Origin of the sequence: Mucilaginibacter tolerans, from assembly GCF_030519375.1 — a bacterium.
In the GTDB taxonomy this organism is placed as follows: domain Bacteria; phylum Bacteroidota; class Bacteroidia; order Sphingobacteriales; family Sphingobacteriaceae; genus Mucilaginibacter.
On record NZ_JAUMKB010000004.1, the window covers coordinates 173015 to 230399 of the forward strand.

Annotated in this window: 55 protein-coding genes (2 of these 55 cut by a window edge); 22 read left to right on the forward strand and 33 right to left on the reverse strand. The window is 42.1% G+C overall.

From position 1 onward, the window contains the following. Positions 1 to 354, reverse strand: the 5' portion of a protein-coding gene (gene cmk, locus Q3A68_RS07425) for a (d)CMP kinase (protein WP_302900428.1). It extends 318 nt beyond the left edge of the window; only the first 354 of its 672 coding nucleotides appear in the window; the start codon lies at positions 352 to 354; its stop codon lies beyond the left edge, outside the window. 189 nt (positions 355 to 543) lie between these two features. Between cmk and arfB the strand changes: the two genes are divergently transcribed. Then, entirely contained in the window at positions 544 to 954 is a 411-nt protein-coding gene (gene arfB / locus Q3A68_RS07430) for an alternative ribosome rescue aminoacyl-tRNA hydrolase ArfB (RefSeq protein ID WP_302900429.1), read from the forward strand. Here the strand turns inward: arfB and Q3A68_RS07435 are convergent. The 3 genes from Q3A68_RS07435 to lon form a co-directional block, all read right to left on the reverse strand. Continuing rightward, positions 951 to 1919, reverse strand: a complete 969-nt coding sequence (locus Q3A68_RS07435; RefSeq protein ID WP_302900430.1) for a lipid A deacylase LpxR family protein — start codon at positions 1917 to 1919, stop codon at positions 951 to 953. The genes arfB and Q3A68_RS07435 overlap by 4 nt on opposite strands. Positions 1920 to 1997: 78 nt before the next feature. Beyond that, complete coding sequence (locus Q3A68_RS07440) at positions 1998 to 3377, reverse strand: hypothetical protein (RefSeq protein ID WP_302900431.1); 1380 nt, start codon at positions 3375 to 3377, stop codon at positions 1998 to 2000. A gap of 152 nt (positions 3378 to 3529) precedes the next feature. Beyond that, positions 3530 to 6004, reverse strand: coding sequence for an endopeptidase La (gene lon, locus Q3A68_RS07445; RefSeq protein ID WP_302900432.1), 2475 nt, complete (start codon positions 6002 to 6004; stop codon positions 3530 to 3532). Between the two features lie 393 nt (positions 6005 to 6397). Between lon and Q3A68_RS07450 the strand changes: the two genes are divergently transcribed. Beyond that, positions 6398 to 7048: a tetratricopeptide repeat protein gene (locus tag Q3A68_RS07450; RefSeq protein WP_302900433.1), complete on the forward strand. Its 651-nt coding sequence runs from the start codon at positions 6398 to 6400 to the stop codon at positions 7046 to 7048. A gap of 1 nt (position 7049) precedes the next feature. Here Q3A68_RS07450 and Q3A68_RS07455 read toward each other — a convergent pair whose 3' ends face one another. Both Q3A68_RS07455 and gpmI read right to left on the reverse strand, forming a co-directional pair. Beyond that, complete coding sequence (locus Q3A68_RS07455) at positions 7050 to 7595, reverse strand: hypothetical protein (protein ID WP_302900434.1); 546 nt, start codon at positions 7593 to 7595, stop codon at positions 7050 to 7052. Further along, the gene (gene gpmI / locus Q3A68_RS07460; protein ID WP_302900598.1) at positions 7582 to 9108 is read right to left on the reverse strand and encodes a 2,3-bisphosphoglycerate-independent phosphoglycerate mutase; all 1527 of its coding nucleotides are present in this window, start codon (positions 9106 to 9108) and stop codon (positions 7582 to 7584) included. The genes Q3A68_RS07455 and gpmI overlap by 14 nt, the downstream gene beginning before the upstream one ends. Positions 9109 to 9200: 92 nt before the next feature. Between gpmI and Q3A68_RS07465 the strand changes: the two genes are divergently transcribed. The 5 genes from Q3A68_RS07465 to Q3A68_RS07485 all read left to right on the forward strand — a co-directional run bounded on the left by Q3A68_RS07465 (position 9201) and on the right by Q3A68_RS07485 (position 12850). After that, positions 9201 to 9596: a DUF4783 domain-containing protein gene (locus Q3A68_RS07465; RefSeq protein WP_302900435.1), complete on the forward strand. Its 396-nt coding sequence runs from the start codon at positions 9201 to 9203 to the stop codon at positions 9594 to 9596. A 41-nt stretch (positions 9597 to 9637) separates the two neighbouring features. After that, complete coding sequence (nadC, locus tag Q3A68_RS07470; RefSeq protein WP_302900436.1) at positions 9638 to 10480, forward strand: carboxylating nicotinate-nucleotide diphosphorylase; 843 nt, start codon at positions 9638 to 9640, stop codon at positions 10478 to 10480. Positions 10481 to 10621: 141 nt separating this feature from the next. Continuing rightward, positions 10622 to 11269: a glycerol-3-phosphate 1-O-acyltransferase PlsY gene (plsY, locus tag Q3A68_RS07475; RefSeq protein WP_302900437.1), complete on the forward strand. Its 648-nt coding sequence runs from the start codon at positions 10622 to 10624 to the stop codon at positions 11267 to 11269. A gap of 10 nt (positions 11270 to 11279) precedes the next feature. After that, positions 11280 to 12077 (forward strand): M48 family metallopeptidase, encoded by a 798-nt coding sequence (locus tag Q3A68_RS07480; protein ID WP_302900438.1) that lies wholly within the window; start codon positions 11280 to 11282, stop codon positions 12075 to 12077. An 11-nt stretch (positions 12078 to 12088) separates the two neighbouring features. Next, positions 12089 to 12850: a YqjF family protein gene (locus tag Q3A68_RS07485; protein ID WP_302900439.1), complete on the forward strand. Its 762-nt coding sequence runs from the start codon at positions 12089 to 12091 to the stop codon at positions 12848 to 12850. On the opposite strand, the gene Q3A68_RS07490 is transcribed toward Q3A68_RS07485, so the two are convergent. The 4 genes from Q3A68_RS07490 to Q3A68_RS07505 form a co-directional block, all read right to left on the reverse strand. Then, positions 12792 to 14075, reverse strand: a complete 1284-nt coding sequence (locus Q3A68_RS07490; RefSeq protein WP_302900440.1) for an anthranilate synthase component I family protein — start codon at positions 14073 to 14075, stop codon at positions 12792 to 12794. The genes Q3A68_RS07485 and Q3A68_RS07490 overlap by 59 nt on opposite strands. A gap of 78 nt (positions 14076 to 14153) precedes the next feature. Then, positions 14154 to 15431, reverse strand: coding sequence for an adenylosuccinate synthase (locus tag Q3A68_RS07495; RefSeq protein ID WP_302900441.1), 1278 nt, complete (start codon positions 15429 to 15431; stop codon positions 14154 to 14156). 35 nt (positions 15432 to 15466) lie between these two features. Beyond that, complete coding sequence (locus Q3A68_RS07500; protein WP_302900442.1) at positions 15467 to 15934, reverse strand: Fur family transcriptional regulator; 468 nt, start codon at positions 15932 to 15934, stop codon at positions 15467 to 15469. 124 nt (positions 15935 to 16058) lie between these two features. Beyond that, entirely contained in the window at positions 16059 to 18281 is a 2223-nt protein-coding gene (locus Q3A68_RS07505) for a RelA/SpoT family protein (RefSeq protein ID WP_302900443.1), read from the reverse strand. Positions 18282 to 18387: 106 nt separating this feature from the next. On the opposite strand from Q3A68_RS07505, the gene Q3A68_RS07510 reads away from it, so the two are divergent. The 3 genes from Q3A68_RS07510 to bshB1 are packed head-to-tail and all read left to right on the forward strand — an operon-like array spanning position 18388 to position 20234. Beyond that, entirely contained in the window at positions 18388 to 19002 is a 615-nt protein-coding gene (locus tag Q3A68_RS07510) for a DUF4294 domain-containing protein (RefSeq protein ID WP_302900444.1), read from the forward strand. Further along, positions 19002 to 19496 (forward strand): glutathione peroxidase, encoded by a 495-nt coding sequence (locus Q3A68_RS07515; RefSeq protein ID WP_302900445.1) that lies wholly within the window; start codon positions 19002 to 19004, stop codon positions 19494 to 19496. Before Q3A68_RS07510 ends, Q3A68_RS07515 begins: the two co-directional genes overlap by 1 nt. Positions 19497 to 19514: 18 nt before the next feature. After that, entirely contained in the window at positions 19515 to 20234 is a 720-nt protein-coding gene (gene bshB1, locus Q3A68_RS07520; protein WP_302900446.1) for a bacillithiol biosynthesis deacetylase BshB1, read from the forward strand. A 46-nt stretch (positions 20235 to 20280) separates the two neighbouring features. On the opposite strand, the gene Q3A68_RS07525 is transcribed toward bshB1, so the two are convergent. From Q3A68_RS07525 to Q3A68_RS07540, 4 genes are all read right to left on the reverse strand, one after another. Further along, positions 20281 to 20724 (reverse strand): hypothetical protein, encoded by a 444-nt coding sequence (locus Q3A68_RS07525; RefSeq protein ID WP_302900447.1) that lies wholly within the window; start codon positions 20722 to 20724, stop codon positions 20281 to 20283. Between the two features lie 211 nt (positions 20725 to 20935). Continuing rightward, positions 20936 to 22267 (reverse strand): L-lysine 6-transaminase, encoded by a 1332-nt coding sequence (gene lat, locus Q3A68_RS07530; protein WP_302900448.1) that lies wholly within the window; start codon positions 22265 to 22267, stop codon positions 20936 to 20938. 188 nt (positions 22268 to 22455) lie between these two features. Then, a complete protein-coding gene (locus Q3A68_RS07535; protein WP_302900449.1) occupies positions 22456 to 23349 on the reverse strand; it encodes a 1-aminocyclopropane-1-carboxylate deaminase/D-cysteine desulfhydrase in 894 nt (297 codons plus the stop codon). A gap of 9 nt (positions 23350 to 23358) precedes the next feature. Further along, positions 23359 to 24429 carry a DUF6588 family protein gene (locus Q3A68_RS07540; RefSeq protein ID WP_302900450.1) on the reverse strand — a complete coding sequence of 357 codons (1071 nt, stop codon included), beginning with the start codon at positions 24427 to 24429 and terminating at the stop codon, positions 23359 to 23361. Between the two features lie 60 nt (positions 24430 to 24489). Between Q3A68_RS07540 and Q3A68_RS07545 the strand changes: the two genes are divergently transcribed. Then, entirely contained in the window at positions 24490 to 25527 is a 1038-nt protein-coding gene (locus Q3A68_RS07545; protein ID WP_302900451.1) for an RluA family pseudouridine synthase, read from the forward strand. A 95-nt stretch (positions 25528 to 25622) separates the two neighbouring features. Continuing rightward, a complete protein-coding gene (locus Q3A68_RS07550; protein WP_302900452.1) occupies positions 25623 to 26465 on the forward strand; it encodes an aminotransferase class IV in 843 nt (280 codons plus the stop codon). Here Q3A68_RS07550 and Q3A68_RS07555 read toward each other — a convergent pair. The 3 genes from Q3A68_RS07555 to Q3A68_RS07565 all read right to left on the reverse strand — a co-directional run bounded on the left by Q3A68_RS07555 (position 26462) and on the right by Q3A68_RS07565 (position 29469). Beyond that, positions 26462 to 27259, reverse strand: a complete 798-nt coding sequence (locus tag Q3A68_RS07555; RefSeq protein WP_302900453.1) for a DUF3050 domain-containing protein — start codon at positions 27257 to 27259, stop codon at positions 26462 to 26464. The two genes, Q3A68_RS07550 and Q3A68_RS07555, sit on opposite strands and share 4 nt — an antisense overlap. A 70-nt stretch (positions 27260 to 27329) precedes the next feature. Further along, positions 27330 to 28247 (reverse strand): methionyl-tRNA formyltransferase, encoded by a 918-nt coding sequence (gene fmt / locus Q3A68_RS07560; RefSeq protein ID WP_302900454.1) that lies wholly within the window; start codon positions 28245 to 28247, stop codon positions 27330 to 27332. Positions 28248 to 28290: 43 nt separating this feature from the next. Further along, positions 28291 to 29469, reverse strand: coding sequence for an exo-beta-N-acetylmuramidase NamZ family protein (locus tag Q3A68_RS07565; RefSeq protein ID WP_302900455.1), 1179 nt, complete (start codon positions 29467 to 29469; stop codon positions 28291 to 28293). A gap of 100 nt (positions 29470 to 29569) precedes the next feature. Here Q3A68_RS07565 and Q3A68_RS07570 point away from each other — a divergent pair, with 100 nt between their 5' ends. After that, positions 29570 to 30790 carry an ABC transporter permease gene (locus tag Q3A68_RS07570; protein WP_489671730.1) on the forward strand — a complete coding sequence of 407 codons (1221 nt, stop codon included), beginning with the start codon at positions 29570 to 29572 and terminating at the stop codon, positions 30788 to 30790. A gap of 92 nt (positions 30791 to 30882) precedes the next feature. Here Q3A68_RS07570 and Q3A68_RS07575 read toward each other — a convergent pair whose 3' ends face one another. From Q3A68_RS07575 to mazG, 4 genes are all read right to left on the reverse strand, one after another. Further along, entirely contained in the window at positions 30883 to 32319 is a 1437-nt protein-coding gene (locus Q3A68_RS07575) for a hypothetical protein (protein ID WP_302900457.1), read from the reverse strand. After that, positions 32312 to 32866: an RNA polymerase sigma factor gene (locus tag Q3A68_RS07580; RefSeq protein ID WP_302900458.1), complete on the reverse strand. Its 555-nt coding sequence runs from the start codon at positions 32864 to 32866 to the stop codon at positions 32312 to 32314. The genes Q3A68_RS07575 and Q3A68_RS07580 overlap by 8 nt, the downstream gene beginning before the upstream one ends. Positions 32867 to 33025: 159 nt before the next feature. Further along, a complete protein-coding gene (locus Q3A68_RS07585; protein WP_302900459.1) occupies positions 33026 to 33466 on the reverse strand; it encodes a hypothetical protein in 441 nt (146 codons plus the stop codon). 60 nt (positions 33467 to 33526) lie between these two features. Further along, entirely contained in the window at positions 33527 to 34330 is an 804-nt protein-coding gene (gene mazG, locus Q3A68_RS07590; protein WP_302900460.1) for a nucleoside triphosphate pyrophosphohydrolase, read from the reverse strand. Positions 34331 to 34566: 236 nt separating this feature from the next. Here mazG and Q3A68_RS07595 point away from each other — a divergent pair, with 236 nt between their 5' ends. Continuing rightward, the gene (locus Q3A68_RS07595; protein ID WP_302900461.1) at positions 34567 to 35394 is read left to right on the forward strand and encodes a hypothetical protein; all 828 of its coding nucleotides are present in this window, start codon (positions 34567 to 34569) and stop codon (positions 35392 to 35394) included. Here Q3A68_RS07595 and mnmC2 read toward each other — a convergent pair. The 6 genes from mnmC2 to Q3A68_RS07625 form a co-directional block, all read right to left on the reverse strand. Beyond that, the gene (mnmC2, locus tag Q3A68_RS07600) at positions 35391 to 36065 is read right to left on the reverse strand and encodes a tRNA (5-methylaminomethyl-2-thiouridine)(34)-methyltransferase MnmC2 (RefSeq protein ID WP_302900462.1); all 675 of its coding nucleotides are present in this window, start codon (positions 36063 to 36065) and stop codon (positions 35391 to 35393) included. The two genes, Q3A68_RS07595 and mnmC2, sit on opposite strands and share 4 nt — an antisense overlap. Continuing rightward, complete coding sequence (locus Q3A68_RS07605) at positions 36062 to 37417, reverse strand: MBL fold metallo-hydrolase (protein ID WP_302900463.1); 1356 nt, start codon at positions 37415 to 37417, stop codon at positions 36062 to 36064. Before Q3A68_RS07605 ends, mnmC2 begins: the two co-directional genes overlap by 4 nt. Positions 37418 to 37620: 203 nt before the next feature. Beyond that, positions 37621 to 39033 carry an IS1182 family transposase gene (locus tag Q3A68_RS07610; protein ID WP_302900464.1) on the reverse strand — a complete coding sequence of 471 codons (1413 nt, stop codon included), beginning with the start codon at positions 39031 to 39033 and terminating at the stop codon, positions 37621 to 37623. A gap of 245 nt (positions 39034 to 39278) precedes the next feature. Further along, the gene (locus tag Q3A68_RS07615) at positions 39279 to 40220 is read right to left on the reverse strand and encodes a pentapeptide repeat-containing protein (RefSeq protein ID WP_302900465.1); all 942 of its coding nucleotides are present in this window, start codon (positions 40218 to 40220) and stop codon (positions 39279 to 39281) included. 252 nt (positions 40221 to 40472) lie between these two features. Continuing rightward, positions 40473 to 40928, reverse strand: coding sequence for a cold-shock protein (locus Q3A68_RS07620; RefSeq protein WP_302900466.1), 456 nt, complete (start codon positions 40926 to 40928; stop codon positions 40473 to 40475). Between the two features lie 157 nt (positions 40929 to 41085). Next, entirely contained in the window at positions 41086 to 41277 is a 192-nt protein-coding gene (locus Q3A68_RS07625) for a cold-shock protein (RefSeq protein ID WP_302900467.1), read from the reverse strand. 385 nt (positions 41278 to 41662) lie between these two features. Between Q3A68_RS07625 and Q3A68_RS07630 the strand changes: the two genes are divergently transcribed. Then, a complete protein-coding gene (locus tag Q3A68_RS07630; protein WP_302900468.1) occupies positions 41663 to 44293 on the forward strand; it encodes a valine--tRNA ligase in 2631 nt (876 codons plus the stop codon). Positions 44294 to 44394: 101 nt separating this feature from the next. Next, a complete protein-coding gene (locus Q3A68_RS07635) occupies positions 44395 to 46206 on the forward strand; it encodes an ATP-binding protein (RefSeq protein WP_302900469.1) in 1812 nt (603 codons plus the stop codon). Here Q3A68_RS07635 and Q3A68_RS07640 read toward each other — a convergent pair. After that, a complete protein-coding gene (locus Q3A68_RS07640) occupies positions 46197 to 46655 on the reverse strand; it encodes a type I restriction enzyme HsdR N-terminal domain-containing protein (RefSeq protein ID WP_302900470.1) in 459 nt (152 codons plus the stop codon). The two genes, Q3A68_RS07635 and Q3A68_RS07640, sit on opposite strands and share 10 nt — an antisense overlap. Before the next feature lie 138 nt (positions 46656 to 46793). Here Q3A68_RS07640 and holA point away from each other — a divergent pair, with 138 nt between their 5' ends. Further along, positions 46794 to 47816, forward strand: coding sequence for a DNA polymerase III subunit delta (gene holA, locus Q3A68_RS07645; RefSeq protein ID WP_302900599.1), 1023 nt, complete (start codon positions 46794 to 46796; stop codon positions 47814 to 47816). A 196-nt stretch (positions 47817 to 48012) separates the two neighbouring features. Further along, positions 48013 to 48363 carry an RNA-binding regulator gene (gene rbp / locus Q3A68_RS07650; RefSeq protein ID WP_302900471.1) on the forward strand — a complete coding sequence of 117 codons (351 nt, stop codon included), beginning with the start codon at positions 48013 to 48015 and terminating at the stop codon, positions 48361 to 48363. Between the two features lie 90 nt (positions 48364 to 48453). Here the strand turns inward: rbp and Q3A68_RS07655 are convergent, their stop codons facing one another. Further along, positions 48454 to 48687 carry a hypothetical protein gene (locus Q3A68_RS07655; RefSeq protein ID WP_302900472.1) on the reverse strand — a complete coding sequence of 78 codons (234 nt, stop codon included), beginning with the start codon at positions 48685 to 48687 and terminating at the stop codon, positions 48454 to 48456. Positions 48688 to 48844: 157 nt separating this feature from the next. After that, positions 48845 to 49972, reverse strand: coding sequence for a hypothetical protein (locus Q3A68_RS07660; protein ID WP_302900473.1), 1128 nt, complete (start codon positions 49970 to 49972; stop codon positions 48845 to 48847). Positions 49973 to 50159: 187 nt separating this feature from the next. On the opposite strand from Q3A68_RS07660, the gene Q3A68_RS07665 reads away from it, so the two are divergent. The 3 genes from Q3A68_RS07665 to Q3A68_RS07675 are packed head-to-tail and all read left to right on the forward strand — an operon-like array spanning position 50160 to position 52784. Further along, positions 50160 to 50567 carry an EVE domain-containing protein gene (locus Q3A68_RS07665; RefSeq protein ID WP_302900474.1) on the forward strand — a complete coding sequence of 136 codons (408 nt, stop codon included), beginning with the start codon at positions 50160 to 50162 and terminating at the stop codon, positions 50565 to 50567. Next, positions 50567 to 51712, forward strand: a complete 1146-nt coding sequence (locus Q3A68_RS07670; protein ID WP_302900475.1) for a carbohydrate-binding family 9-like protein — start codon at positions 50567 to 50569, stop codon at positions 51710 to 51712. The genes Q3A68_RS07665 and Q3A68_RS07670 overlap by 1 nt, the downstream gene beginning before the upstream one ends. Further along, the gene (locus Q3A68_RS07675) at positions 51705 to 52784 is read left to right on the forward strand and encodes a family 10 glycosylhydrolase (RefSeq protein ID WP_302900476.1); all 1080 of its coding nucleotides are present in this window, start codon (positions 51705 to 51707) and stop codon (positions 52782 to 52784) included. Before Q3A68_RS07670 ends, Q3A68_RS07675 begins: the two co-directional genes overlap by 8 nt. Here Q3A68_RS07675 and Q3A68_RS07680 read toward each other — a convergent pair. The 3 genes from Q3A68_RS07680 to Q3A68_RS07690 all read right to left on the reverse strand — a co-directional run bounded on the left by Q3A68_RS07680 (position 52781) and on the right by Q3A68_RS07690 (position 56861). Further along, positions 52781 to 53305 (reverse strand): acyl-CoA thioesterase, encoded by a 525-nt coding sequence (locus Q3A68_RS07680; protein WP_302900477.1) that lies wholly within the window; start codon positions 53303 to 53305, stop codon positions 52781 to 52783. The two genes, Q3A68_RS07675 and Q3A68_RS07680, sit on opposite strands and share 4 nt — an antisense overlap. A gap of 218 nt (positions 53306 to 53523) precedes the next feature. Next, a complete protein-coding gene (locus Q3A68_RS07685) occupies positions 53524 to 54780 on the reverse strand; it encodes a type IX secretion system plug protein (protein WP_302900478.1) in 1257 nt (418 codons plus the stop codon). Positions 54781 to 54938: 158 nt separating this feature from the next. Next, complete coding sequence (locus Q3A68_RS07690) at positions 54939 to 56861, reverse strand: ABC-F family ATP-binding cassette domain-containing protein (RefSeq protein WP_302900479.1); 1923 nt, start codon at positions 56859 to 56861, stop codon at positions 54939 to 54941. Positions 56862 to 57044: 183 nt separating this feature from the next. Between Q3A68_RS07690 and Q3A68_RS07695 the strand changes: the two genes are divergently transcribed. Continuing rightward, positions 57045 to 57385: the 5' portion of a quinone-dependent dihydroorotate dehydrogenase gene (locus Q3A68_RS07695; RefSeq protein WP_302900480.1), read on the forward strand. Its footprint extends 706 nt past the window's final position; the window shows 341 of its 1047 coding nt (coding positions 1-341); it begins with the start codon at positions 57045 to 57047; its stop codon lies off the right edge, out of view.

Below are 57385 nucleotides of genomic sequence, written 5' to 3' on the forward strand. Positions count from 1 at the left end.
GCGCTGCTGCTGTTTCACCATTTCGTGCCTTACCTCGCGCAGAGCAGCTACATCACTTACATTGTCCGAGACAGGCATCTGGCGTATTTCTTCGGAAACCTCTTCGTCGTTGAGCGTGATATGAGTCTGATAATCGCGGGAGTGAAAATTGAGATGAATGTTTTTTAAAGCATCGGTGATTTGCTCATGATCTTTCAGATCAATATTGTTGCGCAAAAAATAAAGTGTCACGGCACGGTACATGGCACCGCTGTCGATATAAATAAAATGAAGCTTTTTGGCTAATGCTTTGGCTAAGGTACTTTTACCGCAGGAAGAATAGCCGTCAATAGCTATCACAATATTATTGCTCATCGGGAGACTAATTTAGGAAAATTTAGTTGATTGAGTTAAGTAGTTGATTAAGTTGAATGGTTGATTGAATTAGGTGATTGTCTGCGTTAAAAATTCATTCGTAAATCGTAATTCTAAAATCGTAAATAAGAACCTAATCAACTTAATCCAACTCAATCAACCAATCCAACTAATAATTACCTTTGAAAAATGAACTTCACTAAAGACGACCTCCAGAAAGAGGTTACTTACAAAACATCCAGAAGCGGTGGCAAGGGCGGACAAAACGTAAATAAAGTATCCAGTAAAGTAGAGTTGTTGTTTGATTTAACTCAAACAAATTTATTCACCGATGAAGAAAAGGCATTACTGCAATTAAAGCTGCAAACCAGGCTTAATAAAGACGGGTACTTGCAAGTAATGTGCGAAGAGGAGCGAAGCCAATACCTGAATAAAGAGAAAGCATTAGGAAAACTACAGCAAATACTTACGCAGGCGCTTCATCGGCCTAAGGCACGCAAAGCAAGTAAACCTTCAAGAGCAATGATAGAAGCAAGGCTGGCCAAGAAGAAAATACAGGCGGCTAAAAAGGAAAACCGAAGGAGAGATTTTAGTGATTAATCAAACCGGTACAGCAAAGTAACCGAACCCCACTGGTGCGACTCGCGCATTCCCTTTACATCTTTAGTGCGAAATACAGCAGCTATATCAGCCACAAACCGCTTACCTGAATAACCTATACCCAATTGGTTACTAAATACAAAGTGCTCTGGACTAAGTGTTACCTCCATGCTATTTGCCGACTTGGAGCCGAACAGGCTACCTTGAACAGTGGCATCATAAATAACCGCATTTAACTGGGGTTTATAATAAAAGAATAGTTCTCTTGAATTCAGAGGTTTAAAAGACCCCGATTTAATGGCGGTGCTTTGGGTGCTTAATGAGTTAAATAACTGGTTGAAATCACCAAGGCGAAACATAGGCCCTATCCCAGCGCCGGTAAACCCATTGCCCAGGTCAGCATAGCTGGTTAATGACACATCAGCCCATGAAGTTCTGGCCAGAAGCCGGTTATATTCTGCTGAAAGATTTAGTTCAAGGTCATTGTCAATCTGGTATTCCCAACCGCTTGGGTGATATAGGCCAAAAGCGCGGTGTATAAATTCCTGTATAGGACGTCCTAAGGCAGCAGGGCCAACTATTCCTAGTTGTGCACCTAGTTTTAAGTTGCTTTCATCTTTGTATAAAAGATTGAGGCTTGAACCTACGTACAAATAAGCAGCAAAAGGACGATCAATATACTGAGGGTCATCAGCGCCTGTAAAATCTATACTGCCGCTATGTGGGGTATAAAGCTTTTGTCCGAATTCAAAACCCAGGATTTTGTTGCGGAGCCTGAGGGTATCCTTTACATTTAAAGCATGGCGGAAATAAGCAAAATTTCCTGCACTGTAATACCTGTCCGACCCTTGCGCCAGGTAGGAGTCATCATCTGTTTGAATGCCAATCTCGTTACTGTGCGATTGAGCAAATACCTGAGTGCTAAAAGCGAGGCATAAAAAGAAACAAATTGCTCTGTAAATCATTGGGCTAATTCAACAAATAATGGCTAAAATAAAAAAAGCCCCGGTAAAACCGGAGCTTTTAAAAACTTAATCAACTATTTATTTAAAAGTATATCCTATGCTTATACCACCTGCCGGGATAATGCCTTCATCATAAAGGATCGGTACAAACTCTACTTTGAAGCTAATTCCCTTATGCTCAGGTTGGTATCGGTAGCCTAACGAGCCTGTGGCAACGAAACCTGTTATCTTGTCGAACGACCATGTTTTGCCCGTGTTATTGCCTGTGGATCGCATAAACGTGGCCCCTCCACCGACCTGTAACATGGAACTATGTTCGCCTATCAGATAGTTTATCTGGAATGGCACCGTTATTACACTGTTCCCTTCTGACGAGAACCCGCCTATACCTACTGTATAACCCCATCCGTTTCGCTCTGCATTGAAGCGGGCATCATAGTTGGCCGATATGGCTAAACCAGCGCCTCCAATTTGCAGGTAGTAATTTTTAGCCTTTATCTGGCTGTAATCAGTAGTGTCCTGTTCTGCTGTTTGAGCAGATGAACCAATCGTATCGCGTTTGGTGATAGTTATCGTGTCTTTTTTGATGATGGTAACAGTATCTCTTTGCAAGATAGTGGTCGTATCTCTTTTTATAATTGTAGTGGTGTCTTTCTTTAATATAGTAGTTGTATCTTTCTTTAAGATAGTCGTCGTGTCGTGTTTTAATACCGTAGTGGTATCGTGTTTTACTTTACCATTATTGCCATTTTTAGCATTGCCGGCAGCATTTTGATCGCCCACCTGTATTTCACCGTTGGTAACATCACCTGAAGATGGGTTGGCCTTACCTGCATCGGGCTTTGACACGCCCGAAGCACCATCCTGGGCAGGATTAGCATTGCCAGGACTTGCGTTACCTGCTGCACCATTGCCCGGAACAGGAATCACAGCCGGAGCCTTGCCACCCGGTGCCGGTACCGTAGTGACCTGCCCCTGGTTTCCGCCGCCCCGCACCTGAATTACGCCATCTGTAGGAGGTGCAACAATGGTAGTATTGGTTGGTTGGTCACCCGGGTTGTTTTTTACTTGTATGGTACCCTCTGTCGGTGTATAGATAGTTCTTATTTTAGAAGCAGGTGCTACCTGGAAGCCCTTGGCAGCTGAGTCGGCCTTTGCACCACCATCCATATTAATACCCAGATCAGGTTTTACATTCGGCGAAGCTTTAGAGATCTTTGTGGGAACACCATTAATAATTAAGATGGTATCCGCGTTCCTCAATATAGTCGAACCGCCTTTTATTACCAGTGTAGTATCAGAGGTAATAACCTGTTTATTTGCCTTTTTCTTTGCAGTCGTATCTGTATCACAAACCATCCTCATACTTGCGGCAGATGCTGTCAGTCGAAGACCGAACAGGCTCACCAGAAGCATTAGAATGATAACCCGGCCCTTAGATGTAAAAAGAATATTCATTATAAACACTATTTAGTTAGTTTAGCTAGCGGGTTTTACGTTACTGTAAATCAAAATGTTTCAGGCGGGTAGCTAAATATAAAAAAGTAAAGCCCTCCAGTGGGGAGGGCTTTGTGTAACCTATTAATAATGAGATTGTTTATAGGTGGCAATTAATTCATAACGGGGTTCAAATCTTCTTTTACCGTAAGATCCAAAGCATTATTTACTTTTTCACCAAGAAGAGCCATATTAATCACCTCTTTCATATCAGTAACATAATGGAATTTAAGGTCTTTAATATAGTCCTCTTTTATTTCCTGTATATCTTTTTGATTCGATTTACTCAGGATGATTTCCTTTATATTGGCCCGTTTAGCAGCTAATATTTTCTCCTTTATACCACCCACCGGCAGTACCCGGCCACGCAGCGTTATTTCGCCGGTCATAGCCAGATGTGGTTTTACCTTGCGCTGAGTAAATGCGGATGTTAAAGCGGTCAGCATGGTAATGCCTGCAGAAGGGCCGTCCTTAGGCGTGGCGCCGGCTGGCACGTGCACGTGTACATCCCATTGATCAAATAATTTTGGATTGATATCGAAATCTTTTGCATGAGCCCGTAAGTAAGCTAAAGCAATGGTGGTTGATTCCTTCATTACATCACCCAAATTGCCGGTCAGCGTTAAACGCCCTTTACCGGGACTTAAACTTGCTTCGATAAACAGGATGTCACCACCTACCGAGGTCCAGGCAAGACCTGTCACTACACCTGCTACTTCATTACCCTCATAAAGGTCCTTATCAAATATTGGTGCGCCTAATATTTTCTCGATATCCTTTTTAGACACTTGAGGAACATGCTGCTCTTCCATTGCAATGGTCTTCGCAATGCCGCGCACTACAGAACCGATCTTTTTCTCGAGCGAACGTACGCCTGATTCGCGGGTATAATCTTCGACTAGCTTTTCAAGAACATCATTTTTGAGAATAACGTCCTTAGCTTTTAATCCATGTGCCTCACGTTGTTTTGGCACCAGGTGTTGTTTTGCTATCTCGATCTTTTCTTCAATAGTATAACCATTTACATCGATGATCTCCATACGGTCGAGCAATGCCGGCTGTATGGTACTCAGTGAGTTGGCTGTTGCTATGAACATTACGTTTGAAAGGTCGAAATCAACCTCCACGTAATGGTCATAAAATGTACTGTTTTGCTCAGGGTCAAGCACTTCAAGCAAAGCTGATGACGGATCGCCCCTGAAATCGTTGCCTACTTTATCTATTTCGTCCAGGATAAAAACCGGGTTGGCTGCTCCGGCCTTTTTAATAGCCTGAATAATACGGCCCGGCATCGCACCAATGTAGGTTTTACGGTGACCTCTTATCTCGGCTTCATCCCTGATACCGCCCAGTGCCATACGTACGTATTTGCGCCCCAATGCTTTGGCTATCGACTTGCCTAAGGAAGTTTTTCCAACTCCGGGAGGGCCGACCAGACAAAGGATCGGGGCCTTCATGTCGTGCTTCAATTTTAGCACGGCCAGGTATTCAATAATACGTTGCTTTACTTTATCGAGACCGAAGTGATCTTTATCTAATATCTTTTGAGCGCGTTTCAGGTCGAAGTTATCCTTGGTAAACTCACTCCATGGTAAATCAAGCAGTAATTCTAAGTAGTTGATCTGAACCGAATAATCCGCAGCAGCAGGGTTAGTGCGTGCCAGTTTTTCCAGTTCTTTGCCAAAATGATCATTTACCTCTTTTCCCCATTTCTTTTTAGCAGCCCGCTTACGCAGATCTTCAATTTCCAGATCAGGTGAATTGCCCCCTAACTCTTCCTGTATAGTTTTCAATTGCTGATTCAGGAAGTAATCGCGCTGCTGTTTATCCAGGTCAATGCGTACCTTGCTTTGTATCTGGTTCTTCAGTTCCAGCATTTGCAGGTCGAGTGTCAGGTGTTCCAATACCAGTTTAGTACGTTCGCGCAGATTAGCAACTTCAAGCAAACGCTGCTTGGCGGCCATGTCTGCATTCATATTAGATGATATGAAATTGATCAGGAACGAAGTGCTTTCGATATTTTTGATAGCAATTCCTGCCTCGCTCGGGATATTCGGCGAAAGCTGTATAATGCTCATGGCCATATCCTTTATGGACGAAACCATGGCCTTAAATTCTTTATCTTCTTTTGGCTTTATTTCCTTAAAAGGCTCAATTACCGCCTTTAAATAAGGTTCACTCTGAACTTCTTCTTTTAGTAAAAAGCGCTTTTTACCCTGTAGTATCACGGTTGTGTTACCATCAGGCATTTGAAGCATTTTTATAATGAGGGCAATAGTGCCCACTTTGTTCAGCTGGCTAAATGTTGGATCTTCTATAGCAGTATCCTGCTGTGCCACGACACCTATTATTTTTTTACCCTTGTTAGCGTCGCGTATTAGTTTGATCGATTTATCTCTGCCTACCGTGATCGGAATTACCACTCCTGGAAACAATACCGTATTGCGCAAAGGCAAAATCGACATGATATCCGGGATGTGTTCATTATTCATTTCCTCTTCATCTTCTGATGACATCAGCGGAAAGAACTCTGATTCCTCATTTATTATAGGTAAAGCATTTTTAAAATCGAATGGATCAAAACTCATCAAATTCCCTTTCTATCTCGTTGGTTGAAAAACGTCATATTGTCAGCTGTAAAGCTACACCAATAAAGTTAATGGGCAAAAAACATGTTGGTTGCCGCAGTAACCTTATTAGTCAAGACTTATGCCAAGATGAAAATATTACGAATTGTTGCAATTAATATTATGTAAACTTATGATTTTTTGCGGTTTATATCAATGTAGGCAGATATACCCGGAGGCGTCAGAAAAGTGCCGGGTGGATGAAAAAAAGTCAGCATGGTTTTTAGGGTCTTTAGAGTCTGCTTGAACGTAATTTTTAATAAAAATGATACATTAATATAATATTTTTACACAAAATAAGTTAATAGTGCGTAAGGTAAAGTTTACCATTTTTATTTTACAAACTGATTTTTGATGAAAGGTACTGCAATACTGTCTTTTCTGATTGTCTCCACGCTTAATGCGGCGATCGCGCAGAACGCTTATTTTAAGATGGGGCAGCAGGCTTTTTTGGATGGTGACTTTAAATCGGCAGTCAGCCATCTGGAAAAATCATGCATTATTGACTCAACAAATTCCAGTGCACTCTGGATGTTAGGCTATTCTTATTATCACAGCGAAAACTATAGGAAGTCCATACAGGCTTATAATCGGGTAATCGCTATAAAGCCGGCTGATGGCTCCGCTTATTACTATCGTGCAAGGGCAAAAAGCTATCTGGCAAAAGACAGTCATCTGACTGATCAGGATAAGGAAAAAAACCTTCTGGGGGCTATTCTGGATTATACTAAAGCTATTGCTGTCGACCCGAATAATACACAGGATAATATAAAATACTACCAGAACAGGGCTATTGCCTACCGCGATTACAGCGATTTTAAACTTCAGCCAGGCTCACGCTTCTACGACAAAAACCTTGCAATAAATTCATTGAAAGCTTCAATTCAGGATTTTGAGAAAGTTTTATCTGATAACCCATCCCGTCAGGATATTTCCAATTTAATGGAATCGGCCAGGGGTAAATTGGGTAGCATTAATGTTGCTGCCAAAACAGCCCATCACTAATTTATCTGAATAGGCCGCTTATCTGGTAGGTATCGGTTCCGAGTAGTCTTACCCGTTGTTTTTTTTGGATCAGGTACAGTGAATCCGGAAAATAGCTTAATTTTTCCGTGTTCTCATACAAAATGTTTTTGGTATGATTGACTATCATTATCCACTTTAGTTTGCCATTTTCATTTTTTATGACAACCCTTTGTGTTTTAAGTGCAGGATCTTTAGCAGCGTAAATAGTTATATTGTCTGTGGAATTCACATCATAACTATTTCTCCATGCTGGCTTGTTAATATCAGATCCAATAAATAAGCTTAATTCGGTACCCCAATTAGGAATGTGTACTTTTTGAGTTTCGGGGATCTGATTATGGGTTACAGTTTTAGTGATCAGGGGATTCCCTTTGGTCAATCGGGCTGAATCAGCCTCGAAATATCCCTTGATGTCAAAAAAAGCCTTGGAATCAGCTGCCGCATTGCTATCCCTTTTACAGGAAGCAATGCCCAGCAATAATATAAATGAGGATATTAAAAGAAGGTATCTTTTATACCAGTACATTTCCAGTCATTTCTTTAGGAATATCCACCCCGATCATTTTTAGGATAGTAGGAGCGATATCACCCAGTTTGCCGTCTTTCACAGCTTTTACATCGTCGTCGATCACAATACACGGTACCAGGTTGGTGGTATGCGCCGTATTAGGCGAGCCGTCATCATTTATCATGTAATCGGCGTTGCCATGGTCGGCAATGATGATAAACGAGTAACCATTTTTTATACCAGTTTCTACAACGGCCCGCGTGCAACGATCAGCAGTTTCAGCAGCTTTTATCACTGCTTCAAATACCCCTGTATGGCCCACCATGTCAGTGTTGGCAAAATTCAGGATCACCACATCTGGCCAGCCGCTTTTAAGTTCGGGAATGATCGCATCACGTATGCCTTCGGCGCTCATTTCAGGCTGAAGGTCGTATGTAGCAACTTTGGGCGACGGAATTAATAAACGTTTTTCATTTACAAACTCTTTTTCGCGACCGCCCGAAAAGAAAAATGTGACATGCGGATATTTCTCTGTTTCAGCAATACGTATCTGGTTTTTCCCGGCATACTGCAATATTTCTCCCAATGTTTTAGTCAGATCATCTTTCGTGAACACTACACGGACATTCCTAAATGTCTCGTCATAGGTGGTCATAGTGACATAATGCAGATTGAGCGGATGCATGTTTTGCTCAGGGAAAGACTTTTGCGTTAACGCCTGTGTGATCTCACGTCCACGGTCAGTCCGGAAGTTAATGCAGATCACTACATCATCGTTTTTGATCACTGCCAAAGGATCGCCGTTTTCATCTACCCGAACAATCGGATCAACAAACTCGTCAGTAACTCCCGCTTCGTATGATTCTTTTATGGAAGTAAGCATATCCTGACTATGTTTCCCGGTGCCGTTAACCAGCAGGTCATATGCTTTTTTAACACGTTCCCAGCGGTTATCGCGATCCATCGCATAATATCTCCCTATTGCAGAAGCCAGTTTTATCGGTGTATTTTTAATATGATCCTCTAACTCACCAATAAATTTCACGCCGGAATTTGGGTCAGTATCACGGCCATCCAAAAAAGCATGGATATAAACTTTCTCCAGGTTGAATTGCCCTGCAGCATCGCAAAGCCCTTCTAAATGTTTTATGTGTGAATGCACACCACCGTCAGAAACCAGCCCAATGAAATGCACATCTTTATTATTTTGTTTTGCGTATTCAAAAGCTTCTTTGATAACCGGATTGGTGGGGAATTCATTGTCATCTACGGCTTTATGAATGCGTCCAAGTTCCTGGTAAACAATACGCCCGGCACCCAGGTTCATGTGCCCCACTTCTGAGTTTCCCATTTGTCCGGCAGGTAAACCTACTGCTGTGCCCGAAGCTTCAAGTTTTGAATTTGGGTATTTCTGCAGCATTGAATCAAAAAATGGTGTATTGGCTGCATATATCGCATTTGACTTGTCATTACGGCCATAACCCCAGCCGTCGAGTATAATTAGTACTACTTTTTTGTTTTTTTCCACAATGCAAATATAATGGCAACGTTTTAAGATTAATAAGCGTTTAATAGGATTAATTTTTGGATTGGGCTTATTTCGGATAATTTACCTTAACTGACATGAAGCTGCTATACCAATTTGTTCTCTTCGTTCCTTTGTTTTTTATGTCCGCGATTCCCGAGGATGTCATAGACAGAACTGCCGAATTGTTAAAGGGCGGGAATACACACGAACTTGCCGCTACTTTTTCATCTTCCATTGAAATAACTATTCTGGGAGAAAACAATGTTTATTCCAATACCCAGGCTGAACAGGCGCTGGCCGATTTTTTTAAACGTTGCCAGCCCCGATCGGCAAAAGTATTGCATCGTATCACCTCAAATACACATTATCAATATGCAGTAATCATTCTTGGTACTTCTAATGGTAGCTACCGTACATGTGTATCACTTAAAAATGTAAACGGAAAATTTGAAGTGAGCGAATTGCGGATAGAGGCTGAAAAAGCAAAATAATCAGCAAATGTTTATACTTTTGGGCTATAAAACTCAAAAGTTTGGATAAAGAATATATACACTCCTTTATAGCCAATGCTTTGGCCGAAGACGTTGGCGATGGCGATCACACCTCACTGGCAACCATTCCTGCCGGTACACAAGGGAAAGCAAAATTACTAGTAAAAGACACGGGCATATTGGCTGGTGTTGAGTTGGCTGTCGAAATATTTAAACAAGTCGACCCTAACCTTATTGTGAATGTGCTGTTACATGATGCTGCTAAAATAAAACCAAAAGATATTGTACTGGAAGTAACAGGTGATGCGCAAAGCATATTGAAAGCAGAGCGTCTTATACTTAACTGTATGCAGCGTATGTCGGGCGTAGCTACTAAAACTCACGACATAGTTGAATTACTAAAAGGAACAGGAACCAAGGTATTAGATACCCGCAAAACTACTCCCGGAATGCGTTACCTCGAAAAATGGGCTGTAAAGATAGGAGGAGGGGTTAATCATCGTTTTGGTTTGTTTGATATGATCCTGATCAAGGATAATCACGTAGATTATTCGGGGGGAATTAAACAAGCGATTCAGAATACAAAAGATTACTTACAGAAAACCGGCAAGAAGCTAGCTATTGAGATAGAAGTTCGCAACCTGGACGAGCTACAACAAGTTCTGGATGCAGGCGGTGTTGACCGTATCTTACTGGACAATTTTAATTTCGATGATCTTCGGAAAGCGGTAAGTATGATCGGTGGTAAATATGATACCGAGGCGTCGGGAGGGATCACGATAGCTAACATCCGTCAGTACGCTGAATGTGGCGTAGATTATATTTCGGTAGGCGCGTTGACTCACTCAGTAAAAAGCCTGGATCTGAGCCTGAAGGCGGTGTGAGTAGAGGTTGGAGATTAATGATTAGAGATCAGTTTCTATGAAATTATATAATTGTGTCAACCAGCGTTCAGATAAGAATAAACCGTTTTATTAACGACTAAAGTAGCGAGTACAGTATCATTTTATTAATATTGTGCAGGAATGATCAACGAATACACGATTTGGGCACTCGTTTTGGCTTACCTGTTGGGATCCATCCCAACTGCGGTGTGGATTGGACGGGCCTTTTATGATATCGATGTGCGCGAATATGGCAGTGGTAATGCCGGTGCCACCAACACTTTCAGGGTGCTCGGGAAAAAAGCAGGCATACCTGTTATGCTTATTGATATACTAAAAGGGTTTACTGCCACCAAACTGGTAGTTTTTATAGGAATATCAACAACAGGCGGCCCTCATTCTGTATCCTATATCAATCTTGAATTAGCTTTGGGAATTGCAGCCGTAATGGGGCACTTGTTTCCAATCTTTGCAGGTTTTCGTGGGGGAAAAGGCATAGCAACATTATTCGGAATGGTGCTGGCGGTGCATTTGCAGGCGGCATTGTTATGTGTCATCGTATTTATCATCGTCTTGCTTGTCACCCGCTACGTATCACTTAGCTCTATTATTGCGGGGTTCACCTACCTTATTGGTGTTACATTTGTTTATCCCTTATATATCCGTTCGGTCATCATTTATGGTATGTGTATCTGTGCCTTAATATTGGTTACACACCAAAAGAATATTGAACGATTATTGAAGGGGAAGGAATCAAAAGTCAATCTATTCAAACGAAAGGAGGCCTAATATGGCTAAAATGAAGTTTTCTTTTTTTTCATGTTTACTGGCAATATTAATCTCATGCTCCACTGTTCCATTAACTGGACGGAAGCAATTCAGCCTGGTCGGCGATAGTGAGATCAATACTTCAGCCGCCCAGAGCTATAAACAGCTTTTGTCAGATCCAAAAACCAAAGTGATTACCGGTACGCGTGATGCTGAAAGCGTTAGACGGGTGGGCAACAGGTTATCTGCGGCAATTGAGAGTTACCTCAAAACCAATGGTTATGGCGATCAGTATAGTTTTAACTGGGAATTTAATCTGATTCAAAGTAAAGAGGTGAATGCATGGTGCATGCCCGGGGGCAAGGTTGCCGTTTATAGCGGTATTTTACCTATCACTATGGATGATGCGGGGCTGGCCACAGTAATGGGGCATGAGATTGGGCATGCGATTGCACGGCATTCTGCTGAACGGATATCGCAACAAATGGCAGCTGAAGCCGGCAGTGCTTTGGTTGGCGCTGCTGCATCTGACAAATCGCAAACCACTCAGGCTGTTGTTAATGAGCTATATGGTGTGGGTGGACAATTGGTATTATTAAAATACTCCAGAAACCAGGAATCAGAGGCGGATCGTTTGGGGCTAACTTTCATGGCTATGGCCGGTTACGACCCTAATTATGCTGTATTATTTTGGCAACGGATGGCTGCACAAAATCAGGGGGGCACTCCGCCAGAGTTTTTGAGCACACACCCGGCCGATGAAACACGAATTCGGGATATTAAAAACCACATACCCGAGGCGATGAAATATTACCGGCCCCGCCAATAAATAGTGAAGCTATGTCGGTACCTAACGCCGCATTCTTAACCGCTAAATGGAATAACCTCATCATGCTGAATTATGAGGTCGATCCGGAGGTTTTGAAACCACACTTACCGCCCTTTACCGAGCTTGATCTATGGCAAGGAAAAGCTTTAGTGAGCATGGTGGGTTTCTTATTCAGAGAGACCAGAGTGAAACGAATCAAATGGCCGCTGCATACCAATTTTGAGGAGGTGAACCTCCGTTTCTATGTAAAATATTTTGATGGCGAAGAATGGAAGCGCGGAGCGGTATTTGTAAGCGAGATTGTTCCAAAACCAATGATCGCCTCGATAGCTAATAATCTTTATAAAGAACATTACAGCGCCATGCCGATGAGGCATAGTATTAACTCTATTTCTGAACGCAACACCCAATACCTGTACGAATGGAAACTGAATGGCCGCTGGAATCGCTTAGGCGGAACGGTGAATAATAAACTTTTACCGATTTCTGCCGGCAGTCAGGAAGAGTTTATACTGGAACATTACTGGGGATACAATAAGATCGGTGAGGAATTGACGATGGAATACCAGGTAGAACATATCAGCTGGAATGCCGGTACAGTGACTGATACCATATTTGATGCGGATATAGCCCACCTTTATGGGAAAGCGTTTGAACCATTCCTAAATGCTCAGCCTTACTCGGCTTTTTTTGCGGATGGCTCGGATATAATCGTCAGGGGTGGGACGAAAATCCGCTTTGCCCCAAAACTTCCAGAATTGCCTGTGCTTTAAGCAAACATTCTTCATATTCCTTTTCAGGGTCTGCATGATAAGTGATGGCGCTACCAACCTGGAAGGATAAATACGGGTTTGTTTCGTTATAAAGCAGTGTGCGAATCACCACGTTAAAATCAAAATCACCATCCGGACTAAAATAACCGACCGCGCCTGAATATACTCCGCGCTTGCTTCGCTCGTATTGCTCCATCAATTGCATAGCGCTGATCTTCGGCGCACCGGTCATACTACCCATAGGGAAGGTATTTCTGATGGCTTCGACAGATGAAACGTTTTCACTTAACTCACAGACCACCGTCGATATCATTTGATGAACCTGCCTAAAACTATAAATGCCAAATAATTCTTCAGATACCACCGTTCCAGCTTTAGCTGATTTGGTAAGATCATTCCGCACTAAATCAACTATCATTACATTTTCCTGGAGTTCTTTTGGATGACCTTTTAGTTTTTCTTTGGAAAGATCATCTGATTGCGGGTCATCATACCTTTTTGATGTTCCTTTGATGGGTTGAGAAATCAGTTTGCCCTCTCGTTTTGCAAGAAAACGTTCCGGCGATGCTGATAGGATATACTTATCCCTCAGCTTAAAAAATGCACCGAAAGGATTGGGTGAAATTTGATTCAGCTTGATGAAGGCCTGTACCGGATCGATAACAGCATTCTCTGCAAAAAACTCCTGGCAAAAGTTGGTTACGTAAATATCCCCGCGACTGATATGTTCTTTGATTTTGATGACCGTGTCGATATATTCCTGTTTATTAAAACGAGAATTAAGGCTTATATGCTGTACAGTTTTATTATCTGGGACTATTTGGTTGTTTATCTCAGCCAACAGTTTATCCGGATCATCAGAAATAATCTCAAGCTGGTCATCTTTAGCCATCAGCAAATGTTTCGGCGCAAAAAAATACAGGTTGGGAAATAACAGGTGATCGCGATTGTTGGATTCCAGCTTTTCGATCACATTTTTCAGATCATAAGTTAAAAAACCGGTTACCCATCCTGGGTTTTTGGTACGGAAATCTTCAAGGGCTTCAAACGAAGAACTAGAGGGTGTAATCAGCTCATCTTTAACTCCAACCGCCAGCAACAGATCGATCTTTGAATACTTATCATTGAAATTATTGGAATCCAGGTAACAAAATACGTCATATGATGACGCCCAATGTAAGGCTTTTTGTTTGAAAAGTTCGGGGTCGGTTACCGGGATTATCACGGTGTAAATGTAATCAAGTAAAATGAAAAGGCTCCCTGCATTGCAAAGAGCCTTCGTATGATTTTAGTAAAATTGACTTTAGTGTAACTGCAGAGTCTGCTTGCGGTCTGGGCCAACCGACAAGAATTTTACCGGAACGCCTAACTCTGCTTCCAGGTAATCGATATAGGATTTCAGTTTTGCAGGTATCTCAGAAAGTTCAGTAATGCCAGTCAGATCTTCGTTCCAGCCATCTATTTCTTTAAGAATAGGTTCTGGTTTTACCGAGCAGATATCATAAGGCATGTAGTCGATAATCTCGCCATTGTATTTGTAATGGGTGCAGGCGTATATTTTTTCAAAACCGCTTAACACATCGGCTTTGGTCATTACCAATTGAGTGACGCCACTCAGCATAATGGCATATTTCAAAGCAGGAAGATCGATCCATCCGGTACGACGTGGTCTGCCGGTTGTAGCACCAAATTCATGGCCTATGCGGCGAAGTTCTTCACCTGTTTCATTTTCCAGTTCAGTAGGAAAAGGGCCACCGCCAACACGGGTACAGTAAGCTTTGAAAATACCAATTACGTCACCAATTTTGCTTGGAGCAATACCTAAACCGGTACAAGCACCCGCAGCAGTTGTATTTGAGGAGGTTACGAACGGATAGGACCCGAAGTCGATATCCAGCATAGCGCCCTGCGCGCCTTCAGCTAAAACTTTTTTACCTTCTTTCAAATAGCTGTTTACCAAATGCTCTGAGTCAACCAATGGGAAATTGTGGATCAGCTCGATAGCCTCAAAGAATGCTTTCTCGCGTTCGCTGAAGTCAGGCACTTCACCATATAATGATTGCAGCATGGATGTATGCTTGTCAACCAGTTTTTGGTAACGTTCCTTAAAATCAGGTAAGGTAGTATCGCCTATACGCAAACCGTTACGGCCTGTTTTATCCATGTAAGTCGGACCGATACCTTTCAGGGTCGAACCAATTTTACCTTCACCCATTTTCTTTTCAGAAGCAGCATCAAGCAACTGGTGGGTAGGCAATATCAGGTGAGCTTTTTTTGCGATCACCAGGTTCTTTTTTGCCAAAAGGTCATGCCCGGCATCTTTCAGCTTTTCTAACTCCTTTTTCAGGGTGATTGGATCGATCACGACGCCATTACCGATCAGGTTAAGCGTATTCTCAAAAAATATCCCCGAAGGAATGGTATTTAAGACAAATTTCTTTCCATCAAACTCGAGGGTATGCCCGGCGTTGGGGCCGCCCTGGAAACGTGCGATCAGGTCATAACCTGCGCTTAGTACGTCAACAATTTTCCCTTTACCCTCGTCGCCCCACTGGAGGCCTAATAATACGTCAACAGCCATTTAACTGATATTGAATTTTATCAAAGGTGGCAAAGTTATACTTTTCTCTCACAAAACCCTGCCTTTAGTTTTTCACAATTTCCATAAAGGTTAAGAGAGTGATGTTTGATCTCGAATTTGAGTAGTCCGCCCATCATACTTTGTATCTGCTGGATGCGGGGATCGCAAAATTCGACCACTTTTCCACAGTCGATACAGATGATGTGATCGTGCTGTTTATAGCCATACGATTTCTCAAACTGGGCCATGTTTTTGCCAAACTGGTGTTTGGTCACCAGGTCGCAGGATACCAGCAGCTCCAATGTATTATACACTGTAGCGCGGCTTACGCGATATTTTTTATTTTTCATGTGGATGTATAATGACTCCACATCAAAATGATCAGAACGCGAATAAATTTCTTCCAGTATGGCGAAACGCTCAGGGGTTTTCCTGAGGTTTTTATTTTCGAGATAAGCCTCGAAAATCTTTCTGACCATAGCTGTTGTTTCCTGTTGGGACATAGTATTTTATTAACGGGTCAAAGTTATTTATTTTAGTTAAGAGTTGATTAAGTTTATTGAGTTAGAGGGTAATGTTTAGCAAACTTAATCAACCTAATTAACCACTTAACTCAATCAGCCAACATCAAGACGCTTTTTCGATAGCGGAATCAAACCGGTTCACCGAAGTAACACCCTTTACCATCTTTAAGCGCTTGATCAGATTATCCAGATGCTCGGTGTCGTTGACATACACCATTATGGAGCCTTCAAAAATGCCATTATCGCTATCTACAGTAATGGAGCGCATATTCACTTTAAAATCATTTGAGATAACGGTGGTTAGCTTATTGATCAGACCCACGTCATCAATGCCAGTAATGCGTAACCCGGTAAGGAATGCCAGTTCCTGCTGGTTGGTCCAGCGGGCCTTTACAATGCGGTAGCCGTAATTAGCCATTAGTTTAGCAGCATTAGGGCAATTGGTGCGGTGAATTTTGATGCCATCGCTCACGGTAATAAAACCGAAAACATCATCACCCGGAATAGGATTACAACAGTTGGCCAGCTTATAGTCAATCTTTTGCATGTCCTCGCCAATCAACAGCATATCGCTGTCTTTTGCCTTGATATTGCGCAGCAGACCTTGTACCTGTTCGGCTTCAATTTTTTCCTGTGGCTTGTTTTCTATTACTTTCTCCGAAGCCTGGTATTCCTTCAGATCCTTCATGTCAATGATGCCCTGGGCAACATTATAGAAAAGGTCCTGGGTAGAAGGTAGTTTAAAGTAATAACTGATCTTATGAATATTTTCAGAGTTGTAGGTAATTTTGAGCGACTTCATTTTACGCTCCAATATTTCCTTACCCTCGTCTGCAACTTTACGTTTTTCTTCTTTTAAGGCCGATTTGATCTTTGCTTTTGCCTTGGCGGTTACTACAATATTCAGCCAATCCTCTTTTGGCGTTTGCTTGCTTGATGTGATCACTTCCACCTGATCGCCGTTTTGCAGTTTATAGCTCAGCGGGACAAGCTTGTGATTTACCTTTGCTCCAATACAGCTTGCACCCACGTCGGTATGTATTTCAAAGGCAAAATCAAGCGCGGTGGCATTTTGTGGCAACTGAATGAGTGCGCCCTTTGGTGTAAAAATGAATATCTCATCAGAGAAGAGGTTCATCTTAAAATCATCCAAAAAATCGAGGGCATTTGATTCAGGGTTTTTCAGCATATCGCGCACCTTTTGTACCCATTGATCCAGCCCGCTATCGCTTGAAGACTCCTTATATTTCCAATGCGCGGCAAAGCCTTTTTCGGCAATCTCGTTCATGCGTTTGGTGCGTATCTGCACCTCAACCCATTGCCCGCGCGGACCCATTACCGTGGTGTGCAACGATTCATACCCATTTGCTTTAGGCGATGATATCCAGTCGCGCAAACGATCCGGATTAGGGCGGTACAGGTCGGTAACTATCGAGTATGCCTTCCAGCACTCGGATTTTTCATTTTCAGGAGCACTATCGAGTATAATTCTGATGGCAAAAAGATCATATACCTCCTCAAAAGGTATAGCCTTCTTCTTCATCTTGTTCCAGATGGAGTGGATAGATTTCGGCCTGCCAAACACATCAGCATGCAATCCCTGGCCTTCCAGCACCTTTTTTAATGGCTCAATAAAATCACGGATAAATTTTTCGCGCTCTGCCTTTTTCTCGTTCAGCTTATTTTTAATGAACTGATAGGTTTCGCGCTCCATGTATTTCATAGAGAGATCTTCCAGCTCAGATTTTATAGCATATAAACCCAAGCGGTGAGCAAGAGGGGCGTATAAATACACGGTTTCTGATGAAAGCTTTAGCTGCTTGTCACGCGGCATAAACTCCATCGTCCGCATATTGTGCAGGCGATCGGCCAACTTTATCAGAATCACCCTTACGTCATCAGCAAGGGTGAGCAGCATTTTACGGAAGTTTTCGGCCTGTAACGAACTATTAGTGTCGAATACCCCCGATATCTTGGTAAGCCCGTCGATGATCTTAGCTACTTTTTTACCAAACTCTCTTTCAATGTCGTCGAGTGTTACAGCGGTATCTTCTACCACGTCGTGTAATAGAGCACATACAATAGAGGTGGTTCCAAGTCCAATCTCTTCAGCAGCGATCTGTGCAACGGCTATAGGATGATAGATATAAGGCTCGCCGGATTTACGGCGCATATCTTTATGGCTTTCCAGCGCCATATCAAAGGCCTTTCGTATCATCCGCTTGTCACCTTTTTGCAAAGTGGATTTACTGGCGCGTAGTAAAGCACGGTATCTTTTCAGTATTTCAGTCTTTTCAGCTTCTATATCAATCACTAAATCTTTCATGTGCATTTACCCGTATAATAGTAATTAACTTGCAACTAAATTGATTAATTGCCGGTTGAGATTTAAATACCAAAAAAATTACTTTAATTTTGTAATACGTAAAATTATGAAATTTCTTGGTTTTCTTCTGGTATTTTGCTGTAGTGCGGCTTTTGTAAAAGCCCAGGAGCAATTGCCTCGTCCTTTACCTACGGGCAAAAATGATACCATCAAAACATATCTTACCAATATTGACGGCGAACTGGTGCCAATGATCGTTACGCAGGAAGTGAAGATAGTTGATGTGCGTATATTTAAAAGCCAGGCCGACAGGGATGCTTATAACCGTTTAAGGTATAATGTTTACAAAGTGATGCCTTATGCGAAACTGGCCGCTGAAAGGTACCAGAAACTACAGCGGAGCCTGGCTACAACTGCCGACAAGAAAGTACAAAAACGCATGGTTGATACCTGCGAAACAGAAATAAAATCACTGTTTAAGAAGGAAATTGAAAACCTGACAATTAGTCAGGGTGAGATACTGATTAAATTGATTGACAGGCAAACCGGTACCACCAGTTATACGATGGTAAAGGAATTGAAGGGCGGATTGAAGGCATTTATGTTTCAGTCTGTTGCTAGGTTCTTTGGCCACAACCTGAAGGAAACCTACGACCCCAATGAGGAAAGAGATATCGAAGCAATTCTACAACAGGCAGGATACTATTCCTATCAGAATTAATGGATAATAACAGCATCTACCAGTTTAATGTGCAACAATTAAACGGTGAAGAGATAAGCTTATCTGATTACAAGGATAAGGTATTATTGGTTGTCAATACCGCATCCGAATGCGGGTTTACCCCTCAGCTTAAAGATTTAGCAGTATTAAAGGAGCAATTTAAAGATCAGGACTTTGAAATTCTCGCATTCCCATCTAATGATTTTGGAGGACAGGAGCCTTTAGAAGGACTGGAAATAGAAGAGTTTTGCAAGAAAATGGGAACTAATTACCCTGTTTTTGAAAAGATCAGGGTTCGTGGTCCTTATGCTCATCCGCTCTACAAGTTTTTTGCTGATAAAAAGTTGAATGGTCAACTAAAATCAACTCCCAGGTGGAATTTTCATAAATTCCTGGTAAGCAAAGCCGGACAGGTTACCGATTTTTTTTACCCTTTTACGAAACCAACCTCTTCCAAAATACGGAAGAAAATCGCACGTTTGCTGTCGGCTTAAATTTAAATTGCCTTTTATATGAAATTAGATATACTGGTATTGCCGGTGCACCCCGACGACGCTGAACTGGGTTGCTCAGGGACTATTGCCAAAGAAATTGCCCTTGGAAAAAAAGTGGGAATAGTTGACTTAACCCGCGGTGAGTTGGGCACAAGAGGCTCAGCCGAAATACGTGATAAAGAAGCAGAGGCTTCGGCCAAAATACTGGGACTTGCTGTGCGCGATAACCTTGAGTTGCCCGATGGCTTTTTCGAAAATAACAAGCCGCATCAGCTAAAAGTAATCGAAGCTATCCGGAGGTTCAGACCAGAAATAGTAATCACCAATGCATATCATGACCGGCATCCTGATCATGGACGCGCCAGTGATTTAGTAGAAGATTCTGCATTTTTATCCGGTTTGCGTAAGATTGAAACTTATTATCATGGTGAAAAGCAGCAGGAATGGCGTCCAAAATTAGTGTTGCACTTTATACAGGATAATTACATTAAACCTGATATTCTGGTGAATGTAACGGAATACTGGGATAAGAAGATTGAAAGCATTCATGCATTTGGCTCACAATTCTATAATCCAGAGTGGGAAAATGAACCACAAACTTACATTTCATCCCCTGAATTTATTCAGGTTATAGAGGCACGTGCACGGGAGTACGGGAAAAGTATAGGAGTTAAATTTGCAGAAGGCTTTATATCACGAAAGATATTAGGTGTAAACGATCTGTTTGACCTGAAATAATATTGGCAGAGACGCCCCGATTAATCCGGGGCGTCCCGGCATTCTTTTAGACCTTAACATACTCGAAGCGGTTATTATCATTGCTTCTTTCACGCTTCAATTTATTTTCTTTAGCAAGCTTTAATAGTATTCCTGAAAGTTCAGATGTCTTGAAATCGGAATCATAGCTTTCTTTGCAATATTCGGCTATTTCGGAAATGGAGTGGCTGGAATTGAAGAAATCAGTTAACAATAGCTGATTCAAAACCTTTGTAGCTCCCGGTTTTTTACGCCCGTTAGTCGAAAGGGTCTCATCATCATCCGTTTGCCTTGCTCTGCGCGCTCTTCTGTTGAACGCATCAACTCCGTCGGTTTCTCCTTTTTCCGATTCAACCATCGCATCCAGCAGTCGGTCAATCACCTTCACCTGCACTGCCTCAGAACGGAATGAGTTAACAACTTCGGAGATTTCTAAAAGTTGCTTTTTTAATTTTTCAATATGCTTGCTCATGGTATAAGTATACTATCCTTCTGGAATATTTAAAATTCAAAACTAATTACCCATAATAACGGAAATATTACCGTTTGGATTTAAAAAATAGTATATATTAATATTCGGGTTAGTAATAAACGTAAAAGTGCATATATAGTATCTATATTAGGAAAAAAGGGCTTGTTTTTTATCAAAACAAGCCCTTTGTAGCAAAATTATTACAAGCTTATTATAATACGCCTAATACTTCCTGCAATACGGAAAGCCCTTCATCGATGTGAGCTTTATCCATGATGAGTGCAGGCCGGAAGCGAATGGTCTGATTGCCGCAACCCAGGAACATCACATTTCTTTTCATCCCTTCCTTAATAAAAGTGTCACGTTTAGCTTTGTCCGGGAAGTCGAAAGCGGTAAGCAGCCCACGACCCCTTACGTTACTGATCAACGAATTTCGTTCTGCTATTTTGATTAGTTCGTTTTGAAGGTATTCACCCACTGTGGCCGCGTTTTGGCAAAGATTATCTTCTTCAATGATCTCCATAATTTTGGATGACCGCACCATATCTACCAAACTACCACCCCAGGTAGAGTTGATTCGCGATGGAATACGGAAAACGTTATTTTCTACTTCGTCAACTTTTTTGCCGACAAGAATACCGCATACCTGCATTTTTTTACCGAATGCAATTATATCCGGGCGGGCTTTTTCGCCAAAATGCTCATGGCACCAGAATTTGCCTGAAAGGCCAACACCTGTTTGCACTTCATCGTAGACCAGCATTGCGTCGTTTTCGTCGGCAATGATCCTCAATTGTTCCAAAAACTCCTGGCGAACGTGATTATCACCACCTTCGGATTGTATTGGCTCAATAATTATAGCACAAATATCATCCTTGTTTACCTCGAATGCTTTTTTTATCTGTTTGATAGATAGTGCCTCTCTTTTTAATAGAACTTCATGATTTGCATCCGAATAAGGAAAATGCATTGTTGGGTGCGATACCCGCGGCCAGTCGAACTTGGCATACCACTTGGTTTTTACAGGCAGGGTATTAGTTAAACTCAAAGTATAGCCGCTGCGCCCGTGGAAGGCATGTTCAAAGTGTAATACTTTAAAGCCCTTTTCTTTGGTGTAGCCTTTTGAAAAGTTCTTCTGTACTTTCCAATCCATGGCCACTTTAAGGGCATTCTCAATGGCTAAAGAGCCGCCAGAGATAAAAAAAGCATGTGGCAAATAGTCCGGAATCCCCACCCGGTCGAAAGTTTCTACAAACTGGGCGTATTGCGTCGTGTAAATGTCTGAGTTGGATGGATTGGTCAGCGCGGCCAGCATCAGGTTCTTTTTGAACTCCTCGTCGTTTACCATTTTTTCGTGATTATAACCTAATGGTACCGAAGCAAAGCAGGTAAAAAAGTCAAGATAAGTACGTTTATACTTGGCATCGTAAATATAAACACCCTTACTTTTTTCCATGTCAAAAGTAAGGTCAAAGCCATCTGCGAGGATATGCTTTTTCAATGAATCCTGCACGTTTTCGGGAGCAACTAATAGGTTATACATATGCAATCGGTTTGTTTTCAAATTTACGAAAATGTGCTCAAAAGCAATAGTTTAGGCGGTTTTTGAACCGATATGCCAAAAAGTAACTTTAAATTGTTTAAACCTATATTTTGGACTGATTGCTAAAGTAGTTCTTAGGGTTTTGGAAAAATTCCCCCCTCAGGAATCGAAAATTTCTGCGTGAAAAGTCAGATTTTGAACTTGTCTTTCATACCTAATAGGCCCCATATGCCGCCTGTATGAATAGCCAATATCCGGCTGCCGGGTAAGAAGTAATTTTGAGCAGCAAGATCATACAAAGCATATAACATTTTGCCAGTATAAATAGGTTCGATCAGTATCCCCGTAGAGGCAACGAATTGTTTAACAAAACAAATCAAGTCGTCATTTACTTTTCCGTAGCCACCAAAGTGGTAATCAGTGTGGAGATGATAAGTTGATGGTTTTTCCAGAAAAGGATCAATACCTTTTCTTAAAAATTCACCATTTTTCAATACAGGCACCCCGTGAAATTGAGTAAGAAGCTGATGATCAGTGATACCATTGATAATGCCTGCTGCCGTTGTTCCGGTGCCGCAGGCGCATATGATATGATCGAATGTTTCGCTTAGTTCAGCCATCAGTTCGCTGCAACCTTTTGCGCCTAATGCGGATGAGCCGCCTTCATCAATAAAAAAAACTTCGTTATCGTTTGCAAAATGTTTATTAAACAACGATTCCTTATCGCGATAGCTTTCACGATCAGTAAATTTCAAATTCATGCCATGCAGGCGACATAAGAACAGCGTATCATTGTTCACTTCTTCACCGCGCACAAAGCCGGTCGACTTGAAGCCAAACTTTGCAGCCGCTGCAGCCGTAGCTAATAAGTGATTGGAATAGGCCCCGCCAAAAGTAACCAGGTGCGTTTTGTTTTGCGATTGAGCTTCGTTTAAGAGATATTTCAGCTTACGCCATTTATTCCCCGAGATGATCGGGTGGATGAGGTCATCGCGCTTAATGAAAACTTTTAAGCCCTGCTCATCAAACAGTTTATCATGAATTTGATGGACAGGGCTATAGATCTCAAAATCGATACTCATTAAGCAAAGTTAGAAACCAAATCCAAAACCTCCGCTAAAGGATTGGTATTTTGCTGCGCTGTACGAAGCATAAAAACGGAAGAAAGCCAGTTCTAACTGAAAACCAATATCGGCGCGAACGCCACTGACCGTGGTTTCTTTAATATTAATAGGATTCGCGAACGTAGTATAAGTAGGCCCCCCAAGAAGCGTTGCTCCCGTTGTTACGGGGTAATTACCAATGGTTGCCACGTTAGCATTGGCAGTGCTGTAGCCGACTGCCAGGAAAGGTGTAAAGAATATCAGTTTTTTTGAAACGATTGCCTGGGCTATGAAGCTATTAAAATGTCCCTCAAAATGTTGATTGCTGAAGTCGGTTGATTGCTGTGCATTGGCCGGTTGGGCACCTTGATCTGGTTTTACATCCAACGGTACGCTCATATTAAGCCTGCTGTATCCAAGTGCAACTGCCAGATCAAAAGGGATCACCATATCCGCTTTTTTACCGACAAAATCCTGAATGATATTATGTTTTAGTCCAACTCCGATCATTGAAACACTACCTACATCGCTCCCAAAGTCGATCCGAGGAATGCCCCTTACTGTAATATCAGTATTTTTTATCAAGCCTATTGTTACTTGTATCTGTGGTGACGGGATAATGGATAGCTTTCCTGTAGGCATTTGAAACTCGCTTACCTTTTGATGATTATCATCATACACATTCAGCGTAGGTGGTGTGCCATTTTTATCACCCGCAAATGTTGGTGCGATGGTTTGTGTCGGATCCTGCGGCCCTAAATGATTAGATAAGCCGATTTTTGTTACGTCAAAAGTTTTATCAGATGATGGAACCAGCGCACCTGTTCCGCTTACGCGGATATCAAAATGAAGCAGTTTTTTTGTTTTAGCAGTGTTAGTCCAGTTACTATTCATGCCGGTACCAAATCCTTTAAAAAGAGGGTCGGCGTACGCATTTAATAGCTTTGTAGCATCATCAGGTCCGGCTTTGATCAGGCCGGAAAATGCACTTTGGGCCGATGCTTTGTAAGCGGTAAATAAAATAGCAATTACAACTAACAGGGGCTTAAGTCTTTTCATAATTTTTGTTTGTAGCGTGTATAAATAATTAATAGTATAAAAACGAGTATTTTTGCTGCAATGATAACTGAAAACGAGCTACCGGAGCAGGAAGAACAGGATTTATACGAACATTTACGAATTTTGGTTGATAAAGGCCAGTCTTTACTGCGTATCGATAAATTTTTGATGCACCGTATCGAGAATGCTTCGCGCAACCGTATTCAGAACGCAATTGAGCAGGGAAACGTACTGGTTAATGACAAAACCGTAAAAGCCAGTTACAAAGTAAAGCCGCTCGATATCATTTCGGTAGTGTTGCCTCATCCGCCTCGTGATACGGAGGTTTACCCCGAAGAACTACCGCTAAATATCATTTATGAAGACGATGATGTGCTGGTGGTAAATAAGGAGGCAGGTATGGTAGTGCATCCGGGTTATAATAACTATACCGGTACATTGGTTAATGGCTTGGTCTTCCATTTTCAGCAATTGCCTACTTTACCGGGAAATGATGGTAGGCCTGGTTTGGTTCACCGGATTGATAAGGATACTTCGGGCCTGTTGCTTATCAGTAAGAATGAGCGCTCCATGACCTACCTGGCGCGCCAGTTTTTTGAGCATACCATCACCCGGAAATATATTGCTTTGGTTTGGGGAGATATAGAGCATGACGGGACTGTCACGGGATATATTGGCCGCAGTGTCAGCGACAGGCGTGTAATGGCCATTTATGACGACCCTGAGAAAGGGAAATGGTCGGTTACACACTACAGAGTTTTGGAGCGGTTGAATTATGTAACATTAGTCGAGTGTCAATTGGAAACTGGCCGGACGCATCAGATCAGGGCACACATGAAACATATTGGGCACCCATTATTCAGCGACGCAACTTATGGAGGTGATAAGATCATCAAAGGCACAGTTTTTAGCAAATACAAGCAATTTGTTGAGAATTGTTTTGAGCTAATGCCACGCCAGGCACTTCATGCGCAAACATTAGGTTTTACGCATCCAAGCACAAAAAAATACATGCATTTCGAAGCCCCTTTACCTCAGGACTTTGAATCTGTGTTGCAAAAATGGCGTAAATATTCTGCGATAGATGTGAGAACTTAGATTTGAGATATGAGAACAAAAAGCCATAAATAGTCTTAAATTAATGCGATGTGCAAATTCTCAAATCTCATGTCTCAAATCTAAAATCTAATAAAATGATGCCTTTATTTATCAACTTTAATGGCGAATTGCTCCCTGGCGATAGTCGTTTGCTTACGACGGCCAACCGTGCCTTTAGGTATGGCGATGGTTTGTTTGAAAGCATGAGGTTGATGAAGGGACATTTGAAATTTGCCGATCAGCATGCCGACCGTCTTCAACGCGGGATGAAGGCCCTGAAAATTGACGGCTACTCGCAAATGGATAGCTGGTTTTTGAAGGAAAAAGTGGAGCAACTGGCCACCCGTAATAAAATAAAGCACGGTAGATTGCGGCTAACGGTCTTTCGTGACGCCGAGGGTCTTTATGCGCCAACTCAAAACAAAATGGCTTATTGCCTGGAGTTGCAGCCGATGGACGAGCCCCGTTATTTTTTGAATGATAAGGGCCTGATTATGGACATTTTTACCGAAGTAACCAAGCCCACCAACTTCCTGTCGAACATCAAAACCTGCAATTCACTGATCTATGTGCTGGCGGGGATATTCAAAACACAGAATCGGCTGGATGATGCTTTTCTGCTCAATCAAAACGGATCATTATGTGAGGCGAGCAGCTCGAATATATTTGTGTGGTATAAAAGTCATTTATACACCCCGGCATTAAGTGAAGGTTGTGTAGAAGGTGTAATGCGGCAGATCGTGATCAAACTGGCCAAACAAAGCAATATTCCATTCACCGAGGCGCAGATCAACCCGGACATTTTATATGAAGCCGATGAGGTTTTTCTGACCAATGCTACCAAAGGCATCCAATGGGTGATGGGTTTTGGTGTGAAACGCTATTTCAATCAGCTAAGCAAAGGGTTGATAGGGGAGCTCAATAAGTTAGAGCATTAGATGCTTGCCGCCACCTGTATTTCATTCAATATCCCATACCACAAAGCAATACGTTCCTTCAGCGATTCTTTTACAGCATCTGTAGCGTGCATCCATTTGGCATCATCATCGTCACACAGTTCAGCTGTCATTTGGTAGGCCAATTGCGAATGATGTTCGCCATCTACCTCGATGTGACGTTCGAGGTAATAGAGTAGGGTATTAACCTTACCTGGAAATTGTTGGCTAATCTCTTTCACCATCCTGATAAACATGCCGGGTATCAGATCCTCGCGCCCAAAAGTAAATACTGCAGCACATAAATAATCTTTCCTCGTATCGATGACATCGAACGTATGCTGAACAAATTTGCGTGCCACCTGGGGTATATCAGCTATGATCAATGCCTCATCGATATTTTTACCGCCATTCAGCTCAGCAAAAAGATTGTTGATGCCATTATCATTACAGCCGGCTTGCTGCATTGCTTGTTTGTATATCTCAAAGTGACTGATACGGTTGCCTTCGGCATCTACATCACTTTCTTCGCCCAGAACAATCTCATTGATCAGGTAACGGGTATTGGCGTTTCCAACAGGCATCCAGGGAACATCCGTACAGGTAAGCTTTTGTTGTAGTGATTTTAGCAGTGACATGAAATCCCATACGGCGAAAACGTGGTGTTCCATGAAAATGCGCAAGTCGTCAATAGTGCGGATGTTCTTGTAAAGATCATGGCCGGTAAGCTGCTGGCGCAGCGGTTCAATTTCGGCCCTTAACTGTTCTATTCTTGCGGATTGCCCGTTTGTCATCATCGCGCAAAAATAGATTTTAATAGGTGTGTCGTAAGAAGATTGTTTATTTATGACGTTAAATTGATTTGAGTTACAATCTCACGCCCCTTAAAAATTCCTCAATGCCCATACGCTTTTTACCTTCCAACTGAACATCCGTCAAATGGACAAAACCATCCGTTGCCGAGACTTTTAAAAAGGTGCGGTTGTCTGAGAAAAACTCACCGGGCTGTTCGCCTGTTTCGGCCAGTTCATATTCAGCACCGAATACTTTTAATATTTTATCATTTAACATGGTGTAGGCTGTGGGGTATGGACTAAGTCCCCTTATGAAATTGTAGACCTTTTCTGCTGGTTGGTTCCAGTTAATATTGCAATCTTCCTTAAATATCTTGGGTGCATGCTTTAGTTCGATGCCTTCAGCCAAATGTTCCTGCGGATTTTCTGTATAACGGCCACTTTCTACGGCTTTTACAGTTTTAACCAATAATCCCGCGCCTTTATCCATCAGGCGATCGTGCAATTCTCCGGCAGTTTCATGGCCTGTTAAGGTGATCTTTTCGGTAAATAAGATATGCCCGGTATCGATCTCTTGCTTCAGGAAGAAAGTAGTCACCCCACTTTCTTTTTCGCCATTGATGAGTACCCAATTTATTGGCGCAGCGCCACGGTACTGAGGTAATAATGAGGCATGCAGATTAATAGTACCCAGGGGTGGCATACTCCAAACAACCTCAGGCAGCATGCGAAAAGCAACCACTACTTGCAGATCAGCGCGTAAAGCCCTCAGTTCTTCCAGAAACTGTTCATCTTTTAGTTTTACTGGCTGAAGCACCTTTAGGCCATTGGCTAGCGCATATTGTTTTACGGCACTTTCGCTCATCTTTTGTCCGCGGCCTGCAGGTTTATCCGGTGCAGTAACCACTCCAACAATATCGCTTCCGGATTCGATCAGCGCCTCCAATGATGCTACTGCAAATTCGGGTGTGCCCATAAAAACAATTCTCATATGCGGTATAGGTGTTTTAAGTTATGATAAATGCTTTTTTTTGTTAATTATATAATAGATACTTCTTTCGCATCTCTTTATACCTGCTCAGCGCCGGTTCCCAGCTTTTTCGTATCTCCTCTTCACTTTTTCCGGCCTCAATCTGCTTCCTTAGCTCATCTGTTCCGGCCAGTTTGGTAAAATATGCATTGAAAAAATGTTCCTTATCAGGAAACACATCATATAGCTTTTTCAGCCACAATATATCGATTTTTTTGCTGATTCTGAACTGGTTTACGTCGTAACCTCTAAGATCGATACCAAAACAAAGTTTGTCTTTTTGTGGCGGATCCTCACTCATACCCGGAATGCTTATTGGTGTAAAAGCGAATCTGAATTGCTTATTTAAAGATGGATGGCCCAATACCTGGAAGGGTACCAAAGTACCGCGGCCCAAACTCACAGCAGTTCCTTCAAACAAGCAAATGCTCGGATAAAGTAATATAGAGTGTGCTGTATTTAAATTTGGCGAAGGGTTAATCGGCAAAGTATAAGGGGTATTATGACTATATCCCGCTACTTTGATGATTTTTAGCTTGCATTTCACGTGATTTTTAAGCCACCCCTCGCCATTAATCATCTTTGCATATTCGGCAATAGTTAATCCGTGTACTATGGGTAACTGGTCAAGCCCGACGAATGACCGATAAGTAGTATCCAGCACTGGGCCGTCAACATAAAACCCATTGGGATTAGGCCGGTCCAGGATCATCAGTTCAATATGATTTTCGGCGCAAGCTTCCATTACGTAATGTAGGGTAGAGAGGTATGTGTAAAACCGTGCGCCAACATCCTGAATATCAAATACCACCAGGTTTAGTCCTTGCAAATCAGCGGAGGTGGGCTTATAGTGCTTTCCGTACAGGGAGATTGCCGGTATGCCGGTTTGAGGGTCCATGGTATCATCCACAGAAGCACCGTTGCTAGCTGTTCCGCGGAATCCATGTTCAGGTCCGAATATCTTTTTAATGCGAATGCCAAGTTTTAATAGACTATCTACACTGGATACCTGATTTTTACCAATCACCGAGGTTTGGTTGACCACCATGCCGATGTTCTTATTTTTCAGGTAGTTCACATAAAGCTCAGTCTGGTCGGCACCTGTCCGCAGCGCTCCCTGCGCCCGGAGAAACCCGGGTAAGGTTATAGCGGATAAAAATATAATCAGCCGCAGTCGTTTCATAGATAAGCCGTTTGGTAAATTATACTGCATAAATACGGATAAAGTCGGAGCATTTCACCCGAAATCTGCATATTTGCTAAAGTACAAAAATCATTCTGCATTGAGTTTCGCCTCATTTATATCTGCCCGTATTTCGTTCCAGTCGAACCGCACTTTTTCTAAACTGATCGTGCGTATAGCTATAGTCGGTATCATGCTGGGTTTAGGGGTAATGATCTTAACCGTTGCCGTCATCAGAGGGTTTAAAACAGAGATCAAGCAAAAAGTGCGGGGCTTTTCAGGTGATATCCTGGTACAGAAATTCGATAATAATTATTCCGATCAGAACTCACCTATTAATGTCGATAATGCCTTTGTAAAGAAAGTACAGGCAAGTTCCTTATTCACTCATATAATGCCTATTGCCACCAAGCCGGGAATCATTAAAACCCGTACTGAGATAGAAGGGGTAGTGGTAAAAGGGGTAGATAAAAATTATGACTGGACTTTTTTCAAGAAGACTTTGGTCACGGGCAAAATGATCGATTTTAGCGATACGACTTTGGCTCAAAAGCAAATCATGATTTCAAGCTATACCGCAAGCCGGCTGAACCTGAAAGTAGGCGATAAATTCCTGATGTATTTTGTGCAAGAACCATTGAAAAAACGGCCATTTACCATTGTTGGGATATTTGATGTGGGAGTGGAGGATATCGATAAAACCTTTGTTGTAGGCGATCTCTCGTTGCTAGTGAAGCTCAATAACTGGAATCCCGACGAAATAGGAGGATATGAATTGCGTGTGGCCGATTTTGACCATGTTGATGAAGCAAACGATTTTTTGAGTGATAAGATGCCGCTAAAACTGAAATCATATACAGTTAGTGACATTTATCCAACCATTTTTGAGTGGCTGAAACTATTGGATGTAAATGCACAGGTAATGCTTGTGTTGATGCTTATTGTTGCTACCATCAATATGATCTCGGCGCTATTGATTATGATTCTCGAGCGTACTTCAATGATTGGCATATTCAAAGCCATGGGTGCGGGTAACTGGGTTATACAAAAAATATTCCTTTATAATGCTTCTTATTTAATCGGTCTGGGGCTGTTACTGGGAAATATCTTCGGTTTAGGCATAGGCTTGTTCCAATCGGCTACACATTTCTTTAAACTGGACGAGGCATCCTATTACATGAAATTTGTACCGATAGAAGTACATTGGCTTGATATTGTTTTGCTAAATATTGGCACACTGGTGATATGCGTTTTGGTATTGATCGTGCCATCGACACTGGTAACCAAAATATCCCCGGTAAAAGCCATCCGTTTTAAATAAGAACACGATTCTTGGATTTTAGAGATTGGTCAGGATTACAACTACTTCAACCAGGAATCTTATAGATCAATTCAAATCCCGTAATCGTGTTCTTATTTTCGCCTTCCCGGGAAATTAAATTTAAGATTCACTCCGCCTGAACCGAATTTTATCTGTTGAGCACCCATGCCCTGAATAGGATATTTTACGAATGGCTCAATGATCAAGTCGTTACCTGCAATCCTGTAACCTGTTCCAAATGAAAAATTCAGCGTTTTTGCAAAGTAAAAACTATTAAAATTTTGCTGTAACGACTGATCGGTTGTTTGTGACAGGTTCGAAGCAAACGGTGTTACATAATTATAGGTAGAGGTGTAAGTTTCTTTAATAAAAGTGCCGGAGCTTACACCGATTGAAACAAAAGTCGCGCTCTTCGCCGGATTGAACTGGTATTTTAGGTTGATAGGCACTTCCAATCCAACCAGGCTTGCATTGTAATTTTTTAAAGAAGGTGTAGCTGCTGAGAACCCATTTTTGCTATACGCTTCAGCAGCCAGAGTATTTGATGACACCGATGCATTTGATGCAGCAAGTAATTTTGCCTGTTCTGGAGGAAGCTGGTTACCATAACTAAGCGAGTTTTGCCCGATAGCCACTCCGGTAGATAAGTTCAGCTTTCTGCTTAGCCTAATATCCGAACTGATACCGAGCCCTTCGTTTACCCTGTTATTGCTACCCCTTGCATAATTAACATAAGTTGCTGCATATATACCAAACCGCACAGCGCGACCTGAATATTCCTGGGTTTTGGTCTTTTTATCTTTAGGCACTTCATTGTCTGCAAAAAGGGTTTTGTTTGACTGCTTGGATTGATCCAGCATATTCACTCCATTATTATTTGATTTGGTAACGGCTAACGATTGGGTAACGCTATTTATACCGGGATCAATTTTTGCGGCATTGTCGGCTTTTGACATCACAACTGGTTGATTTTCAGAAATATTTGATGGGTTTATAGCTGCAATGCTTTGACCAGTGATATTATTCGCAGGAGCTCCATTATTAGCAGTTGCTGTTTTATTCCCGGTATTGTTAGCCATCCTATCAGATGTGTTTAGATGCTCCCGGGCCTTTTTGCTGGTTGTGTTTGTATGTGCACGGGTAGACAATTTGTTATCTGCAAGCAACTGTGTTTGTACGGTATTCATTACACTGTCAGCGGCCTTATCACTATCGGCGTTCTTATTATTAACTACGTTATTATCTTTTTGAGGTTCAATACTTTTGATTACAGGATGATTAATGGCCGGTTTATTACCTGCCAGTTTGTTCTCTTTTTCAGGGGTTTTATTGATCAGCAGTATTCCTAAAAATAACAATAACACGGCTGCTGCCGAGCTCCACCAGAGCCATGCCACAGCGCGTCGGCGGGCCTTTTCAGGATATTTCTCCCTGAGCAGCAGCCAGCCTTCATCGGCGTGTTCGTCATTATAGTTGTCGAACACCTCCCCGATGCGTTTTTTTAAATCGTTATCCAACGGGTCATCCATGATTTTGTGTTTCCGTTTTAATTAATTTTCTCAATTTTTCTTTTGCCCGGCTTAAATACACTCTTGAAGAACTTGCGGGGATATTCAGCATATCAGCAATTTCATCGTGATTATAGCCGTCTATTTCATATAGGTTGAATATGGTGACTTGTATAGAAGGCAGTTCCTTCATCATACTTAAAATATCCTGCACACCTAAATTATCAATGGCATTGACATAGCTGATGATCGGTCCGGCATCCTCCAACTCTACATTTAACTGGAATTTAAGGTCCTTACGCCGCCTGTCGATTGCAGTATTTACCACAATAGTCCGCAGCCATGCTTTAAAAGGTTTAGTGGTATCATAGTTGCCCATTGAGTTGAACGCTTTTATAAAAGCGTCATTTACAACTTCTAATGCATCATCCCTTTTAAGGCTATATCGTAGTCCAATCCCCATGGCATAGCCATAGAATTGCTTATAAAGCAGTTCCTGGTATTTTAAGCTGCCTGCTTTGCATTGCCTTATCAATTCATCTTCGGCAATACGTTGGGGTGGATGCATTAAAAAATATTATTCGATCTATACTAACTAATTTGATATTCGTAATGGTTACGAAGCAGGCACCAATATCGCTACAATTACTGTAAAAATATTTTGCGTTTTGCGCTTAAAAAAGAAAGCCGGCTATGTTGCCGGCTTTACTAATGCTGTCCAGTATTGTTAATTTGTCACTTTTTTTAGGGTATACCCTAAAAGTAAAGTATCGGCGCTACTTGCATATATTGTCAAATTAGTGCCGTCATAGTTATAATTATAATATCCCAGCAGGTGCGCTACTTTGGAGGTGTCTGATGAAGAATATGTTTGATCCGTGAATCCTATATAGGGCCAATTCATTGTAAATGTCCCATAGCTATTAGCGTGTATTGAAGTTGTAGCACCTGTGATAGTGTACGTGTTATCGGTAGTGGAAAATTTTACGGTAAGATTTGTCTTTACAGTATCCCATGCTCCAACACTGGTATGCCGGTGAAAGCGTTTATATTGTCCACTGAATGTTCCTGATGGTGTTGGCGCTGGCTGGTTATTCGAAGAAGTTTTTAAACACCCCGTAGTTACAATCACCAATAAAAAAGATAAATAAAGTAGTTTATGTCTCATATTAACGGTTTTTTATGGTTACGTAAGTTAATATACAAACGCTACAACGCATTGCTTATTTTATAATTTTTTTGCTTCATCCCAAAATATATCCATCTCTGCCAGGCTCATATCATGTAAATTTTTGCCATTTTCCTTTGCTTTATTTTCCAGGTATTGAAAGCGTTTTATGAATTTCCGGTTCGTTTTTTCGAGGGCATCTTCAGGGTTGATATTAATAAAACGGGCGTAGTTGATGAGTGAGAAAAGCAGGTCTCCGAATTCGCTTTCTGCTTTTTCGTGGTCAATTTTGCTTTCATCTTCAGCATTAAATTCATTTTTGAATTCCTGCATCTCTTCTTCAACTTTAGCCCAAACCTGCCCCTTTTCTTCCCAGTCGAAACCAACGCCACGGGCCTTCTCCTGTATACGGGATGCTTTTACCAATGCAGGTAAAGATGCAGGTACGCCTGACAAAACCGATTTATTCCCTTCTTTTAGTTTTATCTGTTCCCAATTGCGCTTTACATCTTCTTCATTGTTTACATCAACATCTCCATAAATATGGGGGTGCCTGTTGATTAGTTTATCGCAGATGCCATTCAGTACGTCCGTGATGGTAAAATCATTCGTTTCCGATGCAATCCGGGCATAAAATACCAGGTGGAGCATCATATCGCCCAGTTCTTTTTTTATCTCCGGCATATCTCCATCCAGAATAGAATCAGAAAGCTCATATACCTCCTCAATGGTAAGATGACGTAAACTTTCAAGCGTTTGTTTTTTGTCCCAGGGACAATTCAAACGCAGATCATTCATAATAGTTAACAGGCGTTCAAACGCGCCAGATGGAGTATTGGAAGCTATGGGGGCGGTTAGTGGCATATTGTTGATGTGCAAATGTGCAGATATGCAAATGTAAACTAATGTGCGGATGTGCAGAAAAGTAAATGTGCAAATCAGTAGATGTGCAAATGGTAGATCTTGAGTCCCATTTCATCCAGACGAATCGGCAATTGCATATCTGCACATTTTAGTGCCAAAGATTTATCAGCTATTAATACTGAATTAATTTTAAGTGTGTTTATTAGTCGTACTTTTAACAATACTCTGTCATGCATATGAAAAAGAACTTTTACATTTTAATTGTTTTGAGTTTTATTTTGCCCTTGGGTATTCAGGCTCAAATAATTAACCCGCAGCGGGGAATTCCTGCTGTAGAACAGCCACAGCCATTTCTTTTCACTATCAATACGCTTAATCCCGCAGCCCGCGGATGGAGTCTGAATTATAATGGCGGCTATGGGCAGCGTACGGTAACGCCTTTAGGTTACGATGGGGTAGATCAGAACATTGGCGTTAAAGGTTACCTCGGCGCAAAGTTGACTTTTCTGGCATCTGTTGGCATTGGCTTTGGTAATAACGGCGAGGTGAAAAGCTTGCAGCAGATTGAAGCCCTGCGCGATATTATTGGCGGTAATACCTCATCCGGTTTCCGCTTAGGTGCTGGCCTAGGTTTCAGAAGGGAATTTAATAATGGTAAAGTTGCGTTGAGTCGGGTAACGGCAACTTATGAGAATATCAACTGGCGGTTTGGTACCAACGTCCGTTTTGAAAAAGCATTTGATAAAGATCGTGACGGTATTGATGTGATCAGTAGCATTGGTATTCACCGGCAGATAAGCGGTGCATTTTTCGCTGGTATGGAAGCCATAGCACAGGATCTGGAGGGCTTTTGGGAAACTGATGAAGCCGAAGGAGGTGCACGGTTATTGGTTGGCCCATCATTGAATTTTGCACCGGCATCATCACGCTTCTCATTTACATTGTGCGGCGGTCCGATCATTTATGCTACCCACAGTGTGCCTGCTTATAATCAGTTTGCTGTCCGCGAATTGCCAACCTCGAACGGCTTCACTATGAAATTTAATGTTGGGTTTAGATTTTAAAGCTTGACCGCACGTAGCATTTCGCGTTTACCCGGAGCGCCGGGGGCCTTTTCTACTTTAAATCCACGCGACTTGAGCATGCGCTTTAAATTACCAGTTATGGCGTAAGTGACAAAAACTCCACCCGGTTTCAGGAATTGAACGGTATGCGTAATAGCTTCCTCGTTCCACATTTCAGGCTGATGGATGGACGCAAAAGCGTCAAAATAGATTACATCGAATACCCCCTCACTGCTAAAATCAAGTAGTTGGCAGTGGGCAATTTGCAGCTGGCAGGAGTTGATTTGAACCGCATTTTTCAGAGTTTCAGGATAATAATTCAGGAAACTATTCCATGTTGCAGGGGATATGTACTCATCGTACCCTGTCTGACTGATCATTTCTTCCGCTAGCGGATAAGCTTCAATTCCCGTGTAATCAAGTTTTATTTGATTTTCGGCACAGTAATCTGCACTCAACAAAAAGTTAAGACCAGTGCCAAAGCCAACTTCCAAAATGCTTGCAGAACTAGCCGCATTATTATCGACATAGTATTTCAATCCCGAGTTTAAAAAAACATGTTTACTTTCCTGCAATGCCCCATGCCGCGAATGGTAGTTTTCGCCAACGGCGCTATTATAAATAGTTTTTGAGCCATCGGCGGTGGTTACAATTTTTAGTTCCGGGCTCATGAATCCGACTTCTGATTTCCGACCTCCGTAATCGCTTCACCCAGGTCATATACCGGTACCGAAGTTATTTTGGCCGCAATAATACTGGTAGCAGCGGCTGACCGGTACCCTGCGGCGCAGTGTACAATGATGGGCCTATGAACCGGGATCTCATTTCCCCATTCACGCAGTTCTGGTAGGGGGATTGCAATAGCATGAGGGAATATTTTACCATTATTAATTTCACCCCAATTCCTCACATCTACTATCGTATATTTTTCGGGGTGAAAATTTTCCGGAGTAAAATCCTGTAATTCGGGTAAAGTTTCAAGCGCGTTATCCGGGTTCAATAAGGCGGCTTTTATATTTTTTTCATAACCGATTTTGGCTGCTTTTTTAATCAGCGTATCTATAGCAGCTTCGCTCTCCGCTATCAGGTAAAAAGCTTCCTCCGGCCCAACAATTGAGCCCAGCCAGGTTTCGAACCTTTCGCCATCCTGTATATTGAAAGCGCCTTTAACGTGACCTTTTCTAAATTGTTCCTTTGGTCTTGTATCGACCACCAAAATGCCTTTCTGCAAGGGTGAATTTCTATTTATCCTTGGCACCGCATCAACACTTTCAGCAAATGGCTCTGCGCCTTTCTTATTGGTATCCACATCGTGACCAAAATATTTTGGAATGAAGGGCTGATCGGCGGTTAATTTATTTACAAAGGTGAGTTCATCCATCAACTGCAAAGCATAGTTCTCGCGAATCTCGCGACCAATGGTGCTTTGTAAGTCAGGGCTCAGGTTCTTACCACATAAGGAGCCGGGACCGTGGGCCGGGTATACAGTAAGACTATGCGGTAACGTCATCAGCTTTTCGCGGGTGGAATGATACATCTGCCGGGCCAACTTTTCTTTTGCTGCGGTGATATTGCCCACATTCTCGCGAAGGTCAGGTCGGCCAACATCGCCCACAAACAAAGTGTCGCCTGTGAAGATGGCTTTATCATTCCCATCTTCATCCTGCACCAAAATGCAGATAGAATCGGGTGAGTGGCCAGGAGTATTCAGCGCTTTCAATTTAATATCAGCCAGTTGGATCGTGTCGCCGTCATCAAAACCTTCATGCGGGTATTCTGCGCCAAGCAATTTGCTGGCGTAAATGGTTGCGCCGCTAGTTTGATGTATCTCCAGATGAGAGCTAACAAAATCGGCATGCGGATGGGTTTCGATAACGCCAATAATGTCGGCATTATTCAATTCAGCAAAATCATAATAAGGCTGCGGGTCGCGGGCAGGATCAATAACGATCATTTTGCCTAACCTGATCACAGCGTAAGATGCATGGGCTAATCCCTTATCGTAAAACTGGTGGATGATCATAAATAAGTGAACAAAGATAGATTATTTGGTTGATTGAGTTGATTAGGTTGAATAAGTTGATTGGTTAATATTTGGTGTTACACGCGACAGGTTAACTTATAACTCAGAACTCAATATTCTTATATATAGCCCCGCCTGTCCAAGCGTGTCGTGGCTGTTGCACAACAGCGCGTTTAGGAATTATAAATTCGATTTTGCACGATTTATATTAACCTTAGATAGTATTGAACAGGAAAAGGAAGTCGCTGTATTAACAGGCTTAATAATGCATCCCGTAAGCCCTTTTTGCCATATTTGATTAGTTTTTTAAGGTTATATGCGATCCCGGCCATTATCATACATTTATTGGCCAGTTTTATCCCTATGGTGTTGACTTTCCGCATACCCAGGTATTCAATAAGGTTTCCAATGATGGGTTCCACAGTGCTTTTTCTTATAACCATCATCCGTTTGCCATATACTTCATTCATCCGTTTGTGCATTTCATCGAATAATGGCTTCTTTACAGAATCCACCAAGTTTTTATAGTCCGATTTACCAAGGCATTTAGTGCGGATAGGGCAGTTTTTGCAATCAGACCGTTTGCTCATGTAGTTTTTTTGAATACCGTGATGTTCCCGATAACCGGCAAACTTTAAAACATTCCCCTGGGGGCATAGGTAGCGATCGTTCTCTCTTTCATAAGTAAAACCCTCGCGTTCGGGTTTATAAGTGCCCGTATTGGGGATATAACCAGTAATCCCTCTTGAAATAAGGCTTTCCAATGCTGATGAACTGCTGTAATTGGCATCGGCAATAACTTCTTCGACTGCTAAGCCGTGTTCTTTTATGTTGTCATCGATCTTTTCAAGTATAGTATCAAGGTATTGGCAATCTTTCTTATCTGCATGGAAAGCACCTATACTGGTAATAACATAGCTGGATGTATCAACACTAAGTTGGCCAAGGTAGTTTAACCTGGTTATCTTACCGGGCTTTACAGACATCCGTGAATCAGGATCCGTTGTACTGGCACGGTTCGCATTACCCCGTTTTTGAGGTTTAGTATTTTCAGCTTTGTTGGGCATTCCACGGTCATCAGCATCATCTTTAGTTTCATCATCTTTTAGCTGACTGGTGAAAACCTCTGCGTCATCTAAAATATCCTTAACACTGTCCATTGCTGCATTGGCCTTTACGTAAACGCTGTCGATGGCCTGCCTTTTACCGGTTAACATCCCCTTATCAATACATTGCTTCAATACCTGTTTAAATAACTCGTTAAATACATCTTCATCATAAAGTTGGCGGGTACGGCTTAAAGTAGAATGCCATGGCAGCTCTTCGTCGATGTCATAGCCGATGAAGTAAAGGATATCCAAACGCATAGATGCCATATGGACGATGCGCCTGTCGCTGGGCTGGTTTTCTAAATACCCAACCAATAGCAACTTGAAAAACACTACCGGATCAATGCTTTTTTGTCCTTCCTTGCCATAATACTTAGCTGTAGCTGGGTATAAGAACCGAAGGTCTAATACTTCTTTTAACTTCCTGTACATATTGTCTGCCGGGACACGGTCAGATAACTGGAAATTGGTAAAGAGCTTTTCTTGATATTGTTTCTTTCCTTGCATGGTATTAAGATACTAATAATCAATATCTTAACATAATTTTATTGAAAATAAAGTAGCTAGTTGTGCAACTGCCACGTGTCGCTAGGACGAGATAACGAAAGCATGTTAGGACGATGAAGCCTGACCAATCGCCGGGTTAATTTAAGAGTGACGCTTAAACTGACGGCACTGGGAAATTTGGGTAAAACACCAAAGCCCGCCTTCAACCAGGCTCTAACAAACTCAGAACTCGGGATCCAGTACTCTTATATAAACGTAACCTTTGATAATTCAGCTCCCAGGCCTTTGAGCTCGGCGTAAGTCAGCTTATCCATCATTGCTCCGTCAAAGCAGATGGTTTTGATGGCACGGTAATATTTATTGGTCAGGGCATACGTCGGACGGAAAGATACATTTTTGAGCGTCGCGCCCTTAAATGTAGCCTCATTCAGCGCCGCCTTGTCAAACTTAACGCCAATAAAGGTTTGCCCGTCAAGGCATAACGCCCGCATATCTGAATACTTAAAGTCCACGCCTTCAAAAACACAGTTTTCAAAGATCGTTTTTCTAAGATCCGTCATGGTCAGTTTTACGTCTGTCAGTGTTGCATCTGTGAATTTTGCCCCCGTCAGCCCCAGCTTACTGAATTCGGTACGTACAAGAATGGTCCCGTTGAAGCTTGCATCCGTTAGGTCGGTAGCGGAAAAGGTGCAATCTGTCAGGTTCGTTCCATCAAAATTGGCTTCACGTGCGTCGCTGGCTACAAATGAACTGCCGGTCAAATCTGCACCTGCAAAGTCAGAGCCCCGCAATGCACTCCCCTTAAATTTCCTTTTATGCGCGGCAACTCCTGCAAAGTCACTCTCCGCCAGGTTGCTCCCGCTGAAGTTCGTCAGCACTTGCCGCTCCGGCGAGGTAGAAAGGTTAGCGACCTGCTGTATCGTTTGCCTCATGTCGCCATTATTTTCAACGGCCTTAAAAGTCATTGTATCATTTGCCGATTGGAAGTTTTCTGAAAAATAGTTAAGGTCAACACCCAGAATTTCTGCCAGGCGGTTAAAAGTAATGATGTCCGGAATGGATTCACCGCGCTCCCATTTTCCAACTGCTTGCGGACTAACAAATACGCGTTGCGCAAGTTGCGCCTGAGAAATATTTATTTTTTTTCGTGCTTCGGCAATTTTATTACCAATCATTTTAGTTTCCATAATGTCTTTTTGTTTTATTTTTTCGACACTACAAAGGTATTTGGGCGTATTTCCGGAGTCAAAAAAATACGACGACTTATAGTTGCATTTACCCTACTTACAGTGGTTTTTTACAACTGTCAGTAGGGTATGCAGTGATTTAACATTAATCCCCACTCATTTGTTATAAAAACACCAAAGCCCGGCTTCTGCCAGGCATTTACTTATAACTCAGAATTCAAGACTTACGAAAGCAGCTTTAACCGGCATAAATCACTTCGCCGCTTTCTTTACTTTTATCGCATTAAGGCCTTTTTGTCCCTGCTCAGTTTCAAAAGTCACTTTATCCTTTTCTTTAATTTGCTCCAGGATGCCATTGATGTGAACAAAAACGCTTTCCTGTGACTGCAAATCTTTGATAAAACCGTACCCTTTTGACTCATTAAAAAATGAGACTACCCCGTTCCTGGTCACCTCAACTTCAATATCTTCCTGTTTCGGCGTTCCGATCTGTATGTTTTCCGCCAATATCGTCTTGCGTTTTGAATGATCCGGGGGAGTAGACGTTATATTGCCATTTTCGTCAACATAAGCCATCATCTCATGCAAACCTTTTCCTTTAACAGCATTCGCTCTCCGATCTTCGGTCTTTTCTCTTTTGTCCTGTTGTTTTCTGAGCTTTTTCTTTTCGCGCTCTTTTTTACTAAATGTTTCTGTGGATTTACCCATATATTAATTGACGTATAATATTGCAGAACTTCATTTCATCAAAGTTCCTATTAATTAAATTAGCCTGTTCCATATCCGCCACCAGCGTCTCAGAAAGGCAATGTATAAAAAAAGCACCTCCCTGTCAGGAAGATGCCTTAAAATGATTTATAGTGTATTAAGCTACTTTTACATTTACTGCGTTAGGTCCTTTACGACCCTGCTCAACGTCAAAACTAACAACGTCACTTTCGCGAATGTTGTCAATCAGACCAGATGAGTGAACGAAGATCTCGCTGCCACCGTCATTAGGTGTGATAAATCCGAAACCTTTCGTTTCATTAAAAAATTTTACTGTTCCTTGTTGCATATTGTTATTGATAAGCCGCAAAGGTACAGAGAATTAATGGTATATTTTCCACTTAGTAAAATTATTTAATATTTATTTAATCGGCTTAAAACTCCAAAGCCCCGCTTCCAACAGGCTTTGACTTAACTCAGGACTTATAGCTCAATACTTATCTTACCGGTTAAACCAGCCGAGTAATGCATAAATTCCCAACTTTCTCAACAGAATATCCCAAAATTTATGGACAGATATAGTTTTCATAACAGTGTATTATATAAACTTCCAAATTATAAAAATGTTGTGATCGACTCCGGTAAATAGTTCATAGATCATGGTTCGTGCCCTTGCTATGAACTATTAACTATGAGCCATTAACTATTCGGCGAATTCGCTATTTTTGCGCGCTATGAGTATTTCTAAAACGTATCAGCCCAAAGAAGCAGAAGATAAATGGTATAGCTATTGGTTAAAGCACAAGTTTTTCAAGTCCGTACCTGATCAACGCGAGCCTTATACGATAGTTATTCCTCCGCCAAATGTTACCGGCGTTTTGCACATGGGCCACATGCTGAATAATACTATCCAGGATGTGTTGATACGTCGTGCCCGCATGAAAGGCAAAAATGCCTGCTGGGTACCCGGGACGGATCATGCTAGTATAGCTACTGAGGCTAAAGTGGTGGCCATGCTGAAGGAAAAAGGCATCAACAAAAAAGACCTTACCCGCGAAGAATTCCTGAAATACGCCTGGGAATGGAAAGAAAAATACGGTGGTATTATACTCGATCAGTTAAAAAAACTTGGTGCATCCTGCGACTGGGACCGTACGCGTTTTACGATGGACGAAGACCTCTCTAAAGCAGTGATCGACACCTTTATTCATTTGTACAAAAAAGGCTGGATATACCGCGGAGTACGCATGGTAAACTGGGACCCGCAGGGAAAAACCGCCGTTTCTGATGAGGAGGTTATCCGCAAAGAAGTTAACCAAAAGCTCTATTACATACGTTATTCAGTTAATGATTCTGATTACCTGACCATTGCAACCACCCGTCCGGAAACCATCATGGCAGATACCGCGATTTGCATCAATCCGAACGATGAGCGGTACAAGCATTTGCATGGTAAAAAGGCGATCATCCCATTAATCAACCGCGAAATTCCGATTATATTGGACGAATATGTAGAGGTGGATTTTGGTACTGGCTGTTTAAAGGTAACTCCTGCGCACGATTTGAATGACTATAATCTGGGCATCAAACATAACCTGCCTGTTATCGATATTCTGAATGATGACGGCACGCTGAATGAAAAGGCGGAGATATTAGTAGGAATAGACCGTTTTGCAGCACGTAAAAAAATAGCCGTTTTACTGGACGAAGCCGGTCAGCTTGAAAAAGTAGAAGATTATAAATCACAGATCGGTTTTTCGGAACGCACTGATGCGGTGATCGAGCCAAAACTTTCTATGCAATGGTTCTGTAAGATGGAAGAGATGGCCAAGCCAGCTTTGGATTATGTGTTGAAAGGCGATATCAAGCTGATACCAGATAAGTTTATCAATACCTACCGCCACTGGATGGAGAACGTTCACGACTGGACGATCAGTCGCCAATTGTGGTGGGGGCAACGCATTCCGGCCTGGTATTTACCTGATGGTCAATATGTGATTGCAAAAAATCAGGAGGAAGCGTTTGAACTAGCAAAAAATCTCAAATCTCAAATCTCAAATCTTAAATCTGAGGATTTGCGGCAGGAAGATGACGTAGTAGACACCTGGTTCTCCTCATGGTTATGGCCAATCTCGGTATTTGATGGTTTTAAGGACCCGAACAATGACGACATCAACTATTATTATCCAACTAACGATCTGGTAACTGCACCCGAGATCCTATTCTTTTGGGTAGCGCGTATGATTATGGCAGGACACGAATTTAGAGGTGCAGTGCCTTTCAGGAATGTATACCTGACCGGTATTGTTCGTGATAAACTGGGCCGCAAAATGTCCAAATCATTGGGTAACTCGCCTGATCCGCTTGGTTTGATCGAAAAATACGGCGCTGATGGTGTGCGTGTGGGTATGCTATTAAGCTCGCCGGCAGGTAACGATCTGATGTTTGATGAGAGCCATTGCGAGCAAGGCCGTAACTTCTTTAATAAAGTTTGGAACGCCTTCCGTTTGATAAAAGGCTGGCAGGTAGATGATCAACTCGGGAACACCAATGTGGTAGCTATCGACTGGTTCAAAAACCGCTTCAGCCAGGCACTGGCCGAGATCGAAAGCAACTTTTTGCAATTCAGATTGTCCGACGCTTTGATGGCTACCTACAAACTGGTATGGGATGATTTCTGTGCCTGGTACCTGGAAATGATCAAACCAGCTTATGAACATCCGATTGACAGGGAGACCTATACCCAGACTATTAAATTCTTTGAGGATGTTCTGAAAATTCTGCACCCTTTTATGCCGTTCATTACAGAAGAATTATGGCACGATGAACTTTTTGGTGAACGCGCCGAATCCGACTGTTGTATTGTTGCACAAATGCCGGAAATCGGGCAAATAAATACCCAATTGCTTGCCGAAATTGAGGCAGTTAAACAGACGGTTACCGATATCCGTAACACCCGCAACAGCAAACAGATCTCGCCGAAAGAAACATTGGCATTATCAGTGAAAGTAAATTCCGGGATAGAATATAAAGATTATCAATCAATTATATCTAAATTGGGTAACATTGGCGACTTTGCTATAGTGAATGAGAAGGTAGTGGGTGCAGTTAGCTTTTTAGTGTCAAAAGATGAGTTTTATATCCCTTTACCCGTTGATATTGACCCTATAGCCGAAACCGAAAGGTTAAATAAGGAGAAGGAATATCTGCTTGGGTTCTTGAAATCGGTTGAGGCGAAACTTGGTAATGAGCGCTTTATGAATAACGCAAAACCGGAGATTATTGAGAATGAATTAAAGAAAAAAGCCGACGCCGAAACTAAACTGAAAATAATTGAAGAGAATCTGGCCTCTTTGGCAAACTAATTGTTAATAAAAGGGTGCAATCTTGATAAATTGATGGTACTGTATCTGCCGGTCCGTCGTAATTTTAATTGCTGTTTTATACAATAGGTAAAGCCTCTGAAATGAATAGAGACGTAGGTTTTTTCAATTTTTCCGTTAATAAAATTCTTACTAAAGATCAAAGCACCCTTGATCAGGCACGAATACGCTTATTGTATTATGGTTTATGGCTGGCAATTATCGCTGTCGGCGCCGTACTGATCAACCTATATGTAGAACACCGTGAAATACTTACTTTCAGCACAAGTGTTTTACTGCTGAGCCTTGTTATTCTGTTCAAATATTTAACCTTCAGGCCCAGGTGGGGTATCATATCGCATATCATGTTGGTTTTAGCCACCATGGTGAACCTTACCAATGTGTTCATCACATTACAGAATGTCGACATTATTACTGCCCAGATCACTTTCCTGATCATTGTATTCAGCTTTTATATGCTGGGGCAAACTTGTGGCTTATTCTACTCGCTGGTAAATCTGATCCCGATACTGATATTCCTGGTGTTAATGTTCAACAGTAGTTATGTTATCGGCTTAAAACCTAAGGTGGTGGACGAATCAACCAAGATTATCTCCATCTGTGCCAGTTTTATATTTATCATCTTTGTCCAGAACTATTTCTACCGGGCCTTCATAAAAAATATCAGGCAATTAAAAGTAACTGCCGAAGAACGCGGTAGCCTGAATGTGGAGCTTGAAAAAGTACTGGAGAAGGCAGAAAAATCTTCACAGGCCAAATCTGAGTTCCTTTCAACTATGTCGCATGAGATCCGTACTCCAATGAATGCGGTGATCGGTATGACTAACTTATTAATGATGGGTAATCCAAGGCCCGATCAAAAGGATAACCTCGAAATTCTGAAGTTTTCAGCTAATAACCTTTTGGCCTTGGTGAATGATGTACTTGATTTTAATAAGATTGAGTCGGGTAAGGTGGTGTTTGAGAACATCAAATTCAACCTGGTGGAACTGATGCAGAATGTATGCGGCGGGCAACGCCTTAAAGCAGAAGAAAAAGGGCTGAACTTTATACTGGAGATAGATAATAACCTGCGGAACAAGGATGTTTTTGGTGATCCGACCCGTTTAAGCCAGATCATATTTAATCTGATCAGCAATGGTATAAAATTTACGCATAACGGGACAGTTTGGGTAAAGGTAAACCAACTGGAAAACAGGCATAATACAATTACTGTTGACTTTTCAGTAAAGGATACGGGTATTGGTATTGAAAGAGAAAACCTTAATGCCATATTTGAGCCTTTTACGCAGGAGTCGATCACCACCACCCGTCAATATGGAGGCACTGGATTAGGCCTTGCGATTGTTAAGCGGCTTTTGGAGCTCCAAAATCTTCGCATGAGCGTGCAAAGTCAACCTGGAAAAGGTTCAGAGTTTTCATTTAATATGGAATTCCCGGTATCAACTGAAAGCGCAGCCGAGCCTGTGTCCAATCAGCCCGTGGTATTGCGTGCTATCGAGAGCATGGGCACGCCACGCGTTTTGATTGCAGAAGATAACATGGTGAACGTGATGCTGATGAAAAAGCTGTTCTCCAAATGGAATATTGTTCCAACCATTGCCGAGAATGGCGAGCGGGCAATTGAAATGGTTCAATATGGTAACTTCGATATTATTCTGATGGACCTGCAAATGCCGGTACTGAATGGCTTTGATGCCGCTGTCGAAATCAGGAAACTAGCCGATCCCAAAAAGGCCAATATACCGATCATCGCGTTGACTGCCTCAGCTTTGTTTGACATCAGAGAGCGTGTATTTGGCTCTGGCATGAACGATTATGTTTCAAAGCCATTTAAACCTGATGAATTGCGCGAAAAAATGCAAAGTCTTTTAAGCGCGGCTATTCAGAACTGAATTTGATTATAATCAGGCAATTCTTCGATAAACTGATAGTTATTATTTAAAAAATCGATACGGCAGTAGTAATGTTTCAACCCGTTGCTCACGGCCAGCAAGGCTACTTTATGCACCATATTGTACCGGGCTACCTGGTCGAATACTTTCTGGTCAATATTTACTGACGGCGCTTTGCATTCAATTAGTAGGATTTTTTCGCCCGAGGAATTAAAGACCACGATGTCTGACCGTTTCTGGTTGCCATGCAATTTTAATCCGCCTTCCAGTTTGATCAATGTTTTCGGGTAACCTTTGTGGTTAATCAGATATTGTACAAAGTGCTGCCGTACCCATTCTTCCGGAGTAATGACAATATGCTTTTTCCTGATCTCGTCAAACAAAGTCAGCCGGCCATTATCATCAACGATCCTGAAAGGGTAGGGTGGAAATTGCAGCGGCTGTAGCATGGGGTAAAGTTAGTTGATTAAGTTGATTATGGTTATAAAAGTTGTAAAGGTTATAAAAGTCGAAGTTATTACAAAAGTTATTCAACGTCTCCAACCACTCCAACAATTCCAACCAAATCCCTACCTTTGAATCACCGTATGACTGCCGACGATATTCTGAAAGATCTGAAAAACCGTAAGTACAAACCACTTTATTTGCTGCATGGCGATGAGCCTTATTTTATTGACCAGGTAAGCAATTTTGTGGAGGATAAGCTCCTTCCGGATGCGGAGAAAGGTTTTAATCAAACGGTGCTGTATGGTAAGGATACAGAGATAATGACGGTATTAAACGCCGCCAAGCGTTATCCCATGATGGCTGAGTATCAGGTGGTGCTGGTAAAAGAGGCCCAGGATATGAAATGGGGACGGGATGACGACGATAAAAAAACGATTAACCCGTTGCTAAGCTACCTCGAAAACCCGTTGCCGAGCACCATTCTTGTTTTTTGCTACAAATACGGCAAGTTTGATAAGCGCAAAAAGACATATAAAGCGATAGAAAAGAACGGAGTTGTTTTTGAGTCGGCGACTTTGTATGATAACAAAATTCCATCATGGACAGAAGGGTTTGTTGCCGGGAAAGGTTATAAGATCGATCAGCAAGCTTCGGCAATGATAGCCGAATATCTGGGTAACGATCTTTCCAAAATTGCTAATGAGCTGGAAAAATTAATGCTGAATGTCTCGCCAGGGCAGACGATTACGATGCAACAGGTACAGGATAATATTGGCATCAGCAAGGAGTATAACGTTTTTGAATTGCAATCGGCACTAAGCAGGAAAGATCCGTTCAAGGTAAACCAGATTATCAATTATTTCGATGCTAACCCTAAAGCCAACCCGATTGTGCTTGTATTAGGGAATTTGAATAATTTCTTCAGCAAGGTACTGCTTTATCATTATGCGAAAGATAAATCGCCCCAAAGCCTTGCCCGTGAGCTAGGTGTAAACCCTTATTTTATAAAGGATTACGAGCTTGCGGCGCGTAGCTACAACTATGGTAAATCAATGCAAATCATCAGTTTATTACGCGAATACGACTTGAAAAGCAAGGGCGTTGATTCAAATGCCGGCCCCGGGGAGCTGATGAAAGAATTAATGTTTAAAATATTGCATTAATTTTCAAACAAATGCTCCTAATATTTGTTGGCCCTGTGATAATGCACTTGTAATTAAATTATTAAGTGTTTTTGAATAATTTAATTTATAATTTATATCCGTTAAATAAATAATGTGCATCTTTACTCTTGACTCCCATTTTGGCGTTGTAAAGTGATGTTAAGCACTGCATCTTAACAATTTTAAAAAGTAGTTAATGAACATTTTTGTAGGAAGCCTTCCGTTCAAGATACAGGAAGCAGATTTAAGAGAACTCTTCGAAGCATACGGAGACGTGAACTCAGTGAAAATTATTAATGACCGTGAAACAGGCAGAAGCAAGGGCTTTGGTTTTGTTGAGATGGCCGATGCAGAAGCTGGTAAAAAAGCAATAGCCGATTTGAATGGGAGCGAGGTGTCAGGTAGAAATATTGTGGTAAACCAGGCCGAAGAGAAAAAACCGAGAGAAAACAGAAGCTTTGGTGGCGGTGGCGGTGGTGGCCGCGGCGGATACTCTGGTGGCGGAGGCGGTGGTTACTCAAGAGATAACCGCAGAGGCGGCAGATAATTTCCTGAAATTTATAGCATAAAAAAGCGTCGTACCCTTGGGTATGACGCTGTATACTATTGGTAAGTATTAGTGAACTTTAAAGGTGAATCACACCCTTAAACGCAGCGATGCTGAGCGGCCCAAAGCCTGAATAAGTCCCGGATCAAAAGAACTGTCCCCATCCTTTTGTATCCAAACCATGTTCTTATCCCTCAGTAACTCCACTTTTTCACCTTCAAGCACTAATTCGAGTTCTGTCGTGTGATGTTCTGTAAGCCTGCTGTTAATAATCTGATACGCGTAATCCGTATCGTTAAAAGTCATCCGTAATTGTAATCCCATAAACGCGCGGTCTTCTTTCGTAAAGATAGTCTAACTATTATTAGCTTAATTATTCAACTAGTAAGAAAATATCAACAATGCTTGATATTTTGTGGATAAGTAAATCTAATTTTAAACAAGCACTGTATTTTCAACAAATTGGCCGTTTAAATCCCAATTAGTTGTTTTTCAATCCCAGTTTGTGATCGTAATAATCGAGCATGAATCCATTATTGAGGAAGAACTCAAGACTCATTACTGTGACATTGCTTCCTGACTGGGCAGGGTTTTCAACATAGGTAATATTATCCGCGGCCGAGGTTGCATAGGAGTAAGTGAACCCACCCGGTGTAGTGGTAAGTGATACAGGCGTATTGGCGGGCAATAATACGGCACTGCTACCTGCTGTTGGATCCTGGATATAGCTGTAAGGTTCTGTTCCTGTATCAAATATGGTATTGGTAGTAAAGGTTTTGCCATTGTAGGTTAACGACACCGGTATAATTGGCGCATAGCCATCGCCCGGGTAATAAGTAAGCTGGTGCATGGTATAGGACGACAAATCTGATGAAGTTAATCCTAATGTTACTGCTCCGGGTACATAGGTGCCGTTCAATGAAAAATTATTAGTGCCCAGGGCATCCATTTTAAATCCTTTTAAAAGCCCTTCGCCCGGGTCAAAGTATGCGAAAGGGCTGGTTATATAAGCATTGTTAGGGAAGGTGGTATCATACTCTGATGAAACCCCCAAGACATCAAATTCGTGATCTGCGTATACATTACCCTTGGTATCAGCTGCTTTATAGTATAAAAGGAAAGGCAGGCGTTTGATTGTAATACCGCCATTATTAGCTTCGCCGAGTGTGACAGGCGCATAAGCCAGATAACCATAAACATTGGCTGTTGTATTAGTATCATCGCCGTAGGAAATAGTTGCTTTTTGATTGTAAATGGTAATGCCATTTACAACTGTGGAATCTCCGGAAAAGGTAATGCCATTGCTGGTGATCATGCTGGAGGGAATGATACCATGCGCATCAAATACCAGGCCGCCGGAGCCGGTATCGAACAATAAGTCATAATCGGCGCTGGTTACATCTTGCGTGCCTATTTTTGTTACGAAGGTGTAAACTAATTTATATATAGATGAGTCGGCCTCATACAATCCGAATTTTGTAGGCGTAGCCTGTGTAGGTGTAATATTCGTATTCGATTTTTTGCTGTCCTTTGAACAGGATGCCAGCACGAATAGCAGTAGGACAACCGAAATACGTAGAAATAACTTTAAAGGATATGCTCTCGTCATATTTTCAAGGGGGTTAATATGTTCAATATTAACTTGTTTAATACAGCATTTATTATGCCATTTCACTATTTACGTGTTACAGCTTAAAATAGTTGGCGGTTTCTGGTTGATTTAAAGCATTAAACCCAATTCTCATTTTTGTTTCTGCAGCCTTTTTCACAATTTTACGACTACAAATAAAAACAGAATGAACCATTGGCTAATCAAATCAGAACCTCATAAATACAGTTGGGAACAATTTAACAAAGATGGCCGCACCATGTGGGATGGCGTACGCAATTTTGCTGCCCGTAATAACCTGCGTGCTATGAAAGAAGGTGACCTGGCTTTTTTTTATCACAGCAATGAGGGGAAAGATATAGTCGGGATTGCCAGGGTTGTTAAAGAATCATACCAGGATCCAACCACAACTGATCCAAACTGGCTGGTGGTTGAGTTTGCCCCTTTTGAAGCACTTAAAAAATCAGTGACGCTCGAACAGATCAAAGCTGAACCTTCTTTGAAGAGTATGGAGCTGGTTCGTCTGGGCCGCTTGTCGGTCAGCGCTGTAAAGCCTGAAGAATTTGATAAGGTATTGGAAATGGCGAATAGCTGATGGATAATAATTCATGGCTCATAGTTCATGGTAACTGTTTGAAGCGATTAGCATCATTATCAGCAATCTTTCTGTATGCAATTACCGCCAATGCCCAATCCGCATTTAAGGGACTGGAAAACCTGTTTGACACGCCCGAGAATTACGTTGTTTATCATGTTGATCATCCACCAGTAATCGATGGCAATATTAAAGAGTCCGTTTGGCAGCAGGTTAACTGGTCAAAAGAGTTTGTCGATATCGAAGGCCGTGACAAACCTAAACCGCCATTGGCCACCAAAATAAAAATGCTTTGGGATGACAGCTGTCTTTATATCGCGGCACAATTAACCGAACCACAGATATGGGCTTCATTGAAAAAACATGATGATGTTGTTTTTCAAGATAACGATTTTGAGTTTTTTATCGACCCGGGAGGCTCAACACAACCCTATTTCGAGGTAGAAGTAAATCCGTTTAATACTATTTGGGATCTCCTGCTGACCAGGGCTTACCGCGATGGCGGCACCTCTGTCTCAAGTTGGGATGTGCCGAATTTAAGATCGGCGGTAAAAATACAAGGGACACTGAATGATCCATCAGACAAAGACGAAGGCTGGACAGTTGAAATGGCTGTTCCGCTTAAGGCGCTCACTACAAATTCCCGCTCGCAAAGGCCACAGGAGGGCGCCATCTGGCGAATCAATTTCTCCCGCGTAGAGTGGGACACTGAAGTGGTGGAAGGCAAATATGTTAAACTAACAGATGATAAAGGCAGGCCTTTACCGGAGCATAACTGGTCGTGGTCGCCGCAGGGATTGATAGCAATGCATTATCCTGAAAGATGGGGATATCTGCAGTTCAGTAAGCAGCCTGTAAATTCTGTAACATTTAATTTACCTTATGCAGAGGACCAAAAGAAGTATTTATGGCTAATTTACTACCGGCAAAAACAATGGTATAGTGAACATAAAGTTTATGCCGCCACGCTGCATGATCTGGGAATAGATGAGCATGTCAGCATAAATAACAAGGAAAATACATTACAACTAGAAGCGACCAATCATCAGTTTATGGCATTTATAAGGGACAACCAGGGTAAGGAGATGTGGGCCATTGACCGGTTTGGTTTGGTGCAACGAATTACCGATCAGCCTCATGAATAAACGCGACTTTTTAAAAGCCAGCCTTTTAGCCGGTTTAGCTACCCAAGTGCCTGTAAATAGCTTAGCTGCGCCATCTGAGCCTAAGAAAAAGAAAATGAAGAATTGGGTTTGGACAAACCCTAACCCCAAAGATACCGATGGCGAACTAAAAAACCGCTATGCCTCCTTTAAAGCAGGCGGCATAACGGGAATATTTTTTGAAGCTGATAGCGAGAGACATTTTCGCGCTGCAAAAGCTCAGGGATTGGAAACACACCGCTGGATATGGACATTTAACCGCGCCGAACTGGTTAGCACCCACCCCGAATGGTACAGCAAAAACCGCAAAGGAGAGTCATGTGCCGATCATCCGCCGTATGTTACTTATTATCGCTGGTTATGCCCGTCAAGGCCAGAAGTACAGCAATATTTGGAGCAACAAGTAACTGAGATTCTGAATAAGGATTATGTCGATGGCATCCACCTGGACTATGTGCGCTATTGCGATGTGGTGTTACCGGTAAATTTATGGTCGAAATATAATATCGAGCAAACAAAAGAACTGCCGGAATACGATTTCTGCTATTGCGATGTATGTCAGGCCAAGTTTAACAATGACTATGGGATTGAACTTTCCAGCATTCAATATCCGGAGGCGAGCCTTTCCTGGCGATTGTTCCGTTATCATAATATTACACGTGTAGTAAATAGTCTGTCGGACATTGCTAAAAGTAATAAGAAAGCCATCACTGCTGCCGTATTCCCTACACCAGAAGTGGCCCGCCGGAATGTACGCCAGGACTGGACAAACTGGCGATTGGATGGCGTATGCCCGATGATCTATCATGGCTTTTATAAAGAGAAAGTAAGCTGGATAGGCGACGCTGTTGAAGAAGGCGTACATTTCCTAGCCGGTAAATTTCCGTTGTATGCTGGTTTGTATCTGTCAGACTTTAATAATGACGACGAAATACGCCAGGGTATGCAATTCGCATTTAAAAATGGCGCTGCGGGCGTTTCACTTTTTGGCGATGTAACCAAGGGCAACGTGCTAAATATTCTGCATGAAGAGATCGGGAATTTGAAAGCTTAATCCTTTTGCTCAGCAAAAAATAAAGCTTTCAACTCAGTAGCATCATCCGGTTTCATTTTCCCGGCAAGGATTAATCTCAGTTGGCGACGACGTAGCGCTCCATCAAACAACATTTTATCTTCCTCGGTTTGTGGCTCAACCGCCGGCACTGGTATAGTGCGACCGCTTTGATCAACAGCTACAAAAGTATAGTAAGCCTCATTGCTTTTCACTTTCGTTCCCGAAGGTATATTTTGCGCCCAAACATCCAGGCGGACTTCCACTGAGGTGTTGAAGGCACGGGTAACTTTAGCCTCCAGCGTTACAACGTCCCCCAGTTTAATAGAATGCTTAAAGGAAACATTATCAACCGACGCCGTTACAACAATACGGTTGCAATGTTTTTGTGCAGAAATAGCAGCCGCAATATCCATCCAGTGGAGCAGGCGTCCCCCCATCAGGTTATTCAAGGTATTGGTATCATTGGGCAATACCAGTTCATTCATTATCGTGTGTGAGTCCTTAGGGGTTTTTGCGTCCATCGTTCAAATTTCTGCAAAGATAGCACTTTGATGTGCAATAAGCCTTCACGCACAGATTTAGGCTAAAGCCAACGGCAATGAATATAAAATAAGAAGTAAAATTCATTGCCGTCCCATTTATGGGAAGGAGGAGATGGCAGGGTAATGGCTTTAGCCAAAAAGTCATGTAGGTTCTGAAAGCGAGTTTCCTCCAGCCAATGAAAGTAATCGGGATGGAGTTAGTTCTTAGCAGCTTTCACAGGACGATACCCAACCAATTCAGTCCACCTGGCACCTGCGGGGTGATAATAAACCAATATCTGGTATTCGTTCTCAGTCTCGTAATGAGAGCCTTCAAAAAAGGCGTCATCAGGTTTGTGGGTATTGTTGGGTACCCAAACATATTCATAGTCGTAAACCCCTTGCTTTAACAGCAGTTGGATATAATAGCGGTTTTTAGCAGCATCGAAATCCAGCTTGCTGCTTTCATCCATACGATAGTTGTTAAACTGACCAACAATATAAGCCGAACCATCACCTGCTGTTTTTGTACTTGCCAGCGTAAAATACATATGCGCATAATCGGCATCAATACGGGGATCGCTGCCCTCCTGGTTAAGAATATAGAAGTTGCCGTCGTTATCGTAAAACAGGGTGTAATTAGGCTGATCCAGAGTAGGATCAGTGAGCAGAATAACGGTATTGGCGGTATCCCTGTAAATATGAGATATGCGATCAGAGTTCAGCTTCAAACTACGCGTGTCAAAGTGCCTGAACTCGTTCAATCCCGGGAAATCAAAAGTGCTCACATCATTATAAACCAATGTATTGCCCCTGATGCTTGAGGGCTGTGTGCTCACCTGCATAGTTTCCGGGCGTGAATTTTGCATAATGAAAGCCTTAATATCATAGTTAGGGTTTTGAACCCGCAATGCACCGTAATTGATTTGCAGATTGATCTTCTGGTTAGTTTGCCGCAAATTATTATCTGCCGACGGAACCATCTCTGCCAGGGTAGATACTTTTGAATCAACCACATAAAATCGCTGGATGATCAGAACTTTTGATTTATCCCCATCTTCATAAACCTTCAGGACGTAATTGCCGGATATCTTGGGCTTGATATTGTCATTAGGCAACTTTACTTCGTAATGTGTGAATTTCTGAAGTGTAGCTGTGGAGTAACTGTAATTGAGTATTCTGTCTTCGGTAAAATTTTGCAAGTATTCCATCGGCGAAAGAATGGAGGGGTTCCAGTTCTCGTCGCAATGCTCAATGGAATAGGACAAATCGCGTGTGCCACCATGCAGATCGTCAAAGTCTAACTGTAGCTGCTCTTCCGTGTTAAACTTGATAATCGGAAAAGAAGGGTTCTTTTTGGTGTTGAAAAACTCAACCGTCTTGATCTCTGGCCTTAAGACCTGGTTGGTATATGGTTGTGCAATGGAATGGAGAGTAAAAGAAAAAACAAATCCTAAAATGATTAACCACTTCATAAGCATAATACGGATTTATTGTTGTGCATCGGTGTTATGCTGAGGCACTCGAAGCATAGCGGGCAAAGGCCTTTACGCACACACTTCGAGTGCCTCAGTGTGACACCCTTTGTTTTAGAATCCTATTCTCTAATCAACTAATCTCTAGTTAACTAACCTTACGCCTCCAGCTCCAAAATATGCTCAGCCAAATTCTCCCACTTCGCCTGAACTTCTTTCAGTTCTAGTTTTTTAAGCTGATAGGTATCGGTCACTTCCTGCGCTTTAGTCGCATTAGTATAGAGTTTATCATCTGCCAATTGGCTTTCCAAACCTTTAACTTCTTTTTCCAGCGCTTCTATCTGTTGCTCCATCCCTGCCAGCTCCTGGTTTAGTTTCTTTAACTGTTTAGCTTTTTCGTCATCCGGCTTTTTAGAAGCAACAGACACTTTCTTTTCTTCCTTCTTCTCAGGTTTTGGAGCCTGCTCAGCTTTTGGTTGCAATTTACGCTTCGAATACCAATGATCGTACTCCTGGTAAGTACCCGGATAGGTAACAATCTTATGGTCTTCAATAAACCATATCTTGTTGGCCACATGATCCAGGAAATAGCGGTCGTGCGATACTACGATGATCGTACCCTCGTATTGCTGCAAAGCCTGTATCAATATATTCACCGACTGCATGTCCAGGTGGTTGGTAGGCTCATCGAGGATCAGGAAGTTGGCATCCGCCGTCAACGCTTTGGCCAGTGCCACACGCGATTTCTCACCACCGGATAATACTTTGATCTTCTTAAACACATCATCTCCGGTGAACAGGAACGAACCTAAAATGGTACGCAATTCTGTCTCATTGTGCTTTGGCGCGAATGATTGTAACTCGCCTAGTATGGTATTCTCTAAATGCAACGCCTCCAACTGGTGCTGTGCAAAGAAGGTTTGCGTTACGTTATGCCCTTGCTGTACCGATCCCTTAAAATCTTTATCAGCTCCGGCAATAATTCGTAGTAGGGTTGATTTACCTTTACCATTGGCACCGATCAAAGCGATTTTATCACCCTTTTCAATCAAAGCTTCCGCATCATTTAATATTTCGATAGTAGGGAAGCTTTTATTAACGTGTTCAAGCGTCACTACATGCCTGCCTGATTGTCTCGAGAAACGGAAAGAGAAGCTAACCTCGGGGTTATCGTCATCCACATCGTCTACACGCTCCATTCTGTCCAGGGCTTTTATACGCGATTGGGCCATCTTTGCTTTTGATGCCTTTGCCCTGAAGCGTTCGATCAGGCGTTCTTCTTGTCTTATTTTTGCCTGCTGGTTTTTAAATTCACCGCGCTGAATTTCTTCACGCTGAGCTTTCTCTTCTAAATAGAAAGTATAATTGCCCGCATAAACAGTCAGTTTGCCCTTGCGCGATTCAACCGTACGGTTGATCACACGGTCCAAAAACCATCTATCGTGCGAAACAATGATGATCGCTCCTTCAAAAGCTTTCAGATATTCTTCCAGCCACTGAATAGATGGTAAGTCCAAGTGGTTGGTAGGCTCATCGAGCAATAGAATATCGGGTGCCTGCAACAATATCTTCGCCAGCATCACACGCATACGCCACCCGCCCGAAAACTCGCTCAGCTTACGGTGAGTATCCGGTTCGCTAAAACCCAGACCAGCTAATATTTCGTGTGCTTTATATTCGATGTTGTACCCGTCAAGCAATTCAAACTCATGCTGTTTGTCGCTCAGTTTATGCAACAGATCTTCACTGTAGTCGGTTTCCAGTTTCTTAAGCAAAACTTCTATCTCATCGTGCAGTTGGTTCTGGCGCTCAAAAGCTTCCATAGCAACATGTAATATATTTTTGTCGGATGAGTAGCTGAGCAAATCCTGGTTCAGATAACCCATGGTCAAATCTTTCGCCATGGAAATAGTACCCGAAGTAGGCGTGTAGTCACCAACGATCAGCTTTAGAAGGGTTGTTTTACCGGTACCATTGGCGCCGATAAGACCAATTTTTTCACCAGGTTTTATGTGCCAGTTGGCTTCGTCATACAGGGCCCGCGCACCAATCTCGAACGTAAGGTTGTTAATAGCAATCATTTGCGCGCAAAGATACGTTTTTGAGGTGAAAGGCGAAGGGTGGAAAGGCGAATGGTTAAGTAATATCGAATATCGAATTTTTAATTTCGAATTTATTACTGAGTAGCCAATACAACAAATGCAACTACTACAACCATTACAACTGCTACGACCAATTACAACCAAAACTACTAACTTCGCGGCATGTATCAGTTAATTAAGCCGCTGCTCTTCCAGTTTGACCCTGAAAAAGTCCATTATTTCGTCACCCGCAACCTGAAAAGGTTTAATCGCATTCCGGGCGGGACTGCATTCAGCAGGATGCTTTGGGATCTGGAAGATAAACGATTGCAGAAGGAGGTTTTTGGTTTGAAGTTTAACAATCCGGTTGGATTGGCAGCGGGCTTTGATAAGAACGCAGAGATGATCTACGAAATGGGCAATCTGGGCTTCGGTTTTGTTGAAATAGGTACCGTAACCCCGTTACCACAACCAGGCAACTTAAAGCCAAGAATGTTCCGCCTGCCGTCTGATAAAGCACTGAT

What these genes read in the sequence shown, in the direction of transcription:
- Q3A68_RS07585 (WP_302900459.1), bottom strand. Translation starts at nt 33,466, where the DNA reads ATGAGACATAAACTACTTTATTTATCTTTTTTATTGGTGATTGTAACT.
- Q3A68_RS07605 (WP_302900463.1), bottom strand. Translation starts at nt 37,417, where the DNA reads ATGATCATCCACCAGTTTTACGATAAGGGATTAGCCCATGCATCTTAC.
- Q3A68_RS07505 (WP_302900443.1), bottom strand. Translation starts at nt 18,281, where the DNA reads ATGAAAGATTTAGTGATTGATATAGAAGCTGAAAAGACTGAAATACTG.
- Q3A68_RS07450 (WP_302900433.1), top strand. Translation starts at nt 6,398, where the DNA reads ATGAAAGGTACTGCAATACTGTCTTTTCTGATTGTCTCCACGCTTAAT.
- fmt (WP_302900454.1), bottom strand. Translation starts at nt 28,247, where the DNA reads ATGAGAATTGTTTTTATGGGCACACCCGAATTTGCAGTAGCATCATTG.
- Q3A68_RS07465 (WP_302900435.1), top strand. Translation starts at nt 9,201, where the DNA reads ATGAAGCTGCTATACCAATTTGTTCTCTTCGTTCCTTTGTTTTTTATG.
- Q3A68_RS07515 (WP_302900445.1), top strand. Translation starts at nt 19,002, where the DNA reads ATGGATAATAACAGCATCTACCAGTTTAATGTGCAACAATTAAACGGT.
- Q3A68_RS07535 (WP_302900449.1), bottom strand. Translation starts at nt 23,349, where the DNA reads ATGAGTATCGATTTTGAGATCTATAGCCCTGTCCATCAAATTCATGAT.
- Q3A68_RS07670 (WP_302900475.1), top strand. Translation starts at nt 50,567, where the DNA reads ATGGATAATAATTCATGGCTCATAGTTCATGGTAACTGTTTGAAGCGA.
- arfB (WP_302900429.1), top strand. Translation starts at nt 544, where the DNA reads ATGAACTTCACTAAAGACGACCTCCAGAAAGAGGTTACTTACAAAACA.
- Q3A68_RS07640 (WP_302900470.1), bottom strand. Translation starts at nt 46,655, where the DNA reads ATGCTACAGCCGCTGCAATTTCCACCCTACCCTTTCAGGATCGTTGAT.
- rbp (WP_302900471.1), top strand. Translation starts at nt 48,013, where the DNA reads ATGAACATTTTTGTAGGAAGCCTTCCGTTCAAGATACAGGAAGCAGAT.
- plsY (WP_302900437.1), top strand. Translation starts at nt 10,622, where the DNA reads ATGATCAACGAATACACGATTTGGGCACTCGTTTTGGCTTACCTGTTG.
- Q3A68_RS07625 (WP_302900467.1), bottom strand. Translation starts at nt 41,277, where the DNA reads ATGCAACAAGGAACAGTAAAATTTTTTAATGAAACGAAAGGTTTCGGA.
- holA (WP_302900599.1), top strand. Translation starts at nt 46,794, where the DNA reads ATGACTGCCGACGATATTCTGAAAGATCTGAAAAACCGTAAGTACAAA.
- Q3A68_RS07555 (WP_302900453.1), bottom strand. Translation starts at nt 27,259, where the DNA reads ATGATGACAAACGGGCAATCCGCAAGAATAGAACAGTTAAGGGCCGAA.
- mnmC2 (WP_302900462.1), bottom strand. Translation starts at nt 36,065, where the DNA reads ATGAGCCCGGAACTAAAAATTGTAACCACCGCCGATGGCTCAAAAACT.
- Q3A68_RS07435 (WP_302900430.1), bottom strand. Translation starts at nt 1,919, where the DNA reads ATGATTTACAGAGCAATTTGTTTCTTTTTATGCCTCGCTTTTAGCACT.
- Q3A68_RS07615 (WP_302900465.1), bottom strand. Translation starts at nt 40,220, where the DNA reads ATGGAAACTAAAATGATTGGTAATAAAATTGCCGAAGCACGAAAAAAA.
- Q3A68_RS07500 (WP_302900442.1), bottom strand. Translation starts at nt 15,934, where the DNA reads ATGTCCCAACAGGAAACAACAGCTATGGTCAGAAAGATTTTCGAGGCT.
- Q3A68_RS07565 (WP_302900455.1), bottom strand. Translation starts at nt 29,469, where the DNA reads ATGAAACGACTGCGGCTGATTATATTTTTATCCGCTATAACCTTACCC.
- Q3A68_RS07480 (WP_302900438.1), top strand. Translation starts at nt 11,280, where the DNA reads ATGAAGTTTTCTTTTTTTTCATGTTTACTGGCAATATTAATCTCATGC.
- lon (WP_302900432.1), bottom strand. Translation starts at nt 6,004, where the DNA reads ATGAGTTTTGATCCATTCGATTTTAAAAATGCTTTACCTATAATAAAT.
- Q3A68_RS07575 (WP_302900457.1), bottom strand. Translation starts at nt 32,319, where the DNA reads ATGGATGACCCGTTGGATAACGATTTAAAAAAACGCATCGGGGAGGTG.
- Q3A68_RS07580 (WP_302900458.1), bottom strand. Translation starts at nt 32,866, where the DNA reads ATGCATCCACCCCAACGTATTGCCGAAGATGAATTGATAAGGCAATGC.
- bshB1 (WP_302900446.1), top strand. Translation starts at nt 19,515, where the DNA reads ATGAAATTAGATATACTGGTATTGCCGGTGCACCCCGACGACGCTGAA.
- Q3A68_RS07680 (WP_302900477.1), bottom strand. Translation starts at nt 53,305, where the DNA reads ATGGACGCAAAAACCCCTAAGGACTCACACACGATAATGAATGAACTG.
- Q3A68_RS07610 (WP_302900464.1), bottom strand. Translation starts at nt 39,033, where the DNA reads ATGCAAGGAAAGAAACAATATCAAGAAAAGCTCTTTACCAATTTCCAG.
- Q3A68_RS07635 (WP_302900469.1), top strand. Translation starts at nt 44,395, where the DNA reads ATGAATAGAGACGTAGGTTTTTTCAATTTTTCCGTTAATAAAATTCTT.
- Q3A68_RS07685 (WP_302900478.1), bottom strand. Translation starts at nt 54,780, where the DNA reads ATGAAGTGGTTAATCATTTTAGGATTTGTTTTTTCTTTTACTCTCCAT.
- Q3A68_RS07510 (WP_302900444.1), top strand. Translation starts at nt 18,388, where the DNA reads ATGAAATTTCTTGGTTTTCTTCTGGTATTTTGCTGTAGTGCGGCTTTT.
- Q3A68_RS07690 (WP_302900479.1), bottom strand. Translation starts at nt 56,861, where the DNA reads ATGATTGCTATTAACAACCTTACGTTCGAGATTGGTGCGCGGGCCCTG.
- Q3A68_RS07655 (WP_302900472.1), bottom strand. Translation starts at nt 48,687, where the DNA reads ATGGGATTACAATTACGGATGACTTTTAACGATACGGATTACGCGTAT.
- Q3A68_RS07620 (WP_302900466.1), bottom strand. Translation starts at nt 40,928, where the DNA reads ATGGGTAAATCCACAGAAACATTTAGTAAAAAAGAGCGCGAAAAGAAA.
- Q3A68_RS07485 (WP_302900439.1), top strand. Translation starts at nt 12,089, where the DNA reads ATGTCGGTACCTAACGCCGCATTCTTAACCGCTAAATGGAATAACCTC.
- lat (WP_302900448.1), bottom strand. Translation starts at nt 22,267, where the DNA reads ATGTATAACCTATTAGTTGCTCCCGAAAACGTGCAGGATTCATTGAAA.
- Q3A68_RS07540 (WP_302900450.1), bottom strand. Translation starts at nt 24,429, where the DNA reads ATGAAAAGACTTAAGCCCCTGTTAGTTGTAATTGCTATTTTATTTACC.
- Q3A68_RS07630 (WP_302900468.1), top strand. Translation starts at nt 41,663, where the DNA reads ATGAGTATTTCTAAAACGTATCAGCCCAAAGAAGCAGAAGATAAATGG.
- mazG (WP_302900460.1), bottom strand. Translation starts at nt 34,330, where the DNA reads ATGCCACTAACCGCCCCCATAGCTTCCAATACTCCATCTGGCGCGTTT.
- Q3A68_RS07495 (WP_302900441.1), bottom strand. Translation starts at nt 15,431, where the DNA reads ATGGCTGTTGACGTATTATTAGGCCTCCAGTGGGGCGACGAGGGTAAA.
- Q3A68_RS07525 (WP_302900447.1), bottom strand. Translation starts at nt 20,724, where the DNA reads ATGAGCAAGCATATTGAAAAATTAAAAAAGCAACTTTTAGAAATCTCC.
- Q3A68_RS07675 (WP_302900476.1), top strand. Translation starts at nt 51,705, where the DNA reads ATGAATAAACGCGACTTTTTAAAAGCCAGCCTTTTAGCCGGTTTAGCT.
- Q3A68_RS07440 (WP_302900431.1), bottom strand. Translation starts at nt 3,377, where the DNA reads ATGAATATTCTTTTTACATCTAAGGGCCGGGTTATCATTCTAATGCTT.
- Q3A68_RS07660 (WP_302900473.1), bottom strand. Translation starts at nt 49,972, where the DNA reads ATGACGAGAGCATATCCTTTAAAGTTATTTCTACGTATTTCGGTTGTC.
- Q3A68_RS07550 (WP_302900452.1), top strand. Translation starts at nt 25,623, where the DNA reads ATGATGCCTTTATTTATCAACTTTAATGGCGAATTGCTCCCTGGCGAT.
- Q3A68_RS07665 (WP_302900474.1), top strand. Translation starts at nt 50,160, where the DNA reads ATGAACCATTGGCTAATCAAATCAGAACCTCATAAATACAGTTGGGAA.
- Q3A68_RS07595 (WP_302900461.1), top strand. Translation starts at nt 34,567, where the DNA reads ATGAAAAAGAACTTTTACATTTTAATTGTTTTGAGTTTTATTTTGCCC.
- Q3A68_RS07545 (WP_302900451.1), top strand. Translation starts at nt 24,490, where the DNA reads ATGATAACTGAAAACGAGCTACCGGAGCAGGAAGAACAGGATTTATAC.
- Q3A68_RS07455 (WP_302900434.1), bottom strand. Translation starts at nt 7,595, where the DNA reads ATGTACTGGTATAAAAGATACCTTCTTTTAATATCCTCATTTATATTA.